This is a genomic window from Chryseobacterium candidae (assembly GCF_004916905.1).
GTDB classification, from domain to species: Bacteria; Bacteroidota; Bacteroidia; order Flavobacteriales; family Weeksellaceae; genus Chryseobacterium; species Chryseobacterium candidae.
Window position 1 is genome coordinate 1 of record NZ_SDLV01000015.1, and the last position, 57,671, is coordinate 57,671.

Below are 57,671 nucleotides of genomic sequence, written 5' to 3' on the forward strand. Positions count from 1 at the left end.
TTGGAGTTTTGGGTAACTTTTCCAGGTAAATTTAGATAATTATATTAGATGGAGGAAATAATTACCAGAACCTGTTTATAAACACAAAAACCACTGCTGTGCAGTGTGGTTTTATAATTATAGCTTCACCACACGATGCAATCGTGCGGGAGCGAGGGGCTGAACGAACTTTCTAAGTGACTGGAAACGGTTTATTAAATGGTTAGCAGGATTTCAGGTTTCTGGGCCAAAAATAAAACCCACCGCAGTTGCAGTGGGTTTATCTTTATCTACCACACGAAAGGATTCGTGCGGTAGCCGGGTAGTAAAATTTATTTAGTATTTATTAAACCTTATCAATATAATTTTTAGCTAATTTGTAATATTCATTTTTTTCATTATTATTGAAGTTTAACATCTCATCTAAAATTTCTGCCTGTTTTTCTACACTGGTAAACATATCAGCACTTTCTCCAAAAGATTTTATAAAAATTTCTTTAGTTTCTAAAGAAGTAAATCCTACTACTGCTATCTCCCAATCTCGTGAACCAATTATTGCCCAATCGTTGGAATCAGAAAACCAAGCAATGTCATCGGAAACTATAGCAAGTTCTTCTGTAGAACGATCCATCATAATTTTACTTAATTCTGCATCTGTATTATTTACACTAATATTTAATATACTATAAGCATTAAAATTTAAAAAAAGGACCAAAAATTTCCACATAAATCTGGATAAAACATAACAATGATACAGGGGATGATGTAATTAAAAACAAAGTGTTATAAAAAATGTTTTTCTTATAAAATGTTTTCTTATAAAAAAACATAACAAGTAAAAATATGCTAAAGATAGACGATAACAATAGTGCTTTGAATTCATATCCATAATTAATAGAATAATCAGATATTTTGGCAAGGTAAATTAAATACCAAACCACCATAATTATCAACAAAACACATATGCGGTAATATAAATATTGCTTCATAATTAATTTTTGATTTTTACTAAAGAAACATCAATTGCCGTTTTATTTATATTTAATGCTTTTTCATCAATATTCTGATGTGTAGTAGTCTTCGATGTTAAATTAGTATTTATTACTGTCGTTTTATTTTTATTATCTGCTGTTAAAGGTTCTCCTTTTGCAGATGTAGTTGGGTCTGGCGTTGTTTGATAAGTATTTACTACCATTTTGGTATTATCTGAAACATCAGTTTTAACAGTCGAATTTTTAAATATTCCGTCTGATGAATCAACAATCATTGATAATTGAACGGGAATATTTTTATCCTTAAGTTCCGAGCCGAGCTCCATAGCATTGTCGCCTCCATAACTATATCCATACGTAATGACAACATCTCCTTTTTCATAATTATTTTCAATGAAGTCTGCTCCTTTAGAAACACTGGAGCTATTAGTTGCACCTGATGCAATAATGGCTCCTTTGAATTCATAGCCTTTTCCTTTCGCATTAGAAGATGCATAATCAAATAATTGCCCTGCTGTTCCTGCTTGTGAAGAAGAGGGTATGGTTTGCGCTCTACCCTGAAAACCACCTGTATAAAAAATTGCTAGCACTTTTTCTAATCCTTCCAATTCTCTAGAATTTACTACACAATTTTCAGAAAAAGCGTAAGTAGAATTATAAGGATATTTTTCAGCAATTGGATCTACATTAAAAAACCTCCCCACATCGGGCATGTAATTTCGCCATTTAAACGAGTAAAAACCAGTCTCCTGCAACTCTTGTCCTTGGTACTTATATTTATACGCTGAATTTCCGGTTAATACATTATATCCTTCATGCTTCAATCCAAACGGATAATAATTACTTTCTTCAATGATCTCTGTTCCTGCTCCATTCTTAGCATAGCTTAACCTGACATTTCCAAGATGGTCCGTATAGTTATAAACATACTTTCCGGTTTCAACATTAAAATATCCTTCTGCTGTTGGGAAGAATTTTAATGTAGAATTTACATACTGAAAACCATCCAGATAATCGGTTGTTTCTGTACCGAAAACCTTTTTTACTTTAACGCCGTCTGCTCTGTAAATATAATCAGTTACCTTGGAATTCTGGGTAATCTTACCTGGTAAATTTAGATAATTATATTGGATGGAGGAAATTCCTTTATCCAATTGGGTTGTCATGTTTCCATTGATATCATAAGTAATAGTACTTCCTGTACTTCCTGATGCTAACGGATATCCACTGATAGCATTTCCGGTGCCTATTTCTTTAAGGTAAGATAGCTTATTACTTTGTTCCCCGTTTTCATAATAGTATTCCAGATTGTCCATTACTTCAGGGGCGGTATATCCCGGAAGCTGTCTTCCTCTTCTTAAAAGGCTTTTTATATTTCCGTTAAGGTCATAGGTCAACTGCTCGTGGTATTCTCCTCTTTCTAAATTCATGGCATCCCAGAAACGGCCTTCTTTAAGTCGGTTAAGGGCATCGTATTCATAGGAGTAATTCCTCAGCACCGCATCATTTTGGGTAATCCATGACATCTGGGAAATATTTCCATTATATCTTGCTGAACCTGAAAACTGATTGTTAGGATTGTTATAACGCAATTCGTAAGCAAAAAGCTTATTCTGCAGATTGGCAGGATCATTCACTTTTGTCATCCAGCCTCTGATATTGTAGGCATACTTTATACTTTGCAGTGGGCTGCCTATAGTATTTCCTACATTTTTAGTCCGCAGCTGCCCCAGATCATTATACAGATTTTCTGCCAACAGTTCCTGAGCACCTCCGTTTACCTGATTCCAGTGTCTTACCAGTCTTTCCTGGTGATCATATTCAAAAGTTTCTTTGATATTTACTTTGGTATCGTTTGCAGACCTTTTATGTTCAACAAGGCTATACTCCGGTACTCCTGAAAATTTCAGGAAGCTTTCGGTTTTGGTATATCCTCCCAGGTGATTCAAAGAATGGGTTGCAATTGTTCTTCCTTTCTTATCATAGTAGGTAAATGATTTTGTCCAGCCGTCATTTTCGATATTCTTAACATAAGAAGCCGTGGCAAGACTCTTAGTACTTACCGTAGAATTCTGTGTGGTCTGCGGTAAAACTTCCTGTCCTAAAACAGCAGTCACTGCCGGAGCTTCCTGAGGATAGGTATCATAATAATTGACGGTTAGAAGCTTATCAACTGCTGTAGGATAAGAAGTATTTCCGTATTCAATGCTAACTCCATTCAGCGTAAAGCTTCCGCCACGGGTTTCAAAAGTATCGGCAGATAGATTATCAATCGTATTCTGTATGCTATTTCTTGGATTGGTATCCCGGGTAATTCCTGTATAGACTGCTCTTCCGAAACGGTCATATTTGGTGAACAACCATGACTGATCCGCTGAAAAATTGGCAATTCCATTTTTAAGAACAGTATCTCTGGAGAGAATAATCTGATCTTTTTTATTGTAAACCATCTGCTCCCAGCCTTTCCCTGGAAGTTTCTTTTCTACCAGTCTTTTTTTGCCATCGTATTTATACTGATAACAAAGATGTTCCAATGCTGAAGCGGAAACTGCTGCTGAAGCCGAAGCCAAAGGAGGTATCACAAATGCCAGCTGGTCATATTCATTGTAAACGTAATAAGTATCGGCATTTTCTGAAGCACTGACAATCTTTCTTACCAAAAGCGTCTGACCTTTGCCATTTTTAAATTCTACAGTTTTATTATTATCCTCATCGGTTACCGTATTTTTATAAAGCTGGGCATCGCCGTATGTGCCGGATAATACAAGCTGAGAAGAAGTAGCTCCATCCACCCATGTGGTAACAGTGGTAAATTTTTTAACTTCACCTGCCACATTGGCTTCATATCCAAAAACAACAGGTTTGTTCTGCCAGTCAGTTCCCGGGTTTTTCTGGTTCAACACTCTGTCAAGTGGAGAGTTTTCCAGTGTTTTATGACTAAAAGGAAAAGAATCATTAATGCCGTTAGACTGGTAGTAGCTATTGGCACTGCCTTCTACATTGGTCTGGATATTCCCACTCAATGAGTTCATAGGAACCGGAAGCCAGCTGTCTACCTGTCTTCCGAAATTATCATAAGGAATATGCGTTACCAGATCTTTTCCGCCAGGAGTAGATTTAATACTCACAGTCTGCTTAGGTCTTCCCAAACCGTCAAAAAACTGTATACCCTGTATCTGCTGAAGAGATCCGTCTGAAACAGCAGTCGGAACTAAATACTGTCTGGTATAGACATAATTTTCCGCCGTTGGAAGGCTAGACGAATAATTGACTGTAATGGGAGTATAAGTTTCTCCATTGCCAGATGATGATCCTCCAATGTAAGCCCGAAAAGTTCCATTAGCTGAGCTGAATTTAAAGCCCGGAAGCATACGTATACTCTGAGGGTCGGCCACTTCAGTATTCGGAGCGGGAGGAGATGATAAAACCACCTGTCCAAAGTGATGAAGACTCAACAGCAACCCAATGCTTAGATATATTTTCTTATACATTTCTCTATATTAATAGGTTGTTTTGGACTTCATCATAAGGAATTGCTCTTTCAATTGCTTAATTTCGGAGACAGCGTTTTTAAGATCTGAATTCTCTCCTTCTAATTTTTGTATTTTTTCCTGCTGATCTTTTAATTGTCTTTCCTGTTTAATAGCATACAGAGTCAGTTCTTCAATTTTTTGTAATAATTTGATCTGAAATTCACCAACATTTACTCCTTCTTTTTCCATCACTTTGGCAGAAGCTATTTCTGGAAGGTGTTTTTTCTCTTTAATATGTTGGGCTACCTCTTCCAGATTGGGAAGGTTATAGTTTTCTTCAAATACAAAGTCAGCTGTTGGGGTTAAGGTTACTTTGATTTCTTTGGCTTCAAATTTACCCTGTAGTGATGTATTTCCGTTGATATTAATTCTCATGATCTCATTCAGTGTTACAGGAGAATCTATCGCTACCTGCTGTGAAGATGCAGTCAGGAAACTAAATCCTTCATTTCCTACAGTAATAGCTGTTTTTGCAAGACTTGCTTCCCCGCTGCTGGATAACCAACCTACATTTGCTCCGTCCGCTTTTACTCCAAAACTCATATATGAAGAAGATGAACTTCGTAATGATCCCCAGTTATTCAATGATCCTTTTACATATCGTATTGCAAATGCATTGATCCCTAATGCTGAATCTGTAGCACCCGCTACAATATTTCCTAAAACGTCCAGTTTTTCTCTTGGCTGCGGACTTCCCAATCCAACATTTCCATTCTGAAGAATTGAAAATCGTTCAACCATGTTAGTTGCATCATGAACTGCAATAGAAAATTTTGATCCGCCTGTATTTCCACTTTCTTCAGTAGCAGTGATTCTTGCCTTAGGAGAATTAGAATATCCTGCAAATTCTAACGTAGGGTATTTAGGAATGGCAGAAGTACCGCTCCATCCTCCGGTTGAAATCGTTATTTTCCCTCCGTTTTGGTTACCAACTTCCAGATTGGAATGAGGATCGTGAACCCCAATTCCTACATTAGGAGAAGTAGGCGTAGAGGTCTGGTTAACAACACCTGCTGATGTATATAACTGTGCAAAAGACAATTGAGCTGCTAAAATTCCTGCAATGACTATTATTTTTTTCATAATTTGAGTTTTTATTGTTTATAGTTGTATTTAAATTCTTTTAATAGGTTACCTGTCTGGCTGTTTTCCCTGATTTCCTTAAGCCTGTTTGCCGAGTCATAAAGATATACTTCCCTGATTCCGGATGGTGGGGTGATACTTCGTACACCAATTAACGGATCATAAGTGTAAGTGGTAATCTGATAGTTTGGCAAACTATTTCTGAAGGTATTGAATACAGATAAAAGGGACGTTTCATCATTATTAGCTGCAGCTGCTGCATCTGTATTAGAAGCAGTAACAATGGAATCAATTAAAGACTGCTGGATGTCTGTTAATTTGGCGCCTTCTATTTTGGCAATGGGCTGGGTATTATTGTATCCCCAGATGATGGTTGTTGAAATACCTGCTTTGGTAGTGTACTGCTGAAGGTTTCCTTTCAGATCATATTTGTCGTAGGTAATTTCGGCAAAAGAAGAATTACTGTTCTGGAGATCGTACGATAAAACAGAGATGGGTAAAACCAAACCTGCTGTTTTGATATTGGCTTCTGTCTGATTCAAAGGGTAAATGGTTCCTGTTTTTGACAATGTTTTACTTACTATACCTTCTGTTTTGGTACTGATGGTTTCCAGCGGAATTCCAATCATATTTTTTGTGATCATCAGCTGATTTCCCTTTTCATGGGCATAGCTAAAGCTGGAAGTGGTAAGGGAACCTGTGGTGTCAGTAAAAACAAGAGATGTCAACTGGTTATGCTGACTGCTCCCATAAGCATATTTTGTGGTCTCGGTTACAGAAGCAACATTATCTTTGTAATACACATCTTGTTTTTCACTGAGGTAAGGGTTATAGCTGTAAATATTATAGGCAGATAACCTGACCAATTCAGCCATTCCGCTCAGCTGGGTAAATACCCCGTGAGAAATAGGTTCACCATACACATTGTCCTGAAAATCGTAAGCCCTGACTGTACTGTTAAACCTGGCAGGGGCATCGTTGTATTTATAGGTAGTTTTTTGTACTATTTTGCCGTCCTTGTCTTTTTTGGTCACACTCAGGGGTTTGCCTCTTTCAGATTCCAGGGAATTGTATTTAAGGTGTCTTAAATTATTATAGGTGGCCTGATTTCCAAAAGACATAAAGGCAATGCTATTAGCCCGTTTGTCAATAAACCCATTATCACTGTTGGAAAAAACATATTCGGTGGTACCTCCCAAATCTGTTCCCCCCACTCTTTCTGTCACCTTACTATAGACCACATGCTTACCCTTTGTATTATTATCCTGAAGAACCGGCATGTCAGCAAAACGGTATTGATGTGCAGTACTGTTCCGGTCCTCTTCAAAATGAACCGGTTTGGCAGACAATATTCCTGAGGAAGCTCCCGTAGGGGTTCCTGTATCAGTATAAAAATATTCCTTTACAATATTCTGGCCATCCCCAGGGGCGGTTATTGTTTTCTTAATCCGGAGACCTCCGGCAATTTTGTTGGCAGAAGATTCCAGGACAAATTCATAAGGCGTTGTGCTTTGTACATCAATGACCTTGCTGTAATCATGTGGTTCATACACAAATTCATTAGAACCTTTTGTCGGGTAAATAATTTTTTTCAATACTCCCAGGGTTAATTGGGTCGGATCAGTTTCTTTATAGGCAGGCAGTACATTTTTCATCTGATCAAGCGAATATCTGAATCCATTAGCCGGAGTAACTGTACCCAGGTAAGTTTTGTTGTTAAAATATCCCCAATGATCATTTTTCATCAAGTTAAACCCAGGTAAGTCGGTAGAGTAATATTCCAGCTGATATGACTGTCCATTTCTGTTAAAGCCTGTCAGGAATAATTTTTTAGCAGGATCCTCCAGGTAGGAAAAGCTTACCTCTTCAATCACTGAATCCTTTTTAATAGAAATTTTATCCAGTTTGTAAAATTGTTTTGCAGCCATAATATCGCTACGGAAATGATGTGAATATCCGAAAGATGTATTCCACTGCGTATTATTTATATCAATAAAATTATACTGCGCAACATTTGCTGTACTTTTAAGAAACTCGATCGTATAAATATTATTGATATTGATATCTTTTGGGTAGACCACAAAAGTACGTTCAGGATTTTTAGTTATTTTCTGATGCCCGCCGGCAGTTGCATTGCCTATCTTATAATCCATTGATGCAAAAGTATGGTGCATCTTAAACAAGGCTTTATTTTCCCGCAAATAGTTAAAGGTGATCTCAAAATTACTTGGCAGGATAACCTTTGTCAAAAACCATGAATTGGCGATAAAATGTGGATTATAGGGATCTGCGGGCGAAATATAAGGTGTTGCGGAAAATTCAATGGACTGAGGCGTTTTACCGAAGATATAGCGGATTCCTTTTTGGTCAGTCAATGTAAAACCATAAATAATCCTTTTGATTTTATGGGTTTTAGTATTAACGGCATGGCGTCCATCTTCATATAAAGAAAAGTCTGTGGCCAGTTCATCTTCAATTTTAATGTCTTTAAAATCTCCGGATGCGATCACCCATTTTCCTTTATGGTCTTTGTAGAAAGTCCCTCACATTCCATTCACATTGAAGTTGAATTCATCAGGTGCAGGATATACTGTCCTGGTTCCTCCTCCTATAGAACGGTTGTTACTGGTAAATTGCGCTAGTGCTGCGTCCGTATCCCACTGATCATTATCCAACGTGTTGAAATGATCATAATAAGAATATCTGTTTGGTACCGTCTCACCATTCATTCCCACCATCACTTCATCCACACCGCCGTTCACGGAACGGGTGATCACTCCTCCTGCATTAAGATTCCATCCCGTGCCTGTCCATGTAGGTAGAATATCAGGTTTTATAGATGCCAGGTTATAGGAGAGATCCAGGCTCAGATCATATCCTTCCCTCGAAAAGCTAAAAAGATTAAAACTGATATTCGGTTGTCCGGAAAATAAATCTATTGAGGTCGGGTTGTATTGTCCTAAGCTCGCCGCAATGGGACTGTTACTGAAAATTATGGGGCTGTATGGTTTTCCACTATTAACTTGTGCCTGAAGAAAATAGGCTGCTAAAGTCAATGCGGAAAAGGTTAAATATTTCTTCATCAGTTTATTTTTTAATCAATTTAGCATTCGCTGTTTTATTATTATCCGTTTTTATCGTCACCAGATAAGCTCCCTGCACCAAAGCCTGGGTATTCATCTTAGTCACTCTGTTCTTCGTTTTAATACTTTGTAATTGTCTACCTGACATATCGTAGAGTAAAATCTCTGCATCCTTGAAATCAAAGCCGATTTCCACATACGCATAATCAGAAACAGGGTTCGGATAGATTTTGATGTCATATTTTTCGATCAGTTGGTCAACCTGCTTATCTCCCAGTTTTACAATCTTCCAGTTTTCTTTGCCCAGTTCTTCTGCACTGGTTCCTGCCAGAACAATAGAGCCGTCTCTGTTCAGCTTTAAGTCTGAAAGCCGTTCCTCTTTTTTTCTGGATTCTCCGGTGATATGCTTTCTCCACTGTTCATTGCCGTTTGGATCAAGGTACAGCATCCAGAAAGTTTCGTCATAGGTCTGTATTCTTCCTTCAGCCTGGGTATAACCTCCCAATAAGATGCCTTTAGACTTCTCGCTTCCATCTTCCATCTTCCCGCTTATCACACTCATTCCCATCAGGATATCTCTGTTTTTAAAATTGTAGGATTTCTGCCACTGTTCTTCCCCTCTTTCATTCAAAGAGATCAGCCAAAGGTCCGTTCCTTCTTCAATACCTACAGTTTTGTTGCCTGATCTTTCCGATCTGGATTCTCCGCCAATGATGAAGCCATTTGAAGTTAATGCCAGGGTTCTCAAATGATCATCACCTTTCCCTCCAAAATTCTTTTCCCATTCCACTTTTCCGTTTTTGTCCAACTTGACAATCCAATAGTCACCTTCACCGAAGTTGCTGCTGGCTTTGGAATAAGAGCCGGTCTTCACACTGCTTCCAGCCTCCAGCTTCCCGATTCCTTCCTTTACTTCAGAACTCCTTGAATACATTCCCAATAAAGCACCGCCATCTCTGGTTGGAATCATCTTCTCTATTTCATCTAACCCTTTTCCGCCTAAAATGAATTGGGAAAGCTCTTTTCCGTCTTTATCTAATCTAATGATCAAAACATCTTTTGAGCCGTAACCTTTAGAGGAGTTTTGTACATTGCCAGCTACAATAAATCCCTGATCTGTAGTCTGAATCACGGCTCTTGCTTCTTCATCCGAAGAAGTTCCTAATGTTTTCTGCCACAATTGGTCTCCAAATTCATTGATTCTGATCATCCAAATGTCTGAGCCTCCCTTAGAGTCATCCTTTTTGTCAAGACCTTTTCCTGAATATGACGTTCCGGAAATCAGAAAACCACCGTCCTGAGTAGTGACAGTTGAAGATAGATAGTCATGATTGTTTCCTGAAAAGTATTTTTCAAAAACCTGTTCTCCCTGCTGATTTAATTTTATCAGGCGAAAATCATAACCGTTGTTTTGTTTGCTGTTCTGTTGAAGTTTATCGCTTTGAATGGAACTTCCTGAGACAAGATACTGTCCGTCAATGGTTGTAGTAACCTGGCTTAGAAAATCCTGGGTAGAAGATTGGATGTCTTTCTGCCATACCACTTCCTGAGCAGATACGCCCAGGGCTGTGCATAAAGTGAATGCACCGAGATAGATTTTTTTCATTCTATGTTTTCTGAGTTAGTAATTAGTTTCTTAAAACTTCGCGAATTTAATGCTTTTTAAGACATGAAAATCACTCTTGTGTGCTTTAATGTAAATCATACTATTAATAATCAAATCCTGTTTATTTATATTAAATTTTATTTCATTCTGATACAAAAATATCCTCTTTGAGCGACAGAAGGTGTCGTGTTAAAAAATAAAAATCAAATCAGAGTATTTCAGTATCAATTACGAAATTATATCACCTAAAAAGCAAGATTCCTATTAGCTTTTAAAGAATAAAAATACAATCTCTATACAATCTTTAACCATTTCATTATCAGCTATTGTCGCGCTTTATTTTTATCTATAAGTTTACTCCATAATGAGAAAAAGCTATTACCAGAAATTGGCGTTGATGGTCACATTGCTGACTGTTTTATTGGTATATCAGAAATATACCAGCCATGAAAAAGAACCGTTCCCTGAAGTTACGTTCATTTCAAATGCTTCACTATCAGCGAATCTATCAGATTTTGATCCCAATACACTTGACAAAGAACAGTGGCTGAAACTTGGATTTTCAGAGAAGCAGACTGCTACCATTCTTAAGTATAAAGATATCTTAGGGGGAAAATTTAGTTCAAAAGAACAGTTGAAAAAATGTTATGCTATTTCTGAAGATAAGTTTAGTGAGCTGGCGGCTTTCATTTTACTTCCTGAAACAGCAGAAAAAAAAGATCCGAAAGGATTCACTACGCGCGGAAAGAAAGAAATTCTGATATCAGGAAAATTCAATCCTGATCAGTTTTCTTCACAAGATTGGCTTAAGATGGGCTTTAGTGAAAAGCAGGCAGAAGCCATTATAAAGTATAAAAATTATCTCGGAGGAAGTTTTATAAGTAAGGAAAAGTTTAAAGAATGTTTTATCATTTCTCCGGAAAATTACAGCAAACTTGAACCTTATCTTTTACTGCCCGCAAAAACTCCGGAAAACTTCAGAAATTTCACGAAGAATAATACTGTAAAATCTGGAATTCAATATCATCCATTTGATCCTAATCAGTTGGACTTAGAAGGTTGGAAAGCACTTGGATTTTCAGAAAAACAAGCAGCCACAATCATCAATTACCGGGTCCGGAATTTACGTGGAAGCTTTAAAAGTCTGGACGACCTGCAGAAATGTTTTGTAATTTCCGCAGAGAAATTTCAGGAAATGAAACCGTATGTCAAACTTCAGGAAAAACAACAGGAAAAAACAGATTTTTCAAAAACAGATCTTAATACCATTACTTTTAAACAGCTTATTGAATTCGGACTGGATGAAAGAAGTGCTGGTTCAGTGATTGGTTTCAGAAACAAACTGGGAGGTTTCATGAATAAGCAGCAAATTCTAAGCACTTACAACATCGATCAGGATCTGGTTCAAAAACTGATTTCCATAGCTCCACTGAATACGTCAAATGTTCCCCGATATTCATTAGTAGAGGCACCCGAGGAATGGCTTAAAAATCATCCTTATTTCAAATATTCGGCAGACAAAATCATATTCTACCGGATCAGTAACCCTGATGATAAAAAAATATGGAAACTTTTAAAACTAAAACCTGAATATGAAGGAAGAATGAAGTTATATATAAAATAATACCGGATTAAACTTCTCTATAGTCTTATTTCGGAACATTACTGCCCGATAAAAAGTACAAATACATTGAAAATAGCAATATTTAAGACATGAATTAACAGGTCGCTCCTCTGGAGCTGGATTTGATCCCATCGGGATCTAGTTAATAGAAGAAAATAAGATTTCCGGTGTATAATACCGGAAAATTGAGAAAGTAAACAGTAAAGGATCTTTCTATATTTTAATCAAAGGTTTTGCTGGAATCTGCCAGCAAAGAGTTGAGCGTGTTAAGTTCTTCATCGGTCATATCTCTCCATTTCCCGATTGGCAAATCAAGTTTGATATTCATGATACGGATTCGTTTCAGTTTTTTCACTTCATATCCAAGATATTCGCACATTCTTCGGATCTGTCTGTTGAGTCCCTGAGTAAGGATAATTCTGAAATTCATTTCATCAATCTTCTCTACCTCACATTTCTTAGTCACAGTATCAAGGATAGGAACACCATTTCTCATTTTTTCCAGGAATCTTGGAGTGACAGGTTTGTCTACACGAACAATATATTCTTTTTCGTGATTATTGCGTGCCCGCAGAATTTTATTGACGATATCACCGTCACTCGTTAAGAAAATAAGTCCTTCACTTGGTTTATCCAACCTTCCGATAGGAAAAATTCTTTTCGGGTGGTTGATATAATCTACAATATTATTTTTTTCACGTTTGGTATCGGTAGTACAAACGATTCCTACCGGCTTATTAAAAACGATATACACAGGTTTTTCCTGTGGCTCTCTGATGGGTTTTCCGTCTACTTCTACAAGATCTTCATCAGAAACTTTGGTTCCCATTTCAGGAATTTTCCCGTTTATCTTAATTCTGCCCTCCTCCAATAGCCTATCTGCTGCTCTTCTGGAACAGTATCCTGCTTCTGATAAATATTTATTAATACGTGTCTTTTCCATTAGTCTTTCCGTAACCGGTATCATTTTTATTGCTGAAATAGTACTTCCATAGTTTAAACTTATGGAAAAACCGTCATCTCGTTTTCTGTATAGGTAATTCAAAAATAATCCCTCCTTCCTGGGTCAATCTTTTTTGAACAGGAACTAACTTTGTATTTCCTACTGCAAATTTAGGAAGAAAATTATATCCTTAAAATATATTGAGAACTGTTGGTTTGATTATTACAGCCCCTCAAACCTGTACTCATTATTCAGGAACTGATCTGTAGCATCTTCAATGGCATAATCACCAATTTTGGTACGTCTTAATTGTGTAAGATAGGCTCCAACTCCCAATTCCTGCCCGATATCATGGGCAAGACTTCTGATATACGTTCCTTTTGAACATCCTACCATGAAACTCACTAAAGGAAAATCGATTTTAATATCCCTGATGTAATGGATCGTTGTTTTTCTTGCTTTCATTTCCACTTCTTCACCAGCTCTGGCAAGGTTATAAGCTCTTTCGCCATCAATTTTAATCGCTGAATAAACGGGTGGCTTCTGTTCAATTTCTCCAACAAATTTTTCCAGCACTTCTTTTACCTGTTGTTCAGTAATATGCGAGATATCCTGTTGAAGAATTTCAGGTTTTTCAGTATCATAGGATTCCGTCTGTACTCCAATTTTGATCTCTGTCCAATATTCTTTAGGAGCATCCTGAATTTCAGGAATTTTCTTAGTAAATTTTCCGCAGCAGACGATAAGAAGCCCAGTTGCTCTGGGATCTAAAGTTCCGGCGTGTCCGATTTTAAATTTTTTAGGAAGATCAAATTCCCTTTTAAGTTTATATTTCATTTTATTGACAGCCTGGAAGGAAGTCCAGTCCAAAGGTTTGTCCAATAAAAAAATGTATCCTGATTTCAGTTCTTCAGCAGTCATGAATGGGTATAAAAGATTTCTTATTTAAAGAAATAAAAATAAATCAACAGGGCAATCCCAACAAAAATACGGTACCAGCCCCAAGGTTTGAATCCATACTTATTAAGCACTCCGATGAAAGCCTTGATCGCGATAAGTGCTACGATAAATGCTACAATATTTCCTACAACGAAGATCATAATGTGATCCTGTGAAGACATGATCATTTCATATCCTTTCTGCGGATTTGCGGTCTCTTTTCCCCAGGTTTTAACAAAAACTGAGTACACTGTTACGGCCAGCATCGTAGGTACAGCAAGGAAGAAAGAGAATTCTGCAGCTGCCTTTCTGGTAAGCCCTTGAGTCATTCCCCCGATAATAGAGGCTGCACTACGGCTTGTACCCGGCATCATGGCAAGACACTGCCAGAAACCGATGGTAACTGCTTTTCTTATGGTAATTCCTTTTTCATCATCAATCTTAGGATTTTTAAACCATTGATCAGCAAACAGTAAAACAACACCCCCTAAAACCAATACAGAAGAGATGGCAATCTGATTTCCAAGAACGGCTTCAATTTTATCATCGAATAAATATCCCAATACCAAAGCCGGCACTACGGCAAACGCAAGTTTAAAATAAAACTGAATATTATTTAAATCAAAAAACTTTTTCCAGTAGGCTACTACCACAGATAAAATAGCTCCAAACTGAATAGACACCTGAAACATTTTTAAAAATTCTGTTTCCTCCAACCCCATAAGATTGGCGGTAAATCCCATATGTGCTGTAGAGGAAATCGGAAGATATTCTGTCAGTCCTTCTACAATGGCAATGATAATTGCTTTGATTAAATCCATATTCTTTAAAAAAATTAAAAGATTAAGAGATCCGGAAATTCAGAATATAATTCTCAATTTCTTAATCTCTTAATCTCAAAAATGTAAAAATTTATTTATTTTCTTTTTAAGATCGCATACACTTCTATGGCAAATCCTATAACAACAAATAAAGGTGCTATTCTGATTCTTCTGATAGAAAAGATACCGTCATTCCATGAGTCAGGATCAAATTTTCCATCTACCGTATTGGCATCCGGTCCCATCATCAGTAGAAATCCTACTACAATAAATGCCAATCCTATCAGCATCCATTTGAAATTCTGCTGTCCGAAATAGAAAGCGTTTTCCTGTGGTACTTCAGCTTCATGTCCAAAGTCTGAAGCGGAAAATTTATTTGTTTTTTTGCTCATTATTAAGAGTAATATAAATCGTCAACGTTTGATTTTAAGAATCTCCATGTAGCGAAAATCGTACTTAAGACAGAAATAAAAATTCCAACACCAAGTACGAGGATTACTAACCAGAAGTATTGGTTGTTGTCCTGTACGAAAGCAGAGCCAATCTGACTTGTGAAATAATACCAGACTCCGCCCAAAGCAAGAAGACCTATTAAAGAACCGATAGCTCCTAAAATAATAGCCTCCACAATGAAAGGTTTAAGGATAAATCTTCTTTTCGCTCCTACCAGCTGCATTGTTTTAATAATAAATCTCTTCGAGAATATTTTAAGACGGATAGAATTGTTGATCAATACAACCGCCAATATCAGGAACAGAATTGAAAATCCTAAAATCCATTTCAGAATTCTGCTCAGGTTATTGTAAACATCCACCATCAAAGTACTGTCATTTTTAACATCGATAATTCCAGGAACGGATTTGATCTCTTTGATGGCTTCATCAATTTTTGCGGGATCCACGAATTCCGGTTTTAAAGCAACTTCAATTGAAGATGGAAAAATATTTTCTTCGAACAATGCATCACTGTCGATTCCCATAGTCTTTTTGGCTTCTTTAGCCGCCATATCCCTTGAAATATAAGTCGCTTTTTTTACAGGAGCTAATAACTGTACCTTTTTAAAAGTTTCATCCTCAAGTTTTGCAATTTTTACAGAATCTTTAGCGTCATAGTTTTCATCAAAGTAGGCATTCACCACCAACTGTTCTTTGATATAGTCAGAATACTTTTGGGCATTAATCAGAATAAGCCCCATTAATCCTAACAAAAATAACACTAAGGCAATACTTATCACTACTGTAATATTGCTGGACCGAAGCCTTTTCTTATTAAATTCATCTACAGATTTAGCCATTAATATTAAAATTTTTGGCTAAAATAGAAAAAATCTTCCGAAATTTGGGACGAAATAAAGAAAATCACTGTTAATAAAATCATAAAAAACTTTGAGTGTAAAAGCAAAAAAACATCTTGGACAGCACTTCCTGACAGATGAAAATATCGCAAGAAAAATCGTAGAAGGTCTTAGTTTTGAGAACTATACCAACATTATGGAAGTAGGTCCCGGAATGGGCGTTCTTACCAAATATCTTCTTGAAAAGGATCAGAAGATTTATCTTGCCGAAATAGATACAGAATCTATCGAATACCTGAAAAACAATTATACAAAGGTAACTGAAGAGACTTTTGTAGGAGATTTTCTGAAGCAGGATTTCAGTTTTATCAAAGATGATCAGATTGCAATCATTGGAAATTTCCCTTATAACATTTCTTCACAGATCCTGTTTCAGATTGTAGATCATTACCAGCTAATACCGGAAATGGTAGGAATGTTCCAGAAAGAGGTAGCGGAAAGAACAGCTGCTGTTCCGAGAACTAAAGATTACGGTATTCTTTCGGTTCTGATACAGGCTTATTATGATGTATCTTATATGTTTACGGTACATGAGAATGTCTTCAACCCTCCGCCAAAAGTAAAATCGGGAGTGATCAGGCTTACAAGAAACCCGAAGGAAGGGCTTGCAGGCAATGAAGTTCTGTTTAAACAAATTGTAAAAACAGGCTTCAATCAAAGAAGAAAAAAGCTGTCAAATGCTTTAAAAATGCTCAATATTCCGGAAGCCTTAAAAGGACACGAGTTTTTAGATAAAAGAGCGGAAGAACTTAGCGTAGCAGATTTTATTCACTTTGCGAATCTGTGGAAACAAAATCAATAAACAATCATTATCAGCTCCTTTACCGGGAGCTTTTTTGTTGAATACATTATAATAAGATTATTCATTAAAAAGTAGAAAGCCTTTCAGATTTATTCTGAAAGGCTTTCTTTTATAGTACATTATCAATTTTAGTTTCTGTTCTTCAGCATGATCCATCCTGACCAGTTCATCTGAGCTTTTGATTTTGGATACTCAAAGTTGAACTTGTACCAGTATGTAGCTGTAGGAAGTCTCTTACCGCCTACTGTTCCATCCCAGACAGGATTTTCTTTTGAGAACCTGAACATTTCCACTCCATATCTGTCATAGATAGAACCGGTAAAGTTTTTAAAGTCTCCAAGAGCTTTAAGATCCAGTACATCATTGATTCCGTCTTCGTTCGGAGTAATGATATTGTTGATCTGCAAAGTAAAGAATTCAAGAGAGCCCACACAATGTGTTCCTACTCTTCTTACTAAAACAGTATAGTTTGTATTGTCTAAAAGATTCGCAAATACATTGGAATCCTGCCATGTGATACCACCGTCAAGAGAATATTCCAATGTACTTGGCGTATTGTTCATTGGCGGGTTTTCGGCTGTAATCGTTACTGTCTTTTTGATGCTTTCATAATTTAAAGCGGTAACGAAAGGAGTTGCAGCGCCCATTACTTTGGCTTCAAAAACTTTCTTACAGATACCGTTATCAATTTCCACTGAGTAGATGCCCCATTGGTTTACATTAATTTTCTGCGTTGTAGCACCTGTACTCCAAAGATATTTATAACCATCACCAGCTCCTGCATCAAGTGTTACAACATCACCAACACACATTTCAACATCTTTCAATGTAGAGGTAATTTCTGGTGTTACTTCAATTCTAATCGTTGCCGGATTAAGAGATTTACAGCCTTTTGCTCCAAGCGCATATACTGTAAATGTGGTAGTCTGGTACAGAGTAACGGTCTGCATATTGCCTGTTCCCATGAAATTGCTCCAAAGATAAGTATCTCCACCTTCAGCGGTAAGGGTTACGGATTCTCCCGGACATATTTTTATTCTGGAAGCTTTTACTTTAGCGGTTGGGGTTGCTTCTTTCTGTAATGTCAATTCTACAATTTTGCTACAGAATCCTCCATTGGAAACCAGAACATACAAAATCTGTCCATCGTTACCATTATAGTTTAAAGGAGTCTGAATATAGTTGTTATTTTGTGCAACAGCATCCGCCTGATTTTCGTAGAATTTAAAGATAGCTCCAGGCGTTGGGCTGATAGCAGGCATAATTGTACTTAAATCAAAAGTAGTAATATCCGGTGTGGTACAAAGCAGTAATGTTGCATCCTGAGCCTGAGGTGTTGTTCCTCCGTGAATCTGTATGGAAGCTTTCCCCGGACAAGGGTTACCAGGAACACTTACTTCGATGGTATAGGTCCCAGGCTGTATTGCGGTAATGGTATTTGTAGTAGCATTAGGCACAGGTGCACCATTATAATACCACTGATATACAAGGTTAGGGTCATTTACAGAAGCTGTAATTACCTGAGGTACATTATCACATACATTGATATCTGAAGGTAATTTCGTTCCTGCAGGATCTAAAAGATCTACCCCGATATTGAAAGATCCTCCTTCAAGGAATACTGCAGAGTCATAACTGTGGTCACTATAATCGGCAATTACCATTTTGAAGTGATATTGCTGTCCTGCCACTACTGTTGCTGTGGCAGTTAATGGAATTGTTCTTCCTTGAAAGTTGGTTTCAACATTACCTGTGTTGTACCCGGCAAAATACTGTTCGTTTACCGCACCACAGCTGGATCCGATTGCGGGGTGAATATTTGTAATACTCACAGGGCCTGCTCCTCCCGGAAGTACGGCCATATTTACATAAGGTCCTCCTGAAGTAGGCTTCAATAAGATAGCAAATGCATCTGCAAAGGTACAAGGGAATGAACCTGTATATTCTTCTGAAGCGATCAGATAATTAAACTTAATCTGAGAGGTTGTTGGAACGAAGTCAAACTCCAAAAGAACAGCATCATTCAATCTGCTTTCCACTACCCCAATCACCTGTGCAAGATCAGCATCTGACCCACCGCCATTATTATCACTTAGAGTATTTGATTCAAGACTGTTTCCCGCTTTTCTTGCATATCCTGTAGAAAGAATAAGTCCGTCTTTAAAAGGGAAGTTGGTTGTAGCTTTATGAAAGTATCCCCAGGCTCTGTTGGCATCACTTGCAGCATGATTCGGAGTAATCTTTACATTGGTTACATTGGGAGTCAGGCAGGTATTGGTTCCGGACGAGATCAATACATCTTTTACCATCTTCTCTATAGTGTAACTGGACTCAGCATATGACGGGGCATTCACATCAATAAAAGCTCCTGCCCTTCTGGACATTGGTGTACTGGGCTCCTTAATACTCTTTCTGGGTAAAGGGGTTTGCGAAAATAAAAAATTCGAAATGACTAAAAAAAATAAACAAAGCGGTAGATATCTTCTCATAATATTTTTGTTTCAACAAATTTAATTTTTTTTTAAATATATCATACACATATTTGTATTTTTTACAGTAAAAAATCAAAGCAAAAACCTTTTAGAATAAATTTTCATTAATCAACCCCTATTCGGACAAATTATAATGGTGTGGCAGCATTGCATTATAAATTATAGCGACTATATACAATTTTACACCATTGTCATTCTGACGAAGGAAGAATCTCATGTAAAACCTAGATTTTTCATTTCCCTGGGTTATATTCAGAATGACAGAGTCATAATAATAAAATAGCAGGATTAATGTAAAATTGCATATAATTACCTGAATTATTATAACATATTCCCTGCTTATTTCAGATAATTTACAGAGCACGATAGTATTTATTCATCAAAACAAAAAAATCTTTCATTAATGAAAGATTTTTTTGTCAATTTTATTTTATAAAAACATTTAGTTTCTGTTCTTTAAAAGAATCCAACCGGAGCGTTGTTCCATTTTTTTACTTGCCGGATTTTCCCATTGCACCCTGTACCAATAAGTTGCGGTAGGAAGATTAATTCCTTTTAAAGATCCTGTCCATATAACATTTCCTTTACTTGCTTTGAATACCTCAGCTCCGTATCTGTCGAAAATAGAGGCCGCGAAGTCTTTGTATCCGCTTATTCCGGTGAAGTCAATGGTATCATTTACCCCATCCATATTAGGTGTAATAGCATTACTGATAATGAAGGTAAAATAATCCAGTGAAGTACCACATTTGGCACCTTTCACTCTTACCATTACGGAATACATCGTATTATTTAAAAGACCTGTAAACACATTGGATGGCTGCCATGTCAATCCTCCATCTATAGAATATTCTAAAGTTCCACCTGTAGGATTGCTTGCCGTAAGGGTAAGAATATGATTATCATAAACAATATTGGTAAATTGCGGCAGATCAGGGTTAATAAGCTGTGCCGAGAAAGTTTTAGAACAAACTCCATTACTGATTGTCACAGAATACGTCCCGGGAATATTAGTGGTTATGGTTTGAGTGGTTGCTCCTGTACTCCATACATAAGTATAGTTTGGCCCTGCCCCTGCATCCAGAGTTCCTTTATCTCCGGCGCAGACAAACACGTCTTTTAAAGTAGAAACGATTGCCGGAACTACTTCAATTTTAACTTTAGCCGGGTTCACAGAACTACATCCGTTTCCTCCCAATGCATATACTGAATATTCTGTTGTAGTAGTAGGTGTAACGACCTGAGTATTCCCATTTCCGGTAAGTCCTATCCAGTTATAGGTAATCCCTCCGGAAGCTGTTAATGTTACAGATTCTCCTTCACAGATTTTTAATTTTGATGCGGTAAGCCCTGCAATAGGCGGACCTACCTGAACCGTTACACTTGCTGCTGTTGCAGAAATACAGCCGTTTGCTCCAACGGCGAATACCGTATATGTGGTAGTCACAGTAGGTGAAACAACCTGTGTATTTCCGTTTCCGGTAAGACCATTCCCCCAGTTATAGGTAACTCCTCCCGAAGCTGTTAATGTTACAGATTCTCCTATACATATACGAGGTACAGAAGAAACAACAGCAGCCACTGGTTTTACTTTATCTTCCTGCACTGTTACTGTTGAAGTAAAAGTACAGCTCAGGTTTCCTGGTTGTGATACATTGGTAACTGTTAAAGTATATGTTCCGCCTGCACTTACAACAGGGGTAAGCGTATTACCTCCTGAGACAATAGTTCCTCCGGTTGTTGTCCAAACAATTGTAGACCCTGCAGGCACAACAGATGCTGAAGCATTGAGCGTAATCTGCGGAGTTGTACAGGTAATTGTTTGTGGTGCTGCGATGGTAAGCGTAGTTTGAGCTGTGCTTAATAATTGCAGAGATACTACATAACTGCAGCCTCCGTTGCTAACCAATACATAAATTGTCTGGCTTCCTCCCGGAGGTGTATATGATGTAGGTGTTACAATAAAGTTTCCATTAGCCGCATTGGCATCAGCCTGATTGACATAGTAAGTAAAAGTTACCCCGGCAGTAGGTGTAATCTGAGGCTGAGCTTCAGTAAGATTATAAGTTAATCCTGGCTGATAACATTTATGAAGTATTGCATTTTGTGCTGTAAAAGGTTCTGAAACTTCTATTATTATCGTTGCAGGGTTTTGAGAGACACAACCATTTGCTCCTACTGCTGTTACGGTATAAGTAGTTGTAACAGTAGGTGAAACAACTTGTGTACTTCCGTTTCCTGTAAGCCCATTACCCCAGTTATAGGTAGCTCCTCCTGAAGCGGTAAGTGTGGTAGAATCTCCTTTACAAATTTTTATTTTGCTGGCCGTAAGCCCGGTAACCGGTGGAGCGCTGTTTCCTGTCACAGTGACAGTTCCTACCGCTGTACAGCTGATATTTCCGGGCTGATACACTTTTGTAATGGTTAAAGTATAGGTTCCTGCAGCGTTAATCACAGGATTTAAAGTAGTTGCCCCTGAAACAATATTTCCTCCTGTAGTTGTCCAGTTAAAAGTAGCGCCTGCCGGATAAACGGAAGCAGATGCATCCAGTGTAGTCTGAGAGTTAGCACAGGTAAGTACAGCCGGAGTAGCAATATTAGGTGTCATTTGTGGCGCCTTTACCAGTTGCAGCTGTGCTACTTTTGCACAGAAACCATTGGCTACTCTTACGTATACTGTTCCTCCTGCACTCGGATAAGCTGTTGAATTAGGAATGGTGTTTGCATTTCCTGCATTAGCATCTGCCAATGTGGTATAGTAGGTAAACACAGCTCCCGGAGTGTTGCTTATGGTAGCTTGTGCTGATGTTAAATTAAAAGTTGCATTTCCTGCAGCATAACAGGCTGTTAATGTAGCATTCTGTACCGTAGGAGACGTCCCGCCTAACACAGTGATAGTAGCCTCTCCCGGGCAGGTATTTCCCTGGATGAACACCTTAACGGTATATACACCAGGTTGTGTTGCGGTGTAACTTGCATTGGTAGCTCCTGCAATCGGATTGGTACCCTGATACCACTGATATGTTATATTAGGTCCCTGCACAGAAGCAGTAAAAGTCTGTGGTGTATTATCACACATATTAACAGAGTCAGGAAGCTGCACGCCAGCCGGATCCAGGATTTTCACCCCGATATCGAATGATCCTGCTTCCAGAAATACTGCTGAATCAAAGTTGGGATCCTGATAATCCGCAAGCACAATTTTAAAATGGTAGGTTTCTCCAGGAATTACAGTTGCTTTTGCAGTAAGAGGAATGGTACGTCCATTGAAATTGGTTTCAATCTGAGCGGTATTGGTTCCTCCGTAATAGGCTTCATTTACAGGTCCGCAGTTTTGATATTGCGGGTGTATATTCGTTACACTTACAGGTCCTGCTCCTCCGGGAAGCACTGCAAGATTGGTATAAGTAGGATCAGATGCCTTTTTTAACAGCAAAGCGAAACCATCTGTAATAGTACATGGGAAGTTTTGCTGGTATTCTTTAGAAGCAAATAAATATCTGAAAGTAATTTCAGTAGAGGCGGCTACAAAGTCAAACTCTATAGAGGTTGCATTGGTTAGGTTATTGTTAGCAATCCCTAATGCGTTCGCAAGATCTACATCTCCTCCGGTTCCCAGATCATCACTTAAAGTTCCCTGAAAAGTATTCCCGGCTTTACTGGCATAACCGGTTGAAAGTATAATCCCTTTACTGAAAGGAAAGTTGGTATTTGATTTATTAAAATATCCCCAGCTACGGTTCTGGTTGGTGGCAGACAAGTTCGGGGAAACGGTTACATTGCTTACCGTTGAGCTGGTACAAGTGCTGCCTCCTGATATAAGAACATCATTGATCAGCTGAGTTATAGGATAGCCGGATTCCGGGTAGCTTGGTGCATTTACATCTATAAAAACACCTGCCCTCAAAGAAGCAGCTTTAGGTTTTGCAGCAATTTCTACCCTTCCTTTATTTTGAGCCCAAACAAAGTTCCCCATGAAAGCTAAAAATACCGCTAAAAATAAATTTCCTCTCCTCCTATTTAACATTTTATATTATTTTGAACAAAAATACTATTTTTTTTGATTGAAATTCAAGTTAACATAATTTACATTATTACTAACGCAAATTTATTTATATTAGAATATCAACTCTGTTTATTTTAAAATAATAAAAAAAAGACTGACAAAATAGTCAGTCTTTCAGTTATAGTTTAATTATTCTATATTTTTAAGTAATATCCATCCGGTTTTTACAGTAAGCTCCTTGCTTGCAGGATCTTCAAAGGTTACCTGATACCAATATGTTGAAGTAGGAAGCTTTTTGCCCTGGAAATATCCGTCCCAATATGGATTGATTTTCGCTGCTTTGAAAACTTCTCTTCCATACCGGTCGAAAACCTGTCCGCTAAAATCTTTATAATTAACCACACCGCTGAAATCAATGGTATCATTAATATTATCACCGTTTGGAGTAATTACATTTTTCATCACGAAAGTAAAGAATTCAAGGAAGCCTACACAGCTTGTAAATTTAACTCTGACTCTGATTGAAATGATTTTATTTTTAGGTACATCATTAAACACATTGGAAGACTGCCATGTCACTCCGTTATCTACTGAATATTCCAGAATCCCATTACTTGGGTTGCTTGCTGTAATGATCATTATTCCGCTCTCATTATAATCCACTTTTATCACTTCAGGGATTACGGCTTTGATAACCTGAGTTTTAAACTCTTTTGAACAAACTCCGTTACTTATCGTTACTGAATATTCTCCAGGAGTAGCTACTGTAATGCTCTGACTTGTTTCACCGGAACTCCACTGATACGTATATCCGGGACCTGAGCCTGCATCCAGAACGATTTTATCACCCTGACAAATATGACCGCCTTTTAAGTTTGAAACGATAGCAGGTACTACTTCAATGGTAATACGTGCAGGCTGAAGAGATTTACATCCCTGTGCTCCGATAGCATATACAGTGTAGGTAGTCGTCTGAGTTGGGCTTACCGTTCTTATTCCTCCGGTAGTGGCTGCAGAATCACTCCATTCATAGGTAACCCCGCCAGAAGCCGTTAATACTACAGACTCTCCGGCACATATTTTCAATCTCGGTGCGCTAAGTAAAGTGGTTGGCGTTTCTTCTTTTCTTAAGGTTAACGTAGCAATCTTACTACAGAAAGCTCCATTGGAAACCAATACGTATAAAATCTGTCCATCTGTCCCGGCATAGTTGGTCAGGTTGGTAATATAACTGTTATTCTGAGCCTGTGCATCAGCCTGATTCGCATAAAAACGGAATACTGCTCCCTGTGTTGTACTGATCAGAGGTTTTGCTGTTTCCAGATTAAAACTGGTAATTGCGGGTGTTGTACAGAGTTTAAGTTCAGCATTCTGTACGGTAGGACTCGTTCCTCCGATAATTGTAATGGTGGCTTCACTTGGACACTGATTCCCCGGAACCATTACTTTTACAGTATACACTCCCGGTTGGGTAGCTACATACACAGCACTGGTTGCTCCTGGAATAGCCACTCCGTCTTTATACCACTGATAAGTCATTCCCGGAATTGCTGCTACCTGTGCCTTTAACTGCTTTGGAGTATTATCACACATATTAATACTGCCTGGTAAAACGACTCCTGCTTCATCCACAATTTTAATTCCCACATCAAAAGATCCTCCTTCCAGAAAAACAGCAGAGTCATGAGATGGGTCTTTGGCATCTGCCAACACCATTTTGAAATGATATGTTTGTCCTGGAATTACATCTGCAACAGCTGTTAAAGGGGTTGTTCTTCCAAAATAGTTGATCACTAAGTGCGGATTCGCCAAAGCTCCAAAAAAGGTTGCATTGATAGGTCCACAGCTGAATCCATTTCCTGCAGGAACAATATTGGTTGCACTTACAGGCCCTGCACTTCCGGGCAACACAGCCAGATTAGTATAGGTAGGATCTCCAACTTTCTTTAATAAAAGTGCAAAGGCATCAGAATAGCCTAAGCAAGGATAATTAGACGTATATTCATCAGAAACGAATATGTAATTGAATTTTACCTGATTTGAATTCGGAACGAAATCAAATTCTAAAGCTACTGCATCGGTTAAGCTGACATTCGCTCCGGTAGCTGCTACAAGATCCGCATCACTTCCTGTTCCTACAGATTGTCCTACAGCAGATACATAATTATTACCTGCTTCAGAAGCATATCCTGTAGTCAGGACAATACCATCCGTAAAAGGAAAATTAGTTGTTCCTTTATGAAAATATCCCCAGAATCTGTTGCTGTTTGTCACATCATGATTGGGAGATACAGTAACATTGGTAACATTGGCTGTGGTGCAGTTGGTACCGCCATTGATCAAAATATTCTTTACCAGCTGCTCCGGCGTATAGTTTGAAGGAGTATAAGGAGGCACATTCACATCAATGAATGCTCCTGCTCTAAGACTGGCCGCAGAAGGTTTTATTCTCTCTGATTTTCTGACAGATTTCGTTTGAGAAAATGCAGAAGCAGAAATCAATAAAAAGGAAAAAAGGAAAAAATAGTTTTTTAGTCTATAAATTAACATTTTGTTTTCATTTGTTCAAATGTAACAAAAATAATTATACTAATCTCCCCTTAACCATTACTATTTTATAATTCATCACACACATTCACAATAAATTTTTCTTATCATTACATTTTCCACAAATCATTAAACATCAAAATTCAGACATAAAAAAACAGACCAATAAAATTGATCTGTTTATATTTTAATTGCTATTATTCCGGCAGTTTATCGTCTTTTTTCAGCTGATCTATTTCATTCTGCAACTGGGAGATAATATCCTTTAACGCTTTTATTTCATTCTTGTTTGAGCTTACATTGCTCTTGAGTATTACGTTTTTCGCTCTTTCATTATGATCTTCTTCATCTTCTTCTTCGTTGATTTCCTCAATATCCTCACTGATTTCCTCAATATCTTCCTGGATATCTTCGATATCTTCGTTGATCTCTTCAATGTCTTCACTGATTTCCTCAAGATCTTCCTGAATGTCTTCGATATCTTCACTGATCTCCTCAATATCCTCCTGAATATCTTCAATCTTCTCGTGGCTTTTATTCACAGACATCTGAATGAAGATCGCAAGATAAATAGCTTCCAGGGAAAGTACCGTTGTGAGAATCAGAAGCATTTTATCAAAATCAACAATATTCAGCATCGGAAGTATAAACGAGGTAAGAAACAGCAGGGTATGCACAATCAGGGACTGAATAGATCCAATCCATGAAGTAATACTGTCCGCTATTTTTTCAAGAACTTCTTTTTTTTCGTTATATTTTTTCATCCTTTATATTTTTACAACAGTTCTTTGGTTACCCCTAATCCAAACAATGCAAAGTCATATTTCGCAGGATCTTTTTCATCAAATTTTCTGATGGCAATATCCAGCTCTTCTACCGTTTTCCAGTCATTCTGTGTTCTGAAAACTAATCCCAGTTTTCTGGAGATATTTCCGGTATGCACATCCAGAGGAATAGAAAGATATTTCTGATCTATATTCTCCCAAATTCCAAAATCTACTCCCCTTTTATCTTTACGTACCATCCATCTTAAAAACATGATAATCCTTTTTGCTGAGGAGTTTTTATAAGGTGAACTGATGTGTTTATGGCTTCTGTGTTTTTCTGTTTCCAGGAAACCACTTCTGAATCTTTCTATAGCATGGAGAAAATTATTCTCAGTTTTTTTCACTTCAAATAAACTTTCCAGACTTTCATTTTCTTTATAAATTCTGCTAAACTGTCTGATGAAATAAGAAAAATCCTGTCCGTTGAACGTTCTGTGAATACTTTTATCCTGAATACTTTTCAGATCCTTTTCGGAATAATTCATCACAAAATCATAGGGAGAATTTCCCATAATATCAAGCATTTTATCCGCAGAATTAATGATCGACTTTCTGTTTCCCCAGGAGATTGTAGCTGCCAGAAATCCTGCAATTTCAATATCCTGCTTTAAAGAAAAACGATGTGGAATCTGTATCGGGTCATTTTCAATGAAATCCGGAGCGTTATACTGATTTGCTTTTTCGTTGAGAAAATCTCTGAGTTCTTCAAACTTCAACATATTCATTCTAAATCTTTACACTCTCCAATGCTTTTGGTAAAAATGTATTGGGAAATATTTCTCTCGCTTCATCAGTAAATACGGTCAGGTCTCCATATCTATTGGAGAAGTGGCCTAAAATCAACTTTCCAACCTGAGCTTTCTGAGCAATGGTGGCAGCTTCCAAAGCTGTGGTATGCCCTGTATAATCAGCCATTTCTTTCAGATCATGCAAAAATGTTGCTTCATGATACAGAACCGTTACATTTTTAATAATAGGAATTACACTTTCCAGATAACGGGTATCACTGCAAAACGCATATGATACCGATGGAGCGGGATCAACAGTGAGAATCTCATTCTTAAGAACATAACCGTCGCTCAGTACAAAATCCTTCCCTGCTTTGATATTGTGGTAATCGCAGGTTTCAATTTCGCCGTACTTTGCAATCTCCTTCATATTAAGATGTCTGTCTTTCGGCTTTTCTTTAAAAAGATAACCATTACAGTAAATCCTGTGATCCAGCGGAATAGTATATACTTCTATCCTGTTGTCTTCATATATTTTTTCAGAATAATCTTTATCCAGTTCATGATAAATCACTTCAAAACCACGATGGGTTTCTGTAATCTGAAAAATGGTTTCCAGCATCTTCTTGATTCCTTTAGGACCATAAATATGCAATGGCATATCTCTTCCCAAAAGACGGAAAGAAGCTATAAGCCCGGGAAGCCCGAAACAGTGATCTCCGTGAAGATGGGAGATAAAAATATGATTGATTTTTGAAAATCTTGCTTTTGCCTTTCTCAGCTGTACCTGTGTGCCTTCTCCACAATCGATCAGGAAGAGTCTTTCTTCCATTTCCAGCAGCTGTGCTGTGGGTGATGTGTTGATGGTTGGAATAGCAGAATTAAAGCCTAATATTGTTAAATAAGTACTCAAATCAATAATTTATGATAACAAATGTACAACAGAAAATCTAAATGGATGTTTTACCTTTAATATTTAAACCTAATCGGTCACTTTTAAAAAATCCATAAATAAGTCCAGTGCCTGTTTACGGTGGCTGATTTTATTTTTGTCTTCAGGATCCATTTCAGCAAAAGTTCTTTCATATCCTTCAGGGACAAAAATCGGATCATATCCAAAGCCTTTGAAACCTTTGTTTTCTGTCAGTAAATTTCCATGAACTCTGCCTTCAAAATATTGAGCGCCGTTTTCATCATAGCAGCACAAAACTGTCACAAAATAAGCCTTTCTGTTTTCAATTGCCTGCATTTCTGCCAATACCTTTTCGATATTTTTTGCGAAATCATGATCTCCGGCATAACGTGCAGAGAAAATCCCGGGTCTTCCATCCAAAGATTCTACTACCAGACCGCTGTCATCTCCCAGGCTTGGAATTCCGGTCTTTTCAAAACAATATTTGGCTTTGATCAGGGCATTGGCATGAAAAGAATCTCCGTCTTCCACAATTTCTTCGTGAATATTATAATCGGTAAGGCTTTTCACCACGCAATCACTTCCCAGGATCTGTTGGATTTCTTCTTTTTTATGTTCGTTGTGGGTAGCTACTAATAATTCCATTTCTATATTCATTTTCAATTTTACTTTTTATAGCGGTAACTTACATTTCAGCATAATGCACTTTATACTTTTTTATAAACAGATAACAGAACAAAGAGAAAAGCACAATTCCAACAGCTAATACAAGCCATTCTGAAACATGAAAAACCTTTGCAAAACTCTCATCTTTACCATAAATTACCAATAACGAAAGCGTTAAGTTATTAAACGCATGCAGCAATATCGGCATCAGTAAAGACTTTGTCTTATAATAAACCAACCCCAGTACGCAGCCCAGCATTACTGCACTGATAAACTGCCATGGATTTCCGTGAACCACTCCAAAAATAACAGAGGCATACAGAATTGCCTTCCATGGTTCTACTCCTTTATTGATCAATCCTTTCTGAATAATTCCTCTGAATATAATTTCCTCAAAAATGGGAGCCATAATTACCGTCATGATAATCATTATTACTGGATTATCAGTTAATTGACCCATCATTTGGGTAAAATATTCATAAAAGTCTCCGAAAAACGGCCCTGTAGTTGGAATCTGAGCAGCAATAAATTCGGAAATAAACATCATTCCTGCCATCATTGGAAAGATGAGGAGATAGGTGGAAAAATTGACCGATGATAAGTTGAAGTTAAGCTTCTTTTGAGTAGTCCTCCTTACGATGAAAAAATCAAAAAAAGCAATAGCTGTAAGGAATCCTACAGAATTAACCACCATGAAAAACCAGTCTTTCAATTCAATATTTTCCCGGAAAACAACTTTCCATAAAGTACTGAATAAAGAAACTGCCATTGTTCCCACGAATAATCCAACCACCAAAACAACACCGCCAAACCATGTGAATGTAAACTTCGGATATTTGCTATTTTCCATCCTTTCTCTGTAAAAGTTTCTGAGAAACAAAGATAATTTTTTTGACTGCTACAGGCAACTAAAAAAGGAATTTCTTATTTTTGGCTCATCGTACTGAATACCATAATATCTCTATTGCAAATGGCTGAATCTACAGTGAGAAGCCTACAATTATTCGTTCCTTCAAACCCTTCTAACTCTTCACTCTCCCACCTGAAAAGCATTGTTGCAATTTAAATTTGAAAACCTCGCAAAAAATCACGATTTTTGCAACTTCAAAATACGATATGTCAGACTTAATCAAAGAAATACAAAAAAGAAAGACCTTCGGGATCATTTCCCACCCGGATGCCGGAAAAACAACTCTTACAGAAAAGTTACTTCTTTTCGGGGGAGCGATCCAGGAAGCGGGTGCGGTAAAATCCAACAAAATAAAAAAAGGAGCTACCTCCGACTTTATGGAAATTGAAAGACAGAGAGGAATCTCTGTGGCAACTTCCGTATTGGCTTTTGAATACAGAGATCATAAAATCAATATTCTCGATACTCCTGGTCACAAAGACTTTGCTGAGGATACCTACAGAACATTAACTGCTGTAGACTCAGTAATCGTAGTGATAGACGTTGCAAAAGGGGTTGAGGAACAGACCGAAAAACTGGTTCAGGTTTGTAGAATGAGAAACATCCCGATGTTGGTTTTCATTAATAAACTGGACCGTGAAGGTAAGGATGCCTTTGATCTGTTGGACGAAGTGGAACAAAAACTGGGATTAACAGTTTGTCCGCTTTCTTTACCAATTGGTATGGGAAGCGACTTCCAGGGAATTTATAATATCTGGGAAAACAACATCCAGTTATTCTTAGAAGAGAAAAAACAAAAGGTTGGAGATTCTATTAAGTTTGATGATATCAATGATACTTCCATTGATGATGTTATTGGTGAAAAAGCCGCAGCAACTTTAAGAGAAGAGCTTGACCTGATCCAGTCTGTTTACCCAGAATTTAACCGTGAGGATTATATGAAAGGAGATTTACAGCCTGTATTCTTCGGTTCAGCTTTAAATAATTTCGGGGTTCGTGAATTATTGGATGCTTTTATTGATATTGCTCCTATGCCGCAGCCAAAAGAAAGTGATACCCGCCTGGTAAAACCTGAGGAAAGCACTTTCACAGGATTTGTTTTCAAAATCCATGCGAATATGGATCCTAAACACAGAGACAGACTTGCTTTCGTAAAGATTGTTTCCGGAACTTTCAAAAGAAATGAGAATTACTTATTGGTAAGAGAAGGCAAAAAAATGAAATTCTCCTCTCCCAATGCGTTCTTTGCTGATAAAAAAGAGGTGGTAGAAGAAAGTTTCCCTGGTGATATCGTTGGTTTACATGATACAGGAAGTTTCAGAATCGGAGATACGCTTACAGGTGGAGAAAAGTTAAGCTTCAAAGGGATTCCGAGCTTCTCTCCGGAACATTTCCGTTATATCAACAACAATGATCCGTTAAAAGCCAAGCAATTGGCGAAAGGTATTGATCAGCTGATGGATGAAGGAGTGGCACAGCTCTTTACCCTTGAAATGAACGGAAGAAAGATTATCGGAACTGTAGGTGCCCTTCAGTATGAAGTTATCCAATATCGTTTAGAGCATGAATATGGTGCAAAATGTACTTATGAACCGTTATCCATGCACAAAGCATGTTGGGTAGAAGCCGACGAAAAATCTGAAGAATTCAAAGAATTTGCAAGATTAAAGCAGAGATTCCTGGCGAGAGATAAGTACAATCAATTGGTATTCCTTGCAGACTCTTCTTTCACCATTCATATGACGCAGGAGAAATTCCCGAATGTGAAATTACACTTCATTAGTGAGTTCAGAGAAAATTAAGACGTAAACAGTCAATTCGTATAAAGGCGAAATTGTTCACAATACAGATCCGCAGAAGTTTTTTTCTGCGGATTTTTCATAATATATCGTATGAAACCATCCCGGCAAAAATTCTTCGAATTTTTGCCGCCCCTCCGGAGGATGGGAATTTTTAGATTTCCGGACTAATATTTAGTGAAAAGACAAAGCTTTCGAATCATTTCAATACCCCAAAATCAGAAAAACGCTTTGTAAATTTTTTGTAAAACAAATACAAAAGATTGAAAATACAACAGTTATAATTTTACCAGCACAATACATTCTATTTACAATCTTTACAAGAACTTCCCTTCTAATTTTACTTCATCAAAAAAATTAATCTTATGAAAAAGTTCATATTACTCGCTGCTGTATCAGGCACTTTCGTGATGTGTAAAAAAGCAGAAGCTACACAGGATAGAATAAATGAAGCCTTCCATTCTGCGGACAGTGCTGCCACAGTTGCTACAGAAACTATTGATCATGTCAGTAAAACGGCTGATAAAGCTCTGGACTCGGCCAGTATTAAAATAAAAGATTTTGAGAATACTAAAAATGACATCCAGCAAAAGATAGAACACACCTCCAAAATGGTGGATTCTTTATCTGATAAAATTGCCCATACAAAACTGGAATCCAAAATAGAAAAGAAGGATTCGGTGGAAAAGGAGATTGAAAAGATTGCAGTAAAAAACCCGGCTCCCAAGGTTATTAAAGAAACTAAAATCATTTATAAAGACAAGCCTGTAAACGACAGCTATGAACTTAATATGGCCAAAAATAAAATGGTGAAATCAGGATATCTTGCCATAAAAGCGGAGAATGCAGAAACAGTAAAGGAAATCATCCGAGAAGAAGTCAGCAGAAATAACGGTTATATCAAAAGTGAAAATCTTTCTTATGTGGAATCCGCATATCTTCATGGAGAGAATCAAAAAGTATACAGCCTGGATATCAAAGTTCCTATCCGGCATTTTGATGATTTGATAGATGCAATCAACAACAATGCGGGAGATATTGACACGAAAGACATTCAGGTTTCTGGACAAAACTATGCAGACAATACCATCTGTACAATTAATGTGAATATCAGTGACCAGAGTAAAACACAAACAGAACCTAAGAGCTTCAGTGGAAAATCACTGGCCGCCATTGAATCCGGCTGGAATGTTATCACTTCCATATTCCTGTTTATCCTTCCATTATGGCCTTTATTTCTTATTGCCGGCATTGGATACTATTTCTATAAAAAGAAGAATAAAAATACGGTTGATAATGATTCTCATTAGTTTTTTAATATTTTTTTAATGAGGTTTAAAACGGATGTTCGATTCTTATTTTTAATTTTATCAAACATTCAAGGGAAGTATTTGCTTATTATAAAAATAACTCTTAACTTTAATTGTAAGCAAAATGCAATGAATCTTCGATTACACGAGGTTCAAAGATCAATTTGAAAATTTTATTTCATATATTAATATTTTGTGATTTGGTGTAAAATAAGGCCCTCATATTGAGAGCCTTATTTGTTTTAATTTCATATTCACTACCTTATCTGCAATAAGCTTTGTTTTTCTTATCTACGGAAGCGCTCCGTTGTACTCTTTATAATACAGGTCAAAAGTTTTACCGCTGTTGCTTTCCTGAATCAGCTTACCTTCATAGGTTTTGAAGACAGAACCTTTTTTCATAGCATAGTTCAGGTATCCGGATTTTACTCCTTCTCCAAAAAACGAAACAGTACTTATACCAGACAAACACTCACAGTAATAACAGTACAACGTCGAGGGTGATCCATAAAGAACTGCTAATTTTAGGGGACTCTTTTTTCATTAAAGTTGTTTAAACTTTCCAAAACCACAAAAGGCACAAAAAGTTTCATTCTAAAACACTGGAGCTCAATTAAGTAAATTTAATAGGATACCGCAGAAAAGTTCACTTAAGAGGAACATTTCGACTTCGCTCAATAGGCAAAGATTTTTTACACAACTCAGGTGTACTTATCACGCATAAGGTATGGTTCTGAAAAACTTAAGTGTTTAAAACTTTTGTGCCTAAAATAATGATTATAAAAGTTTAAACTGTCTCATTGTAAAAGTTTATACAAGTTCAATATATTTATAAAAAACAATCAAATTAAAACTCATTAATTTTAAAATACATTGTTCCTGATATTGTCCTGCTGTTTGAGGAATCAATATTAACAAAGCGTATCCTGACATTTGAAGTAGATGTAAGCCTCACAGAAGCAATAGCAACGGCTCCAGGCAGATCAAAATTAGGTGAAATGCTTACCACAGCCTGCGTAGTACCCGGCCTGCTTGCGGCAGGTATCGTTACATTAACATCTAACGTTCCTGCTGAATCAAAAAATCCAAAAGTAGTATTATTTGCACTGCTTATAGTACTATTAATAGTGGACGAAAAGGTAATGGAATTTTTCTGTACAGTTCCTGCACTTCCCAGTTTGTAGCCTCCATTTACGTCCAGGTTGGCAGAAGCAACCGGTGATGATGTATTAACACCTACAGTTGTGAATGTTTTTGTTCCTGCAAAAGACTGATTTCCTGTAGTAACCACTCCTCTTGCCGTGGAACTTGCGTCCGGAATATTAAGTGTCATACTTCCATCTAAGGAGGCCGGTGAACCGGTAACATTCACATTAGTGCCAGAAGTTCCCAGATTCAATGATATTGTACCTAAAGTAGAAGCAGAAACGGGTACCCATGTCGTACCATTCCATTGAAGCAGCTGTTTGTTGGATGCTCCATTCTGTCCCAGAACAACAGGATTAGCTGCTGTTCCGTTCCCTGTTAAAGGACTTGCTGTTGCTACAGAAACTAATGCATTTCCCTGAGCTACAATCTGTGAAGCCGTTACTTTTGTAAATACACCATCATTGTCAAATGCAACGATAGAGTCTTTTGCAGAGGCATTAGAAGCTGTTCCCATGATGTTTCGTACGCGTACTGAACCGTTCACGTCCAGTGTTTCTGTAGGATTGTGTGTGTTAATTCCAACTTGGGAGCTAACGTGCGTGATTGCTCCTGTAAGAAGCAACAGAAATAATGTTCTCATCTTGATGTGATTTATTTGTGAACTTAAAAATAATTAAATTATTGAGTTCCAACATATAAAATCATATTTTTTACTATTTAACACACAGCAATTTCAGACAAGACAGGTAAGCAAAGAGAGGTATGCTTCCAACAATAATACATTTTTCAGTATATCGTAATATTTTTAAAAACAGAGTGTCAAAATTGATTAGAAAAAGTAATTCGATGGTATAAAAAGCAACATGATCCGGAAAAAAAAGAGGCTGTCCGAAAAGTTTGGACAGCCTCAATTTTTGCTGATTTTATTCTTACCCCTACAGAAGGAGTATATAAATATCCGAATCCCAGAAGGTGTTACCGACTTTTAGGACACTCCCCTTTCTGTTATTTCATATTCACTACCTTATCTACAATAAACTTTGTGTTTCCTCTCCACGGAAGCGCTCCGTTGTACTCTTTATAATGCAGGTCAAAAGTTTTACCGCTGTTGCTTTCCAGTTGTTTGAAAACTTCGGGGTCATCTACAGAAAATTCAAACTCATAGCTTGTAATAGTTCCTGTTTTTCCTCTTCCAAAGCCTTCCTGAATCAGCTTACCTTCATAGGTTTTGAAGACATAACCTTTTTTCATAGCATAGTTCAGGTATCCGGATTTTACTCCTTCTCCAAAAACGAAATAGTACTTATACCAGACAAACACGCCCAGTAACAGCAGCACGACACCAAGGGTGATCCACAAAGATTTTTTCATAGGTTGTGTGTTTTATAAAATGTTATTTTGCGATGCTTCTGGAAATCACGATCTTCTGAATTTCAGAAGTTCCTTCATAGATCTGAGTGATTTTCGCATCTCTCATTAATCTTTCTACGTGATATTCTTTCACGTATCCGTATCCACCGTGGATCTGTACTGCTTCAATAGTAGTATCCATTGCCACCTGAGAAGCGTATAATTTTGCCATAGCTCCGCTTTCAGAGATATCTTTTCCTTCATCTTTCTCACAAGCTGCTTTAAAACATAACATTCTTGCAGCTGTGATCTGAGTAGCCATATCAGCCAACTTGAATGCAATCGCCTGGTGGTTGATGATTTCAGTTTTGAAAGCTTTTCTTGTTTTAGCATATTTCAATGCCAGTTCGTAAGCACCTGAAGCAATACCTAAAGCCTGAGAAGCAATACCAATTCTTCCTCCGTTCAATACCGCCATAGCAAAGTTGAATCCGAATCCGTCAGCACCAATTCTGTTTTCTTTTGGAACTTTTACGTTATTAAAGATCAAGGAGTGAGTATCACTTCCTCTGATTCCTAATTTGTCTTCTTTTAGTCCGATTTCAAATCCTTCCCATCCTCTTTCAACAATGAAGGCATTAATTCCTTTATGCTTTTTCTCAGGATCTGTCTGTGCAATTACGATATAATAAGTAGCTGTTCCACCATTGGTGATCCAGTTTTTGATACCATTTAAAAGATAGTAATCTCCTTTGTCTTCAGCAGTCGTTTTCTGAGAAGTAGCATCAGAACCAGCTTCCGGCTCAGATAATGCAAATGCTCCGATAACCTGTCCGCTGGCCAGTGGAGTAAGATATTTTACTTTTTGCTCTTCAGAAGCGAATTTTTCAAGACCGGCACAAACCAATGAGTTGTTTACAGACATTACAACAGCTGCAGAAGCATCCACTTTTGCAATTTCCTCCATGGCAAGCACGTAAGAAACGCTGTCCATACCTGCACCTCCGTATTTTGGATCTACCATCATTCCTAAAAGACCCATTTCTCCCATTTTCTTCACCTGTTCTGCAGGAAATTTCTGGTCACGGTCTCTTTCAATCACTCCAGGTAAAAGTTCGTTCTGTGCAAAGTCTCTTGCTGCCTGCTGAATCATCAGCTGTTCTTCCGATAAATTAAAGTCCATAAAAAAAATAATTATATAGCCGTAAATTTACACTTTTTAAGCAAATCTGAAAAAATAAATTAAAAGTGGAAAAAAGGCAGGTTTAATGATAATTGACAGGCATTTCGGGATCCGGGATAATGCGTCAAGAAGACAATATAAAATACGTGGAGAAAAATAAATCTTTATAAAAGAATAATTAAAAGTAAAAAATCCCTATTTAAGAGCTTCCGGCCTTCTTTTTGATTCAAACTGTTATGGTAAGCATTCAACTAATTCCTAATTATCACATTCAAATGTTTTCAATTAAAAAAAATGCTTATATTTAAATTTCTTTATAAATTACGTAAAAAATCATGACGATCAAGAGATTATTCGATATTCCACACTATGCTTTAGAAAAATATCCTAAAACGGATATGTTTGTAACAAAATATCATGGCGAGTGGAGAAAAACTTCTACACAGGAGTTTATTAATGAGGGAAATAAGATATCCAGAGGATTATTGAAGCTTGGGATAAAACCGGGGGACAAAATTGCTTTGATTACTACCAATTCCCGCACAGAATGGGCAATTATGGATTTCGGGCTTTCTCAGATCGGAGTTGTTTCAGTACCGGTTTATCCAAGTATTTCTTCTGAAGACTATGAATTTATTTTCAATAATGCTGAAATTCAGTATTGTTTTGTTTCTGATAAAGAACTGCTGAATAAAGTAATGAAAGTAAAACATAATATTCCGAGTTTACAGGGAATTTTTACTTTCGATAATATCAGTGGAGCGGCCAACTGGAGAGAAATTCTTGACTTGGGCAAGGATGAATCTACGCAAATTGAAGTAGATGATCTTTCTAATGCAATCAACACAGAAGATCTCGCAACAATTATTTATACTTCCGGAACTACGGGAAGACCCAAAGGGGTAATGCTTACGCATAATAATATTGTTTCAAACGTATTAGGAGCCATTCCAAGAATTCCAAAGAGAAGAAGTCTGGATTACAAGGAGACGAGAGCATTAAGCTTCCTTCCTATCTGCCATATTTTTGAAAGAATGCTGTTCTATCTTTATCAGTACAATGGTTTTTCTCTCTATTTTGCTGAAAGCATCGAGAAAATGGGCGAAAACGTAAAAGAAGTGAAACCTCATTATATGACTGTAGTACCAAGACTGGTAGAAAAGGTATATGACAAAATCTATAATACAGGATCTTCAGCAGGTGGATTAAAATCAAAAATATTCTTCTGGGCGTTGAACCTGATCAGTAAAAAGAAAGTAATTTCCAAACCATCCGGACTTCAGGAAATCATTGCAGACAAGCTCGTATTTTCCAAATGGAGAGAAGGTTTAGGCGGCGAAATTGTGACTTTAGTTTCAGGATCTGCGGCATTGTCTACGAGACTTAACCTGATGTTCCAGAATGCTGGTATTCCAATTCTGGAAGGATATGGTTTAACAGAAACTTCCCCTGTAATTTCTGTAAACAGCTTTGATAAAATGAGAGTGGGAACGGTAGGGATTCCATTGGATAATTTAAAGGTTAAAATTCAGGAAGACGGTGAGATTACCGTAAAAGGTCCTTCTGTATTCAAAGGATATTTTCAGAATGAAGAAATGACTAAAGAAGCTTTTACGGATGATGGCTTCTTCAAAACCGGAGATATCGGACATATCGACAGTGACGGATTTTTACAAATCACCGACCGTAAGAAGGAAATGTTCAAAACTTCCGGAGGAAAATATATTGCTCCCCAGACTATTGAAAATTTAGCAAAAGCGTCAAAATTCATAGAACAGATCATGGTGGTAGGCGATGGTGAAAAAATGCCATGTGCTTTGGTACAGCCTGATTTTGAATTTGCTAAAAACTGGGCGATGAGAAACAATCTTACTATTGGCACTACACCAGTGGAGATTGCCAAAAGTGCTGAGTTGAAGCAGAGAATTGAAAAAGAAATCGAAGGCATCAATGAACACCTTGGAAACTGGGAAAAAATTAAAAAAATTGAGCTTACTCCTGAAGTATGGAGTATTGAAAGCGGATTGCTTACTCCAACTTTAAAACTAAAAAGAAAAGCAATAAAAGAGAAGTTTATAGCTTTGTATAATAAGATGTATGATCATCAGGATTAAAAAATATCAACCGCTTCAAAATGAAGCGGTTTTTTTATAGGTTTAGGCTCTAAAGCTAAGAAGCATATTTGTTTTTGATTCACAGCATTGAGTTTTTGAATCCAATTATAACACAACCTTTGTCATTCCCAAGAATCTGAACTCTATTTTTATACAGTATGGATTCTTGGGAATGACAAGGGAGCATGTTTAAAAGTGGTATTATTATAAGAAAAGTGGTGCAATATTCAGATCAAAAATAAAAAAAGCTGTCTCATTTCTGAAACAGCTTTTGTATAACTTAAAATCAATAATTAGAATTTAATTACAGATTTCATTTTTTCGTTTTCTTCCATTACCAATTCATCATCAACAAGAATTTTTCCAGAGTGCTCATCAATAATGATTTTCTTTCTCTGAGCAATTTCCATTTGCTTTTGAGGAGGAATAGTGAAGAAAGATCCTTTTGGAGCTCCTCTTTCTAATCCTACAACGGCAAGACCGTTGATAGAGTTTGTTCTGATTCTGTTATAAGAAGCCAATAATCTCTCATCAATTTTAGCTGCGAATTCTTTAGACTGCTCTAAAAGATATTCTTCTTCTTTCTGCGTTTCAGAGATCAAACCATCCAATTCTTCTTTTTTGAATTTCAAGTGGCTTTTCAAATCGTCGATCTTAGCATTCAGTTCAGCTAAAGTTTCGTTTTTGTGAGCAATTTTAGCTCCGAATTCTTTAATTCTTTTTTCAGCAAGCTGAATTTCCAGCTCCTGGAATTCCATTTCTTTTCCTAATGCTTCAAACTCTTTATTGTTTCTTACATTATCCTGCTGAGATTTGTATTTCTCAATTAAAGTTTTAGCATGGTTAATTACTTCATGCTTTGTTTTGATCTGATCGTCCTGCTCTTTTATCTCAGCATGAAATTTTTCAGCTCTTTTTTCAAGACCTTCAATCTCAATTTCAAGATCTTCAACTTCAATTGGCAATTCTCCTCTAGTATTTCGGATTTCATCCAATCTTGAATCAATGATCTGTAAATCGTATAAAGCTCTTAATTTTTCTTCAACTGAAATATCGTTGGTTTTTGCCATATTTAAATGAAATAATTTACTGGGTTTGTTTTTTCAATAGATTTTGAAATTGCAAATGTACTAAATTTTTGTGATAAAATTTCAAATAATTGTTGGGTAACAAATTGTTCTGATTCATAATGTCCTATATCACAGATCAGCATTTTAGACTCGGCTAGAAAATAGTCATGATATTTAAGATCTCCGGTAAGGTAAGCATCACATTTCCTGGATGCTGCAGATCTTATTCCACTTGCTCCTGAGCCTCCCAGCACCCCTACTCTTTTGATTTTTTTATTATTAAATGAAGAATGTTTTATCACCTCCAGACCAAATTTTTCTTTTACCAACCTGAGGAAATCTTTTTCATTCATTTCCTCTTCCAGATCACCATACATGCCTAATCCGGAATGATGATTTTTATTATCCAGACTATAAACCTGATAGGCTACTTCTTCATAAGGATGTGCAGCCTTCATGGCCCCCACAATCTGCCCTTGTTTAAAACCTTCAAAAATTACAGAGATCATATCTTCATCTGCATTTTCGCGAATTCCCTGCTGTCCGGAAAACGGATTTGCACCTTCTGCAGGTCTGAATGTTCCTTTACCGCTCACCGTAAAACTGCATTCATCATAGAATCCTATATTTCCTGCTCCGGCCAAGAACATCGCTTCTTTTACTTTTTCTGAATATTCTTTGGGAACAAAAACCGTCAACTGTTTTAAATTATTTTCCTTTGGCTGAAGAATCTTCATATTCTTTAATCCCAACTGGCTGCATATCCCGTGGTTGACCCCATAGAAATCATTATCAAATGCAGTGTGGACGGCATAGATGGCTACTTTATTTTCAATAGCTTTTAAAACAGCTCTCTCTACGTAGTTCTTTCCTGTTAAGGATTTTAGTCCGGAAAATATGATGGGATGAAAACATACAATCAGATTACAGTTTCTCTCAATCGCCTCATCTACTACATTTTCCAGGGCATCATGGCAAACCAGAATTCCTGATACATCGCGGTCATAAACTCCACACAGCAATCCTACATTATCAAAATCTTCTGCCTGTCTGATGCTTATCTCCTCTTCAATCTTTGCAATTACAGTTTTTAGTTTCATTAATTTATATTTTACGGTTACAGCGAAGATATTAATTTTACCAAAAATCCGGAAAAAATTACCGGCTTTCTTTAACCGGTTTCATTTTGATGGTAAAAAGAATTAAATAAGACTGTTAATCTTTAAAAAGAGATACTATGGTAAAGGATTCTATTACTACACTGCAGTTTATATCAGACTCCATAAAAGCCGATAGCCTTTTCCCGGATCAAAACTTGCAGGCGTTGCAATGGTATAAAAATAAAAGGTAAGAAAGTTACCTGAAATGTTATGTATTATTCGTGTTTTATCAATTATAACAAATTAAAAAACAATTCATTAATTTAAAATAATTCACTTTTCAATAACAGGTTTTTCGTTAACATTTGCAAGATTCTTTCAACAATCATATATTTACCGTATGCTTTATGGAAATTATTAACTTCGCTGTGAAATAACCCTATATAAATGGAAAGAGAACATAATCTGATTCCTGAGGACGCTCTTTGGAAAAGATTCCTTTACCGGATAATTTATCGCTCCGATACGAAGCTTGGAAAACTGTTCGATATCATATTATTATCGTTAATTCTTGCAAGCACTGCAATTATTATGATGGAAAGCGTACCTAAGCTTGATAAAAGATTCCATTATACTTTTCTGATTCTTGAATGGGTGATCTCAATTTTCTTCACCATGGAATATTCTATGCGTATTGCAGTGGTAAAAAATAAGCGGAGTTACCTATTCAGTTTTTTCGGAATTATTGATTTTCTGGCTCTTGTTCCTTTCTTCCTTAGTTTTTTCTTTCCTATTACTAAGTATTTCCTTATTTTCAGGATGCTGAGAATGTTGAGAATCTTCAGGATTTTCAATTTGCTGGATTTTATGAACGATGGATATTTAATTGTAAGGGCTTTAAAGAACAGTTCAAGAAAAATTTACATTTTCCTTTTGTTCCTGATTATTTTCTCGGTTATTGTAGGTTCACTTATGTTTATGGTAGAGGGTGGAAGACAAGGTTTTGAAACAATACCGCAGTCTATTTACTGGGCGGTTGTCACGGTAACTACGGTAGGTTATGGTGATGTATCGCCTATTACGCCTTTAGGGAAGTTTTTCGCTGTTGTTCTGATGCTGGCGGGTTATTCTATCATCGCAGTTCCTACCGGTATTGTAACAGCGGAAATGAGAAACAAAAGACAAAATCTGGAAATGATATGTGAACGCTGTGGTAATGAAGATATTGATGATGATGCAAGGTATTGTAAGAAATGTGGCAAGAAATTAGCTTAATACATCGGTATAAGTAAAATTTATTCACCAAATACCACAAAATCATGGAACCTAAAAAGAAAAACAGACCGAATAGCTTAGTAATTATTCTTTTTGCATTGATTGCACTCATGATCATTATCTACTTTATATTAGTAATGTTCTTCCCTACTGTTTTTGACCTTATGAATAAAGGAGAAATACAGCCTGTACCCAATAAATGATGAGTAATGGGTAATAAGTGACAGGAACAATTTATAATCAACCAGAATTTTCAGAACAAAATAAAAAAGATGAGTAAACAATTTTGCTCATCTTTTTTCATCAATACTTTTCAAATCAAATCCTATACAATTTTCATAAAAAAGGCGGATCAGTGATGATCCGCCTCCCTTTTTATTTAAATGATGAATTATTTTTTAATAGCTTTGATCGTCTGCTTAGATCCGTCTTTCATCTCAAGTGTTACTAAGTAAACTCCTTGCATTAAATCTCTTAAATGGATTGTAGATTCAGGATTAGCAATTGTTTTCACCAGTCTTCCAGAAGCATCAGTCACAGATACATTTTTTACATTTTTCACATCAGAAATATTCAGTGCATCCGTAAATGGATTAGGATAAACCTGGATAGTATTTTTCGCAATAGCCACCTCAGATGTTGCCAGATTAGCATTGTTAATGCTAATATCGTCAATATACAGATTATACTGATCCGGATCTGAATACGCATTAAATCCAAAGAAATACACTCCTGTTGTAGGAACTGTAAACGTTATAGATTCTGTATGGGCCATTTCATCATTGATTGAAGGATAATCTGCTATAGAGCCTGTCATAGCTGCTGCTGCAGGTGAAGTTCCATAGGCAACTTTCAATTTTTCAACATAAGTTGATGAGTTATTACCATATTTATAACTGATTGTATACTGCACTCCTGCGGTTAAGTTCAATCCTTGTGTAAAGAACCATGCATTTCCAGAATTGGAAGAGTTATACTGGTACTTCAACACATTGGTAGTGAATCCCTGGCTATCGGAAGGAGGATCCATTGTTTCCCAATTGTTTCCTGTTCCGGCATTAACATTGATTGTACAAGCGGGCAGATCCGGAACAGTCACGTTTTCAAAATCTATCGTATAAGGAGTATTCACACTTGAACACAATGTTGTAAAAGTAGCATGATCACTCCATATACTTTTACTTGTTGCACTGCATGCAGATCTTACCCATACATAATAAGCAGTGGAGGCAGCTAAACCAGGAATATTGTAAGTGGTTGCTGTAACTCCTGTAAAATTAGGCGTGCTGGTTGCTGTAGGTGCTGTATTGGTTGTACTGTAATAAATATCATATCCATTTGCAGGCACTGGTGTAGCCGCAGTCCATGAAACCGTAGCTCCTGCAGCAGTAATATTTGAAACAGCTAATGCATTAGGTTCGCTACAAACAGGTGCTACATCTATATTGATATCATCAACATATAATTGATTCATGTTCGCATCAGAATACGCCTGAAATCCAAAATAATAAACTCCTGTGGTTGTGGGTGTGAAATTCGCAAAAGCACTTGTTGCTGTGCTGACAACAATATTTGAATGATCAGCTAATGTATTGGTCATTCCTGCTCCTGTAGCTGTAGTGCCGTAAGCTACTTTTAGTTTTTCAGCATATACAGTTCCTTCTGCATTTGCATATTTATATTTAATTCTGTAGGTCACTCCTGCAGTAAGATTAATACCATTGGTGAAAAACCAGGTATCCGCATTATCAGCATAGTCGTAAGAATACTGAAGAACATTCCCTGTGAATCCCTGAGCATCCAGATCACCTGTCTTCCACATATTTCCTGCACCATCATTAACTACTGAGGTACAACCTGGGATATCAGGCGGGGTTATACTTTCAAAATCCAATGCATATGGTACCCCTACAGCAACACACGACGTCATAAATGTTGCCATTTGAGACCATGCACTCTTATTTGAAGAACTGCATACAGAACGTACCCATACGTGATAAGTAGTTGCTGGAGCAAGTGAAGGCAGGTTAGCAGTTAATCCGCTGCTTGTTCCGGAAACCACTGTAGCAGCAGTAGGATATGCACTGGAAGTTGAATAATAATATTCATAACCGCTTCCTGGCACTGAAGATGGAGCTGTCCATCCTACCTGGGCAGAATTGGCAGTTACAGCAGAAACAGTTAAAGCAGATGGTGCAAAACATGTTGGAACAGCACCGATTACGACCGTATAATCGTGAGCTTCTCCATATCCATTTGTATTACAAGGAATAGGATCACTGGAAAAGCGATCTGCCACCCTCATTCTATACGTGCCCGGAGTAACTGTAGAAGGAATTGTTATAAGTCCTGCGGTTATATTATTTCCTCCCACAAGCGTACTACTTGCTGAAGCTACAAGTTCCGGAGCTGCATCATCAAAAGTTCCGTCGTTATTGAAATCTATCCATATACGTACATTCTGATCACTATAACCATGTTTAACGCTAAAATCATAACTTAAACCTGCACTCAGGTTGATCATCATAGAAGTATAATCTCCATATGCATCAGTAGAACAACCTGTATTAGAATGATCAAATCCCGCTCCCGGAATTGCAAAAGAATCTATCACATCCCCGCCACTACAGCCACTAGCGAACGCAGGCGTACAATAGGTTTGCGCAGAGGATAAAAAGCCAGTTATTAAGAAACCAACGAGTAAAAAGTTTTTCATATAAATCAATATTAGTTACTCAAATCTAGTGAAAATCAACAATAAAAAAAATATTTTTTTCATTATATGATAACAAATACAAATTTTCTTTTAACAAAAGATAATTTCACTTATAAAAAAAGAGACTGCTCGAAATGAACAGTCTCTCTTTTCTATTTATAAGAAATTATTTTATCTCTTGATTGCTTTAACGGTTTGTTTAGATCCGTCTTTCATATTCAAAACAACCAAATACAATCCTTCTTTAAGATCTCTCAACTGAAGTTCAGAGGAAGGTTTTTCAATGGTTTTAACCAATCTTCCGGCAGAATCAAGAATGGAAACTGATTTTACTTTATCCGGTTTTGCAATATTCAATACGCTTGTGAATGGATTTGGGTGTACTTCTATAGTTTCTGTGGCTTTAGAAACTTCAGAAACTCCCAAAGTCCCTTTGGAAATAGTAATTGTAAAAGGAAATTCTACAAAATCCACGGTTGAACTTCCATCCCCAACATTCACATAATACACAGTTCCCGGAACAGTATCAATAGATATTGGTGTTGAATGCCAAACACTGGTAATACAAGTTAAACTTCCACACCCTCCTTTATAAACTCCTACCCTAGGAAATCCATTTCCTATAGGTGATACTATAATTTTATGAGTAGAACCATCCCCTGTAAACGTAAACCATGTACCATCATTCATTGCCGGGCTACAAGCTGTAACAAATCCATTATTATTAGTTGCAGCTAACGCATCTGTTTGTGTGTAACTATAAGGAAATACAGAAGCAACCAAAGCTCCGGAACAACTGTCATTAACAGGAACCGGAGGCAATGTTCCAATACATATATTAAATCCGACAACTTCACTGGGGTATTTAGTATTAAATACTCTTATATAATAAGTTTGGCCTATTGTAAGTCCGGAAACCCCACCCATAAGATGTGCACATTTAATACTTGTAAGGTTACCACAATCACCACTGAAAAGCTGAAAGTAGGTTTCAGTACCGGACTGTACCCCAAGAGAGACCAAATCTTTCAAATGAATAAAATGACCTGTTGCAGTAGCCGTAAACTTAAACCATACATCTCCTGGTTTTGCAACACCATTGCATGTAGGAGCTGATATATTCGACGCTGTAGCCCCCATTGTACTTCCTGCTGTTACAACTGCACAATTCAAATCAGAATTTACAGGCAAAGTAATTGCATTTATACACTCATCATTGGAAGGTGGTGGCGTAAGGTCTGTCCCTATACATATACCAAAATCCATAGCACTGGATTGTCCTGTCAAGCTACTATAAACCCTTATATAATAAGTATCTCCTACTGTAAGATTATCTACAGCCAAAGCATTCAGATAAGAACAGGAAAGACTAGCTAAACTATTACAATCCCCCTTATAAACCTGAAAACGTAAAGTAGGAGCATAAAATACCGGGACTTTATAGATAATATTGCTTAATTTAATAACATGCTTACTGCCTGTTGCTGTAAATTTGAACCATACATCAGAATTAGGACTATTATAGCAAGTAACAGGTGACAGACTGGAATCTGTCGCGGATATAATGGTTCCTTGAGTAATGCTTGCACAATTCAAATCAGGATTTACAGGTAAATCTATTGCATTTCCACATTCATCATTGACTGGTGGTGGCGGAAACGTTATCACACATATATCAAAATTTTGAGCAGCACCATAATTAGCACGAGTAAATACTTTTACATAATAAGTTTCACCTGGAGTAAGATCATTTACAATTGAATAATATTGAGCTTCGTCGCTACATGCAATAGTTGTTAAGTTACCACAGCTTCCTTTAAAAACAGAAAAATATATAAACTTATTATTTACTGCTCCTACGGAGGTTATATTACTTAATTTAATCATATGTTTGGAAGCTATAGCAGTAAATTTGTACCACACATCATTATGACTATAAGAATTAATACATGAATTTTGCCCCTGATTAGATACAGACGCCATCAAATTTGTACCAGGAGTAAAATTTGTACAATCTATAGTTGGGCTCACAACCAATTCCACAGCGTCTGCACACTCATCATTAGATGGAGTTAATGATGCAGTTGTAAACTTGATATTAGCACAACCGTAGGATTCTCCTGTTGATCCTACTGCCGTCACCTTAAGATAATATGTTGTAGTCAGTGAAAGCGGAGACGATGGTGTGAAACTTGTTCCCGTTACAGATTGTTGATTTACCACATCAGTTCCTCCTGGTGTAGTCCCTATTGAAACTTTGTAACTTGTCGCTCCTTGTGATGCAGCCCAGGTAATCACGGATGAAGTAGGTACAAGCACTGCATTATTAACAGGATAAGACACTGCAGGGCATACTGGTAAAATACTCGGCACCAAACCCTTAAGAGTTATTACAGATTTATATGGCAAAACATTTCCCTGATTGTTGGTAGAAGGATCTCCAAAACCAGGATCTAAAATATAGAGCCCCCCTCCTTCTGTAGTATTGTAGACAAAAAATTGATTAGAAGGATTGTCATTAGATACCTTTCCATGAACTGCAACTATTAAGTTCTGGACATTATCATATGCAAAAGGAGTCGTAAAGGTTATATCTATAATTCCATTTACATTATAAATAGCACCAGAATAAACCTTTGTCATTTGTCCGCTTGAAATCCAGTTATCATTAGGCGCAAAGGTGGTTTTTGTAGTATGTCCTATGTATACATCCCAAGTTGACGAGTACCCTGGATTTGCAGAAGAAGTTACATAAAATTTAAGCCCAGTAATATTTCCTGCGGCATCAGAATTAATTTCTTGCTTTGTAAAAATCTGCTGAGAATAAGAAGTACTATAATCAGTATTGACCGGAGCATTACCAGTATCTGTACTTCCTGCACCTAATTTGATTTGAGCACTTAGTACAATATTTAACATCAGTAAGCATAAAAATAAGATTTTTTTCATGTATAAGTTTTTGGCTATTAATACGTCTACGAATTTACAATAATTTGAAACATCTTTTTTTTAAGTAAAAAATAATGAGAAGTCCCTGGAAAAACACATCACAAATAACAAAAAAAACGACAGCCAGAAGCTGTCGTTTCATAGGATATAATTAATAAATTTTATCTCTTAATTGCTTTAAGGGTTTGTTTAGACCCGTCTTTCATATTCAAAACAACCAAATACAATCCTTCTTTAAGATCTCTCAACTGAAGTTCAGAGGAAGGTTTTTCAATGGTTTTAATCAATCTGCCGGAAACATCAACAATTGAAACAGACTGTACTTTGGATACATCAGAAATTGTTAGCGTATCAGTAAACGGATTAGGATATACATTAATCTTATTTTCTTTTACTGCAGTTTCAGAAGTTGCCAGATTTGGATTTTGTTTTATTTCAACATTATCTAAAAGAACATCATCATAGTAATATCCATTACCACTCACATTTTTATCTACAGTAAACCTTACCTGAATAGTAGCTCCGATATAAGAAGCCGCTAATGGAACCGCAACCGTTCTCCATTGATTTAAGTTGGTATTATCACTAAAGATGGCTACCCAGCCGTTTCCATCATTTACTTCAACGGTAAGCTTATTATTATCATAAGTAGAAGGTGAAACCGTAGTAGTAGATACTGTAGAGTGATTTTTAAACCAGTCAAAAGAAACAATAGGTGCAGTTAATCCTGTTAAATTTACAGAAGGAGTAACCAATTGCACGGTATTAACACCCGCTCCAGCATATGGTGAGCTTGCGTCTACCCAAGCGTACGTACCTGCAGCCTTGCCGTTATTAGCCGGACTTGCACCATAATCTGCACTTCCTGCAAATTTCCAGAAAAGAGTAGCATCAGTAGTTGTTGCTGAAGGATTTATATTGTTCCAGCAGTTTGGTGCTGCTCCACTATCAAAGTTTTGAACAAAAGGTGCCATAACAGTTCCACAAAGAGTATTAAATGTAGCAACAATACTCCATGCACTCTTATCAGAAGAACTACAAACCGATCTCACCCATAAATAATAAGTAGTAGAAGGAGAAAGCCCTGATAAAGGAGCTGAAGTTGTGGTACTCGTTCCTAAAGCTACAGTAGACGCTGTAGGAGCTGTACTGCTTGTAGAATAGTAATATTCATATCCAACTCCAGGAGCGGTAGCTGGGGCAGTCCAGGAAGCATTTGCTGCATTGACTGTCATCCCCGAAACAGTAACAGCCAATGGTTCAGAGCAGCTAGGAGTCACATCTATATTGATATCATCCACATAAATCTGGTTCATATCAGCAAGAGAATATGCCTGGAATCCTATATAATAAACTCCTGTTGCACTTGGCGTAAAGTCTGTAAAAGTATTTGTAACAGTTCCACCGATAATATTACCATGATCTGCTATGATATTCGTCATTGCTGCACTTGTAGCGGAAGATCCGTAAGCAACTTTTACTCTTTCAGGATACTGTGTTGCACCCGTTGCATTTGCATATTTATATTTAATTCTGTAGCTAACTCCGGCAGTAAGATTTAAACCTTGTGTGAAAAACCATGTATTGGCAGCATTAGAAGTATTATAGGAATAATTAAGCACTTTCCCTGTAAAGCCAGTAGGAGCAGTTGCTGTTTTCCATAAATTTCCGGAACCACTGTTAACCACTGTTGTACAAATTGGTAATGCAGGTGTTGTAACGTTTTCAAAATCTAAAGTATAAGGTAAATTAGATGAATTACATATGGTCTGGAATGATCTTACCGTACATGCCGTAGCAGGTCCTGCAATATTAGCTGTATAAGCAGTTACAGAATAATAATAAGTAGTCGCAAAACTTAAAGGAGCAGCGAAAGTGTAAGAATTATTGGCCCCACCAGTAATATCCATATCTACAATATCATTTCCTCCTGAGGTAGTTCCAACTTTCAGTTTGTAGCCGGCTGCGCCATTTATTGCATTCCATGTGATCGTAGGTGTTACACTTACTCCTGTAGCACTGGATGCAGGAGCTGTAACGGTAGGACACAGACCAAGTGTTGTAAAGTTAGCAGAGCTTGACCAAACTCCTTTATCTGTCCCATTACAGTTTCCTCTTACCCAATAATAATACTGAGTTGAAGGAGTCAGACCAGATATATTAGCTGTTGTTACGCCAGCAACTACAGATCCTGAAGGCGTAGCCGTTGCAAGCGGAGTTGTTGAAGATGTGGAATAATAATACTCATATCCATTACCCGGAGGTGTTGTAGAAGCTGTCCAGCTTATTGTTGCTGATTCAGGAGTTACAGCAGAAGAAGAAAGACCTGTTACCGTACTTGCACAGTTAGCTGTAGTTGTAAAAGATCCTGAAGAGGCATACCCATTCCCCGTTCCGGCTGCATTTGGAATATGAGAGTATATGGATTGTACCGATCCATTTAAAGCCTGAACCTGAACCTGGTAACTTGTATTCTGAGTCAGACCTGAAATTGTAGCTGAAGCAGCAGAAACCGGGTTACCAACAAGGTCGGTCCAATCACAGCTTCCAACTTCTCTATACTGAACATTGTAGGCTGTTGCACCTGTCGGAGCTGTCCAGTTTACAGTGGCAGCATTATTGGTAATTGCAGTGGCGGCCGTAAAAGTTCTAACCGGAGCCTGTGTGCCTGGTGTCCATTTATATTGCAACCCAGCCGGGATTTTAACACTAGCATTGGTTGCACTGGAAAAAACCATTGTGCTGTTATTAGCATTACCTGTAACAGCTTTAGACCAGTCGCAGGTAGTTCCGGAAGGCACATTTCCTATCATCAGGGAATTTACATTGGATGCAAAGGTAGTACTGTTTCCTCTTATTCCTACCTGTGGAGTACTTCCTGAAGTACTGGTTCCCGGATCTGTACAGCTTCCATAAATGATCTTTATTTCACCAGTAGCGTAAACCAATCTGATCTGAAAATTTAATTTTTCTGTAGATCGGTTAAAGTAGTTGGCATGATCCTGCCACTGTACAACAAATTCAGTTCCTAGATCTTCATATCGAACTTCATGATTTCCTGCGGGCTGAGTTGTATCAGATGATGAAAAACCTCCATCCTGTCCAAAAGCAGAAATTGCTCCTGTAGTAGAACCCAAAGAAGACAAAGGAGTATAATTTGTCCCTGAAGGAGCCGCTCCAAATGTTATAAATCCGTTGGCACTCACATAGCATGTTGTCATGGCAACACCTCCAAAATTAAAAGGAGAAGACAATGTAATCGCAGCAGACACATCATTGTCGTAAGTCGTATTAGTCCCGGAAGGGAATAATTTCGTACCTCCTGTAATGGAAGTATAAGCCACCCCGGTACTTTTTGAAAAAGTATAGTTGGCGACATCAGTTTGTGCATAAACTCCCATACTCACGGAAGCTAAACACGAAAGTAATAATTTCTTCATAAAATAGTAATAATAATAGTTATGGCGGTAAATTTATAAATATTAATTTAATTTTTAAACGAAATATTAAAAAACATCACAAAACATTAAATAAAAAATAATAAAACAGCTATTAAAATACAATAAAATCAAACGTTTATTTAATTTTAAGATTTATTTCATAATTCATTGAAAAATATTAATTAAATGATAATCAAATACTTAACTAATATACAATTAAAATAGACTTCAGATTTTTTTTCTATTTAACATAAAAAACTATTTAAAATTTTTCATGAATATTGACAATATATAAACAAAAAAAGAGTGACAGAAGCCACTCTTTATACATTATAATCTACTATTCTAGTTTAAATAAAACTCATATTTATTCAGAAGCTGAATTTCTTTAATCAGGTCTCCATTGAGATCCACCGAATGTTTCATAGACTGCACTTCAATATGAGAGTCATCTTCGAGGTTTTTGATAAAGAATTTCAGTTTTTGATTTCCTTTGTTTCTGTCGAGAACCGTTCTGAAAAAATCAAGATCTTCAGGCCTTACATCCATTACATCCATTACTAAAGATATACTTTTGGCAAATCGTTCAAATGCTTCCTGAAGTTCTATCACATCATTTACATTCACGAAGATTCTTCCATCTTTTACCTGCGCAAATTTTATTTTAAAAATAACAAATCTCTGAACTTCCAATTTCTCTTTCAATCTCATATAGTCCCTATCTCCAAGCCTGAATGAGTACGAACCGGAATAATCTTCCAGAGTAACAAAAGCTACTTTCTCACCACTTCTGAAACCATCCTGAACTCTATATTCGGTAATAAGACCGGCTACAGTATATTCTTTCCCGCCACCTCCATTTTCTCTTTCTTTCTGAAGGGTTTTCCAGTCTTTCTTTTTCTCTTCAAATAACTCTTCCTGTTTATTCGAAAAAGCCTGTTCCTTGTAAGCATCTACCTCATCAAGATTCAGGAATAGGAAGTTTCCTTTTGGCTCTGCTTTTTTAGTCACTTCTTCTATTACTTCTTCTTCACCCGCCATTACATCATCCGATACAATTTCTGTAAGATCTGCAGCTTCATCCTGGGCGTCCTGCTCCAAAACAGGTGCTTCATCTGTTACCACTTTATCTTCATCATTTTTCTCAAGAACCGATTTTTTGGAAAGCTGTCCCTGCATAAACTGGAACTGATACTTAAACTCATCCAGCGGATGTGCAGAAAGATAAAAACCAATAATCTCTTTTTCTTTATTAAGCTTATGCATATTCGGCCATTCGGGGCATGGTGCTAATTTTGGCTGTTCAATCTGAACTTCTTCTGCAAAATCAGCAAATAAAGAATGTTCCATTTCGTTTTTGCTTTCCTGGAAGCTCTGTCCGTATCTGATCAGTCTTTCAAGATTTGTCTTTCCAGCCATGTCAATATCAAAATACTGTCCTCTGTGAAAAGCATCCAATTCGTCAAAAGCACCGGCAAGCACTAAACTTTCTGCTACCCTTTTGTTCATCTGTGAAGGCAATATCCTTTCAAAGAAATCGTAAATATTCTTGAATCTTCCGTTTTCTCTTTCTCTTGTAATTGCTTCACTCGGCCCTTCGCCAATTCCTTTAATCGCTCCCAATCCGAAACGGATCTGTCCTTTTTCGTTTACAGAGAATTTGTATTGAGATTCATTCACATCCGGCCCTAAAACATCTACTCCCATACTTTTACAATCTTCCATAAACATGGTAATTGAATCTGTATTGTTAATGTTGTTACTCATCACACTCGCCATATATTCTGCAGGATAATTGGCTTTTAAAAATGCCGTTTGATAAGCGATGAATGCATAACAAGTTGAGTGAGATTTGTTGAAGGCATATTCTGCAAAGGCCTTCCAGTCATTCCAGATTTTCTCTAATCTCTCTTCATTCAGGTTGTTCTTTCTACCTCCTTCAATGAATTTTGGGTACATTTTATTAAGAACGTCAATCTGCTTTTTACCCATTGCTTTCCTCAAAGTATCGGCTTCACCTTTCGTAAAGTTGGCCAATTTCTGGGACAAAAGCATTACCTGCTCCTGATAAACGGTAATCCCATATGTTTCTTTTAAATATTCTTCTGTTTCCGGTAAGTCGTAAACAATTTCTTCAATTCCATGTTTTCTGTTGATGAAGTTTGGAATGTATTTAATAGGACCAGGGCGGTACAATGCGTTCATAGCAATAAGATCGGCAAAAACTGTGGGTTTAAGCTCCCTCATGTATTTTTGCATCCCGGGACTTTCATACTGGAAAATTCCCACTGTTCTTCCTTCTTTAAACAATTGATACGTTTTGGCATCATCAAGCGGGATAAGATCAGGATCAATATCTATATTATATCTTGCTTTTACCAGCTTCAATGCATCTTTAATGATAGTCAATGTTCTCAACCCAAGGAAGTCCATTTTCAAAAGGCCGGCACTTTCCGCAACGGAGTTATCGAATTGAGACACCAGAATATCTGCATCTTTCGCCGCTATTGTCACCGGAACCAGATTACTCACATCTTCCGGTGTAATAATCACACCACAGGCGTGAATTCCGGTATTTCTGATACAGCCTTCCATCTTTTTGGCACTTGCCAACACTCCGTGTCGTGCATCATCAGGACTGTTAAGAACATATCTCATCTCATCAACAAGCATCTGTTCTTCCGGTTTTAATTTATCGTATTTCGCTAAAGCTTTTGCAATGTTCATTCCCGGACTCGGAGGAATCAGCTTAGCAATATTATTTGTGTCAGGAATGGGAACATCCAAAACTCTTCCGGCATCTTTAATAGCAGATTTACCACCCAACACCGAGTAAGTAATAATCTGTGCTACCTGAGTTTTCCCGTATTTTTCAACTACCCATTTGATAATTTTATCTCTTCCCTCATCATCAAAGTCAATATCAATATCAGGCATGGAAATCCTTTCCGGATTCAGGAATCTCTCAAAAAGGAGGTCATATTTAATTGGGTCCACATTGGTTATTCCGATGCAATACGCTACTGCTGATCCTGCGGCAGAACCCCTTCCCGGGCCAACCCAAACTCCCATATTCCGGGCTTCATTACAAAAGTCCTGTACAATAAGGAAGTATCCTGGATAACCGGTATTGGCGATAACCTCAAGCTCAAAGTCAAGACGTTCTTTAATTTCATCCGTTATTCCGGTTTCCACATATCTTTTCTTGGCTCCTTCATAGGTAAGATAGGTAAGATAAGCCATCTCCCCTCTCTTCCCTCCGTCTATCTCATCTTCTGCATGAATAAACTTTTCCGGAATATCAAACTTAGGAAGAAGTACATCTCTTTTTAAAGTATAGGGTTTAAATTTCGCCGTAAATTCTTCATAAGCATCAAACGCATCAGGATAAGCTAAAAAGGCTTCTTTTATTTCGTCGGAACTTTTGATATAATACTCGCCTGTTGCAAGACCTCTTCTTTTACCAAATCCTTTTCCAACGGGTGTTGTTAGTTTTTCCCCATCTTTAATACAGCTTACAATATCCTGGATATTAGAATCATCCTTATTGGTATAAAAAGTTTCGTTCTGAGCCAGGATTTTAACATCGTATTTATCCGCCAGATACAACAGAACTTCATTTAAATGCTCTTCTTCAGGCAGTTTATGATTCTGAATCTGTACATAAAAATCATCCTCAAAGGTATCTTTCCACCATTTGAAAAGCTCTTCCCCTTTCTGCTCACCGGTATTTAAGATCGCATCAGGAATATCTCCCATAATTCCGGAAGTTAAAGCAATAACCCCTTCTTTATATTGGGCTATCAATTCTCTGCTCACCCTTGGAACTCCAAAATAGAATCCTTTCAGGAATCCGATACTGGAAAGTTTTGCCAGATTTTTATACCCGTTAAAATCTTTTGCCAGCAGCACTACCTGAGTTCTCCTGTCCGGATCATCTTTGGTAAACTGCTTTTGCTCGTAACGCTCCGAAATATAAAATTCGCAACCTACAACTGGGATAAGTGGTTCGGAAACAGGCTCAACTTCATTAAACTCTGTTCCGTTTTCTTCTGCTTCCTGTTTTTTTGCCAGGTATTCCTTATGCTTCTTTGCCCTGTCACCATTAGCGCTCTCCACTGCTGAAACGAATTTAAAAGCACCCATCATGTTTCCCAAGTCCACCATACCTACAGCAGGGAAGTTTTCCTCAGAAGCTTTTCTAATCAGATCATTGATGCTTGAAGTAGCGGTAAGTGTGGAGAAAACACTGTGATTATCAAAATTGAAATATTTACCTAAATCAATTTCATCAATACTTCCGAAATCCTGCTGCTTTTTCTTATTATGAAAATCTGCAACCTGCCTTCTGATAATAATATTGAAAGGCTTGATAGGATCCGGATAAAGACTTCTGAAATAAGCGAGCTGATCTTCGGAAATCTTTAATGTTTCAGCGGGTACTACTCCAATTCTTACCATTTCAAAGAAAGCTCTGGCAGTAGCATTTACATCGGCAGCGGCATTATGGGCTTCATCAAATTTGTTTCCAAAAAGTTTTTCATACAATTCTTCAAGTTTCGGGGGCTTGAATCTTCCTCCACGTCCTCCGCCAAGCTGGCAGAAATCGGTTCCCAAAATCATGGTATCTGCTTTGGGTTTTTCCTGAAGGTTATCCTTCATGTTTTTTCTGTAAAACTCTGCTCCTACAATATTATAGTCGAATTCTACATTATGTCCGGAAACCACTCTTACCCTTTCAAGAACTTTAGAAAACTCTTCAAGAATCTCCTGCAGATCCCGTCCTTCTTCATTGGCAATCTTGGTTGTGATCCCGTGAATACGTGCTGCGTTGAAGGGAATATCATATCCTTCAGGTTTTATTATATAATCCTGGTTTTCAATTAATTTTCCATCATCATCATGTACCTGCCATGCAATCTGAACCATTCTTGGCCAGTTATCCGAGTCTGAAAGCGGAGCGTTGAAATTTTTTGGTAAACCGGTTGTTTCTGTGTCAAAAATTAAATACATATAATGTTCTAACTTTTTTATAAAAAGAGAATGTAAAGTTACTTCATTTTTTCCAATTATTAGTTTATGATAAAACACAAAAACCTACAACATTCAGAATAGTTAAACAGTCATTTTTTGTAAAAAAAACAACCAACTCAAATAATGTTGAAATAAAATATTAAAAATTAATTAAAAAAATTAGAATTATTTACCAAAAATTATCAATAATTAAATATTCACCATATATTTGAAGGATTACAATTTTAATATTTCAACAACTAACATGAAGAAACATCTACTTCTCATCAGCACATTAGCAATAGCTTTAGTAAGTGCACAAAACAACGATGGTTTAAAGAGAGAATTTGAAAGACAAAACAAAGAGAATAATGAAAAGTTTGACTCTTATGTTTCAAAAAGATTTGGTAGTGATAGAAATCCTGAAACTCAAAAAAAAATTCAGGAAATGAGAGAAAATCTGGCAGGGTTTAGTGGAAATGTTCCAAACTTTTATCAGTCAGAAGATCAAACTCAAATTTTAAATAACAATGTTGATGCCTTAACAACTGCGGGAGGTGTCAATGGACTAGCCGGATCATTTAAAGGTGAAGGAATTGTATATGCAATTTTTGATGGAGGAAGGATTTATGAAGCTCATACCGCTTTTAATAACGCGGCAGGTAGAATTTCCAACAAAGAAGCAGCTACTAATGCTTACAGCGCCCATTCAACAGGAGTAGCAAGTATTATCGGTGCGAAATCTTCACCTTTATCAGGTACCAGTAACGGGGTGACAATCACAGGAAATGCAATGGGAATTGCATTAAATTCTACAATGGATTCTTACAGATTTGCAACAACAACATTACCTGGTAACTCAACTACAAGTACTGTATTTGATAAAATCTTGCTGGCCCAACCTAAAATATCCAATCACTCTTATGGTATAAATGCTGCCTGGGATTATAAAACTACGGCAAACGGATATCCTGCCAACGGATGGTATTGGGGAGGAAATTATATTTCCGGAACTAATTACGATCTAATGGGAACTTATTATACAAACGACAGATCATATGATGCTATTGTGTATAATAACCCAACGTATACTATCGTGAAATCTGCCGGAAATTATTTCGGATTCGGACCAGGATATTTAGGTAGTACTACAACAGCTTATTATTATAACGGATCAGGATATTCTACTTATGCAACAGGTACAGAACCACCTGCTAACTGTGCACAGGGCTATGACTGTATAGGTTACGGCTCATTGGCTAAAAACATTATTGTAGTTGGCGCAACTGATCCTATTACAACAAACAATAATAGATATACTGCAGCTACAGATGTTTTAAAGTCTGATTATAGCA

The 57,671-nt window shown here is 37.1% G+C and carries 36 protein-coding genes and 1 pseudogene (1 of these 37 running past the window's edge); 8 read left to right on the forward strand and 29 right to left on the reverse strand.

Annotation, left to right across the window (positions count from 1 at the left end; genetic code table 11):
- Window positions 1–325: 325 nt before the first annotated feature.
- From EK417_RS07705 to EK417_RS07730, 6 genes are all read right to left on the reverse strand, one after another.
- The gene (locus tag EK417_RS07705; protein ID WP_136521818.1) at window positions 326–706 is read right to left on the reverse strand and encodes a hypothetical protein; all 381 of its coding nucleotides are present in this window, start codon (window positions 704–706) and stop codon (window positions 326–328) included.
- Between the two features lie 264 nt (window positions 707–970).
- Entirely contained in the window at window positions 971–4,462 is a 3,492-nt protein-coding gene (locus EK417_RS21295) for a DUF6443 domain-containing protein (RefSeq protein WP_136521819.1), read from the reverse strand.
- 9 nt (window positions 4,463–4,471) lie between these two features.
- Window positions 4,472–5,587, reverse strand: a complete 1,116-nt coding sequence (locus EK417_RS21390; protein ID WP_228457910.1) for a hypothetical protein — start codon at window positions 5,585–5,587, stop codon at window positions 4,472–4,474.
- 11 nt (window positions 5,588–5,598) lie between these two features.
- Entirely contained in the window at window positions 5,599–8,097 is a 2,499-nt protein-coding gene (locus tag EK417_RS07720) for a hypothetical protein (RefSeq protein WP_136521820.1), read from the reverse strand.
- A gap of 33 nt (window positions 8,098–8,130) precedes the next feature.
- Entirely contained in the window at window positions 8,131–8,670 is a 540-nt protein-coding gene (locus tag EK417_RS07725) for a hypothetical protein (protein ID WP_136521821.1), read from the reverse strand.
- Between the two features lie 4 nt (window positions 8,671–8,674).
- Window positions 8,675–10,276 (reverse strand): T9SS type A sorting domain-containing protein, encoded by a 1,602-nt coding sequence (locus tag EK417_RS07730; protein ID WP_136521822.1) that lies wholly within the window; start codon window positions 10,274–10,276, stop codon window positions 8,675–8,677.
- Window positions 10,277–10,640: 364 nt separating this feature from the next.
- On the opposite strand from EK417_RS07730, the gene EK417_RS07735 reads away from it, so the two are divergent.
- Window positions 10,641–11,900 (forward strand): helix-hairpin-helix domain-containing protein, encoded by a 1,260-nt coding sequence (locus tag EK417_RS07735; RefSeq protein ID WP_168801949.1) that lies wholly within the window; start codon window positions 10,641–10,643, stop codon window positions 11,898–11,900.
- 220 nt (window positions 11,901–12,120) lie between these two features.
- Here the strand turns inward: EK417_RS07735 and rluF are convergent, their stop codons facing one another.
- The 5 genes from rluF to EK417_RS07760 form a co-directional block, all read right to left on the reverse strand.
- Entirely contained in the window at window positions 12,121–12,843 is a 723-nt protein-coding gene (rluF, locus tag EK417_RS07740) for a 23S rRNA pseudouridine(2604) synthase RluF (protein WP_136521824.1), read from the reverse strand.
- Between the two features lie 222 nt (window positions 12,844–13,065).
- Window positions 13,066–13,764, reverse strand: coding sequence for a tRNA pseudouridine(55) synthase TruB (gene truB / locus EK417_RS07745; protein WP_110367608.1), 699 nt, complete (start codon window positions 13,762–13,764; stop codon window positions 13,066–13,068).
- A gap of 20 nt (window positions 13,765–13,784) precedes the next feature.
- Window positions 13,785–14,603, reverse strand: a complete 819-nt coding sequence (locus EK417_RS07750) for an undecaprenyl-diphosphate phosphatase (RefSeq protein ID WP_076595658.1) — start codon at window positions 14,601–14,603, stop codon at window positions 13,785–13,787.
- Window positions 14,604–14,698: 95 nt separating this feature from the next.
- Window positions 14,699–14,995: a DUF3098 domain-containing protein gene (locus tag EK417_RS07755; RefSeq protein WP_076595659.1), complete on the reverse strand. Its 297-nt coding sequence runs from the start codon at window positions 14,993–14,995 to the stop codon at window positions 14,699–14,701.
- 2 nt (window positions 14,996–14,997) lie between these two features.
- On the reverse strand, window positions 14,998–15,897 hold the full coding sequence (locus tag EK417_RS07760) for a cell division protein FtsX (RefSeq protein ID WP_076595660.1): 900 nt from the start codon (window positions 15,895–15,897) through the stop codon (window positions 14,998–15,000).
- Between the two features lie 91 nt (window positions 15,898–15,988).
- Between EK417_RS07760 and rsmA the strand changes: the two genes are divergently transcribed.
- On the forward strand, window positions 15,989–16,759 hold the full coding sequence (gene rsmA / locus EK417_RS07765; RefSeq protein ID WP_076595661.1) for a 16S rRNA (adenine(1518)-N(6)/adenine(1519)-N(6))-dimethyltransferase RsmA: 771 nt from the start codon (window positions 15,989–15,991) through the stop codon (window positions 16,757–16,759).
- 128 nt (window positions 16,760–16,887) lie between these two features.
- Here rsmA and EK417_RS07770 read toward each other — a convergent pair whose 3' ends face one another.
- From EK417_RS07770 to EK417_RS07805, 8 genes are all read right to left on the reverse strand, one after another.
- Entirely contained in the window at window positions 16,888–19,143 is a 2,256-nt protein-coding gene (locus EK417_RS07770; protein ID WP_228402493.1) for a choice-of-anchor L domain-containing protein, read from the reverse strand.
- Between the two features lie 550 nt (window positions 19,144–19,693).
- Window positions 19,694–23,278, reverse strand: a complete 3,585-nt coding sequence (locus EK417_RS07775) for a choice-of-anchor L domain-containing protein (RefSeq protein ID WP_136521825.1) — start codon at window positions 23,276–23,278, stop codon at window positions 19,694–19,696.
- 168 nt (window positions 23,279–23,446) lie between these two features.
- Window positions 23,447–25,807, reverse strand: coding sequence for a choice-of-anchor L domain-containing protein (locus EK417_RS07780; protein ID WP_136521826.1), 2,361 nt, complete (start codon window positions 25,805–25,807; stop codon window positions 23,447–23,449).
- Window positions 25,808–26,001: 194 nt separating this feature from the next.
- Window positions 26,002–26,568, reverse strand: coding sequence for a DUF1003 domain-containing protein (locus EK417_RS07785; protein WP_136521827.1), 567 nt, complete (start codon window positions 26,566–26,568; stop codon window positions 26,002–26,004).
- A gap of 11 nt (window positions 26,569–26,579) precedes the next feature.
- A complete protein-coding gene (locus EK417_RS07790; RefSeq protein WP_438830159.1) occupies window positions 26,580–27,350 on the reverse strand; it encodes a TIGR02757 family protein in 771 nt (256 codons plus the stop codon).
- 7 nt (window positions 27,351–27,357) lie between these two features.
- Window positions 27,358–28,272 (reverse strand): ribonuclease Z, encoded by a 915-nt coding sequence (locus tag EK417_RS07795; protein WP_076595666.1) that lies wholly within the window; start codon window positions 28,270–28,272, stop codon window positions 27,358–27,360.
- Between the two features lie 69 nt (window positions 28,273–28,341).
- Entirely contained in the window at window positions 28,342–28,917 is a 576-nt protein-coding gene (gene rdgB, locus EK417_RS07800; protein WP_410493449.1) for an RdgB/HAM1 family non-canonical purine NTP pyrophosphatase, read from the reverse strand.
- 40 nt (window positions 28,918–28,957) lie between these two features.
- Complete coding sequence (locus EK417_RS07805; RefSeq protein ID WP_136521828.1) at window positions 28,958–29,788, reverse strand: CPBP family intramembrane glutamic endopeptidase; 831 nt, start codon at window positions 29,786–29,788, stop codon at window positions 28,958–28,960.
- A gap of 266 nt (window positions 29,789–30,054) precedes the next feature.
- On the opposite strand from EK417_RS07805, the gene EK417_RS07810 reads away from it, so the two are divergent.
- The gene (locus tag EK417_RS07810; protein ID WP_076595668.1) at window positions 30,055–31,650 is read left to right on the forward strand and encodes a peptide chain release factor 3; all 1,596 of its coding nucleotides are present in this window, start codon (window positions 30,055–30,057) and stop codon (window positions 31,648–31,650) included.
- Window positions 31,651–32,012: 362 nt separating this feature from the next.
- On the forward strand, window positions 32,013–32,957 hold the full coding sequence (locus EK417_RS07815) for a DUF4349 domain-containing protein (protein ID WP_136521829.1): 945 nt from the start codon (window positions 32,013–32,015) through the stop codon (window positions 32,955–32,957).
- A gap of 291 nt (window positions 32,958–33,248) precedes the next feature.
- Here EK417_RS07815 and EK417_RS07820 read toward each other — a convergent pair.
- The 4 genes and pseudogenes from EK417_RS07820 to EK417_RS07835 all read right to left on the reverse strand — a co-directional run bounded on the left by EK417_RS07820 (window position 33,249) and on the right by EK417_RS07835 (window position 36,639).
- Window positions 33,249–33,429, reverse strand: a pseudogene (locus tag EK417_RS07820) (hypothetical protein).
- Between the two features lie 375 nt (window positions 33,430–33,804).
- Window positions 33,805–34,746, reverse strand: a complete 942-nt coding sequence (locus tag EK417_RS07825) for a hypothetical protein (protein ID WP_076595670.1) — start codon at window positions 34,744–34,746, stop codon at window positions 33,805–33,807.
- Between the two features lie 365 nt (window positions 34,747–35,111).
- On the reverse strand, window positions 35,112–35,477 hold the full coding sequence (locus EK417_RS07830) for a hypothetical protein (protein ID WP_076595671.1): 366 nt from the start codon (window positions 35,475–35,477) through the stop codon (window positions 35,112–35,114).
- A 22-nt stretch (window positions 35,478–35,499) separates the two neighbouring features.
- A complete protein-coding gene (locus EK417_RS07835) occupies window positions 35,500–36,639 on the reverse strand; it encodes an acyl-CoA dehydrogenase (RefSeq protein WP_076595672.1) in 1,140 nt (379 codons plus the stop codon).
- Window positions 36,640–36,974: 335 nt separating this feature from the next.
- On the opposite strand from EK417_RS07835, the gene EK417_RS07840 reads away from it, so the two are divergent.
- The gene (locus EK417_RS07840) at window positions 36,975–38,753 is read left to right on the forward strand and encodes an AMP-dependent synthetase/ligase (RefSeq protein ID WP_076595673.1); all 1,779 of its coding nucleotides are present in this window, start codon (window positions 36,975–36,977) and stop codon (window positions 38,751–38,753) included.
- A gap of 293 nt (window positions 38,754–39,046) precedes the next feature.
- On the opposite strand, the gene EK417_RS07845 is transcribed toward EK417_RS07840, so the two are convergent.
- Together EK417_RS07845 and EK417_RS07850 are read right to left on the reverse strand one after the other, a co-directional pair.
- The gene (locus EK417_RS07845) at window positions 39,047–39,823 is read right to left on the reverse strand and encodes a zinc ribbon domain-containing protein (RefSeq protein WP_076595674.1); all 777 of its coding nucleotides are present in this window, start codon (window positions 39,821–39,823) and stop codon (window positions 39,047–39,049) included.
- A gap of 2 nt (window positions 39,824–39,825) precedes the next feature.
- Window positions 39,826–40,923, reverse strand: coding sequence for a Nif3-like dinuclear metal center hexameric protein (locus tag EK417_RS07850; protein ID WP_136521830.1), 1,098 nt, complete (start codon window positions 40,921–40,923; stop codon window positions 39,826–39,828).
- A gap of 447 nt (window positions 40,924–41,370) precedes the next feature.
- Between EK417_RS07850 and EK417_RS07855 the strand changes: the two genes are divergently transcribed.
- On the forward strand, window positions 41,371–42,198 hold the full coding sequence (locus EK417_RS07855) for an ion transporter (protein ID WP_076595676.1): 828 nt from the start codon (window positions 41,371–41,373) through the stop codon (window positions 42,196–42,198).
- A gap of 44 nt (window positions 42,199–42,242) precedes the next feature.
- Window positions 42,243–42,401 (forward strand): hypothetical protein, encoded by a 159-nt coding sequence (locus EK417_RS21020; protein ID WP_168801950.1) that lies wholly within the window; start codon window positions 42,243–42,245, stop codon window positions 42,399–42,401.
- Between the two features lie 188 nt (window positions 42,402–42,589).
- On the opposite strand, the gene EK417_RS07860 is transcribed toward EK417_RS21020, so the two are convergent.
- The 4 genes from EK417_RS07860 to dnaE form a co-directional block, all read right to left on the reverse strand.
- Window positions 42,590–44,914, reverse strand: coding sequence for a GEVED domain-containing protein (locus tag EK417_RS07860; RefSeq protein WP_136521831.1), 2,325 nt, complete (start codon window positions 44,912–44,914; stop codon window positions 42,590–42,592).
- 171 nt (window positions 44,915–45,085) lie between these two features.
- Window positions 45,086–47,863 carry a T9SS type A sorting domain-containing protein gene (locus EK417_RS07865; protein ID WP_136521832.1) on the reverse strand — a complete coding sequence of 926 codons (2,778 nt, stop codon included), beginning with the start codon at window positions 47,861–47,863 and terminating at the stop codon, window positions 45,086–45,088.
- 161 nt (window positions 47,864–48,024) lie between these two features.
- The gene (locus EK417_RS07870; protein ID WP_136521833.1) at window positions 48,025–51,303 is read right to left on the reverse strand and encodes a fibronectin type III domain-containing protein; all 3,279 of its coding nucleotides are present in this window, start codon (window positions 51,301–51,303) and stop codon (window positions 48,025–48,027) included.
- Window positions 51,304–51,648: 345 nt separating this feature from the next.
- Window positions 51,649–56,316 (reverse strand): DNA polymerase III subunit alpha, encoded by a 4,668-nt coding sequence (gene dnaE / locus EK417_RS07875; RefSeq protein WP_136521834.1) that lies wholly within the window; start codon window positions 56,314–56,316, stop codon window positions 51,649–51,651.
- A 265-nt stretch (window positions 56,317–56,581) separates the two neighbouring features.
- Here dnaE and EK417_RS07880 point away from each other — a divergent pair, with 265 nt between their 5' ends.
- Window positions 56,582–57,671: the 5' portion of a S8 family peptidase gene (locus EK417_RS07880; protein ID WP_136521835.1), read on the forward strand. 1,034 nt of this gene lie beyond the right edge of the window; only the first 1,090 of its 2,124 coding nucleotides appear in the window; it begins with the start codon at window positions 56,582–56,584; its stop codon lies off the right edge, out of view.

Coding starts and splice junctions, on each gene's coding strand:
- EK417_RS07780 (WP_136521826.1), bottom strand. CDS start 25,807: ATGTTAATTTATAGACTAAAAAACTATTTTTTCCTTTTTTCCTTTTTA.
- EK417_RS07870 (WP_136521833.1), bottom strand. CDS start 51,303: ATGAAGAAATTATTACTTTCGTGTTTAGCTTCCGTGAGTATGGGAGTT.
- EK417_RS21295 (WP_136521819.1), bottom strand. CDS start 4,462: ATGTATAAGAAAATATATCTAAGCATTGGGTTGCTGTTGAGTCTTCAT.
- rluF (WP_136521824.1), bottom strand. CDS start 12,843: ATGGAAAAGACACGTATTAATAAATATTTATCAGAAGCAGGATACTGT.
- truB (WP_110367608.1), bottom strand. CDS start 13,764: ATGACTGCTGAAGAACTGAAATCAGGATACATTTTTTTATTGGACAAA.
- EK417_RS07830 (WP_076595671.1), bottom strand. CDS start 35,477: ATGAAAAAATCTTTGTGGATCACCCTTGGTGTCGTGCTGCTGTTACTG.
- EK417_RS07705 (WP_136521818.1), bottom strand. CDS start 706: ATGTGGAAATTTTTGGTCCTTTTTTTAAATTTTAATGCTTATAGTATA.
- EK417_RS07850 (WP_136521830.1), bottom strand. CDS start 40,923: ATGAAACTAAAAACTGTAATTGCAAAGATTGAAGAGGAGATAAGCATC.
- EK417_RS07790 (WP_438830159.1), bottom strand. CDS start 27,350: ATGTTGAAGTTTGAAGAACTCAGAGATTTTCTCAACGAAAAAGCAAAT.
- rdgB (WP_410493449.1), bottom strand. CDS start 28,917: ATGGAATTATTAGTAGCTACCCACAACGAACATAAAAAAGAAGAAATC.
- EK417_RS07855 (WP_076595676.1), top strand. CDS start 41,371: ATGGAAAGAGAACATAATCTGATTCCTGAGGACGCTCTTTGGAAAAGA.
- EK417_RS07735 (WP_168801949.1), top strand. CDS start 10,641: ATGAGAAAAAGCTATTACCAGAAATTGGCGTTGATGGTCACATTGCTG.
- EK417_RS07770 (WP_228402493.1), bottom strand. CDS start 19,143: ATGTCCAGAAGGGCAGGAGCTTTTATTGATGTGAATGCCCCGTCATAT.
- EK417_RS07775 (WP_136521825.1), bottom strand. CDS start 23,278: ATGTTAAATAGGAGGAGAGGAAATTTATTTTTAGCGGTATTTTTAGCT.
- EK417_RS07840 (WP_076595673.1), top strand. CDS start 36,975: ATGACGATCAAGAGATTATTCGATATTCCACACTATGCTTTAGAAAAA.
- EK417_RS21390 (WP_228457910.1), bottom strand. CDS start 5,587: ATGAAAAAAATAATAGTCATTGCAGGAATTTTAGCAGCTCAATTGTCT.
- dnaE (WP_136521834.1), bottom strand. CDS start 56,316: ATGTATTTAATTTTTGACACAGAAACAACCGGTTTACCAAAAAATTTC.
- EK417_RS07730 (WP_136521822.1), bottom strand. CDS start 10,276: ATGAAAAAAATCTATCTCGGTGCATTCACTTTATGCACAGCCCTGGGC.
- EK417_RS07805 (WP_136521828.1), bottom strand. CDS start 29,788: ATGGAAAATAGCAAATATCCGAAGTTTACATTCACATGGTTTGGCGGT.
- EK417_RS07810 (WP_076595668.1), top strand. CDS start 30,055: ATGTCAGACTTAATCAAAGAAATACAAAAAAGAAAGACCTTCGGGATC.
- EK417_RS07845 (WP_076595674.1), bottom strand. CDS start 39,823: ATGGCAAAAACCAACGATATTTCAGTTGAAGAAAAATTAAGAGCTTTA.
- EK417_RS07750 (WP_076595658.1), bottom strand. CDS start 14,603: ATGGATTTAATCAAAGCAATTATCATTGCCATTGTAGAAGGACTGACA.
- EK417_RS07725 (WP_136521821.1), bottom strand. CDS start 8,670: ATGAAGAAATATTTAACCTTTTCCGCATTGACTTTAGCAGCCTATTTT.
- EK417_RS07860 (WP_136521831.1), bottom strand. CDS start 44,914: ATGAAAAACTTTTTACTCGTTGGTTTCTTAATAACTGGCTTTTTATCC.
- EK417_RS07760 (WP_076595660.1), bottom strand. CDS start 15,897: ATGGCTAAATCTGTAGATGAATTTAATAAGAAAAGGCTTCGGTCCAGC.
- EK417_RS07755 (WP_076595659.1), bottom strand. CDS start 14,995: ATGAGCAAAAAAACAAATAAATTTTCCGCTTCAGACTTTGGACATGAA.
- EK417_RS07865 (WP_136521832.1), bottom strand. CDS start 47,863: ATGAAAAAAATCTTATTTTTATGCTTACTGATGTTAAATATTGTACTA.
- EK417_RS21020 (WP_168801950.1), top strand. CDS start 42,243: ATGGAACCTAAAAAGAAAAACAGACCGAATAGCTTAGTAATTATTCTT.
- EK417_RS07815 (WP_136521829.1), top strand. CDS start 32,013: ATGAAAAAGTTCATATTACTCGCTGCTGTATCAGGCACTTTCGTGATG.
- EK417_RS07835 (WP_076595672.1), bottom strand. CDS start 36,639: ATGGACTTTAATTTATCGGAAGAACAGCTGATGATTCAGCAGGCAGCA.
- EK417_RS07825 (WP_076595670.1), bottom strand. CDS start 34,746: ATGAGAACATTATTTCTGTTGCTTCTTACAGGAGCAATCACGCACGTT.
- EK417_RS07785 (WP_136521827.1), bottom strand. CDS start 26,568: ATGAAAAAATATAACGAAAAAAAAGAAGTTCTTGAAAAAATAGCGGAC.